Raw genomic sequence first — 57,671 nt, forward strand, 5'->3', positions numbered from 1 at the left:
CCCAGCTTGCCCGGCGCGGTGAACGCGGAGATGCCCTTGGTGTCCAGGCTCGCCGGATCCACGTTCATGCCCCGGCCCGGGCCGACCAGGTTCACCAGTACCAGCCCGATCACCAGCGCGATGGTGCTGACCAGCTCGAAATAGAGCAGGGCCAGGCCACCGGTCTTGCCGACCTTCTTCATGTCCTCCATGCCCGCGATGCCGGTGACGACGGTGCAGAAGATGATCGGCGCGATCATCATCTTGATCAGCTTGATGAAGCCGTCGCCCAGCGGCTTCATCTGCTCGCCGAGCGCGGGCTGGAAGTGGCCCAGCAGGATGCCGACCACGACCGCCGTGAGCACCTGCACGTAGAGCGAGCGGTAGAGGGGCTTGCGCGCGGGCGCGGCGGCTGTGGCTGTGGCCATGGCACTCCCTGGGGGCGGTCGGCTGCACCTTACACCTCGGTGCGGGTGACATGTGTTTCAGCCGCCACGCCACCAGCGCGACAGCGCCGGTGCGCGTTGACCGCGCCGGCCGGCCGCTGGCACACTGCCGCTTCCTTCCACCACCACCACAGGAGAGCCAGCCATGGAACGACACGACCTTGCCCCCCTCCTGTCGGCCGCCTGACCCGCGCGTCACCGCCCCACCGGGTGCCCTGATTCCCCGCCGCGTCGGCGGCCGGCCTTCCGATCCGAGCCACGTGCCCTGCACGCGGCCGGCGTGCGCCCGCGCGCACCTGCGGACCACCATGAATCGAGCACCATGCACATCGACATCGAATCCCTGCGGGGCATCGGCCTGGCCCAGGCCGTGCTGTCCCTCCTCGGCGCGCTGACCCTGGAGGGCCGCGCGCGCCTGGCCCGCGTCGTGGAGACACAGCGCGACTGCCACACCCTCGACGACGGCCACGAGGACCATCTCGCGCGGCCGCTGCCCCGCCTGCTGGCCGTGCTGCAGGCGCGGGACGCGCCGCTCACGGTCGGCGACTGGGTCGTCGCCTGCCCGGACGACCAGGGCCGCTGGTGGACCAGCGAGCGGCTGGAGCCCGTCACGCAGATCGCGCGGCGGGCCAACGACGGACGGCGCCAGCCGCTCGCGAGCAACGTCGACACGGCGCTGCTCGTGATGGGGCTGGACGCCGACTACAACCCCCGGCGGATGGAGCGCTCCATCGCGCTCGCGCGCGCCAGCGGCGTCGCGGCGGTGGTGGTCCTGAGCAAGGCCGACCTCGTGCCGGATGCGGCGGCGCGCGCCGAGCAGCTGCGGCGCCGCCTGCCGGCCTCCGTTCCCGTGGTGGCGGTCGACGCGACGAGCGACGCCGCCCGGGTGGCGCTGTGGGGCTGGCTCGGCGCCGGCCAGACGCTGGTCCTGCTCGGCTCGTCCGGAGCCGGCAAGTCGACGCTGACCAACACCCTGGTGGGCGAGGGACTGCAGGCCACCGGCGCCGTGCGGCGCAGCGACGGCCGCGGACGCCACACGACGACGGCGAGGTCGCTGCACCGCTGCGCCGGCGGGGCCTGCATCATCGACACGCCCGGCCTGCGGACCTGGCGGCCCGACGCGGCCGCCGAAGCGCTGGCCGCGGCGTTCGAGGACGTGCAGGCGCTGGGGACGCGGTGCCGCTTTCGCGACTGCCGCCACGACGGCGAGCCGGGCTGCGCGGTGCGCGAGCTGGTCGAGGAAGACCGGCTGCTGAACTACCGCAAGCTGCTGCGCGATGCGCAGCGCGCCGAGCAGACGCCGCTGCAGCGCATCGCGCTGCGCAGGAAGTGGAAGGCGATCGGCAAGGCCGGCACCCAGCGCGTGCGCGACAAGCGCGGCTGAGGCCGGCCGGGCCTCAGGGCCGGTAGCCGACGGCGGCGAGCGCCTTGGCGGGATTGACCAGCGTGCGGCGGCCGTCGTCGCTGCGGTCGGCCGTGCGCCGCATGATCTCGATCACCTCCGCCGGCTTGAGCGCGGGCTTGACCGCGAGCATCTTGGCGGCGAGGTTGGTCACCTGGGGCGAGGCCATCGAGGTGCCGGACAGCGCGATGTGCTTGCCGCCCGGAACGACGCTGTCGACCTGGTAGCCGTTGGCGTGCAGCAGCACCGTCGGCCCGTAGCTGGTGAAGCCGGCCTCGTCGCCGGCCTTGTCGACCGCGCCTACCGAGACCATGTTCGGCAGCGCGATGCCCGACGGGTAGGCATCGTTGAAGGTGGGGTTGTCGCCCGAGTTGCCGGCCGAGGTGACGAACAGCACCTCGGGCAGCGACTCGAACATCGCCTTCAGGGACTTGTAGTGCAGGTCGAAGTAGCGGCGGGCGATCGCCTTGCGCTCGGCGGTGTCCTTGCCGATCCCGCACTGCTCCAGCTCCACCTCGTAGGAGCGCAGGTTGCCGCCCCAGCTCATGTTCACCACGCGGGCGCCGGTGCGGCGGATGAAGTCGCCGTACTTGGCGAAGTTGGCCGCCGCGCGTTCCTGCAGTTCCGGCGTCGGGCACGGGTCGGGCAGCATGGTGTGGCCGAACTCGATGCGCGCGTTCGCCAGGCGCGCGTACGGGTTGCCGGCCATCGCGATGCCGGCCACGTGGGTGCCGTGCTCGTAGACGCCGACCAGGCGCATCTCCTCGAGCGTGCTGCGGTACGCCTGCGGCGACAGCTCCGACAGCAGCTTCTTGACCGCCGAGGCCTCGGGGCTGTCGATGTTGGAGGTCAGGTCGGACATGCCCTTGCTGCGCGCCAGCAATTCGTCGCGGCGCTTGTGCAGCTGCGCGCCCAGCGGCTTGAGGGGCTCCTTGGACGGCTGGCTGCGCAGGTCGAACGCGATCGTGGCGGGCACGCCGCCCTGCAGGATCTGCCGGCCGCGGAACAGCGGCATGTCGACGCCGCTGTCCCAGACCACGACCGGCACGGTGGCGTAGTTGCGCCCGGCGGGCAGGGCGACGTCGCGCTGGGCCCAGATGTCCGGCTTGTCGACCTGGTTGGCGGCCAGGTAGCGGGTGTAGGTGTCGAGCATCGCCGCCTTCAGCGGCAGCACGAATTCCAGCGCGTAGCGCGCGCCGATCAGGGCCGGCGCGAGGTCGGAGCTGATGGCGCCGGTCTGCGCCGCCACCGGCTGCAGCACGTTGCGCACCCGCCCGAGGACCAGCGTCTCGCCGACCGTCTCCATGCCCGCCTTGGCCCGCTGCACGTCGTTGCGCACCACCAGGTACGGCAGGCCCTGCAGCTCACCGGCCATCGCCTGCGCGACCTCGGGCGCGAACTGCGGCGACTGCCGCCCGCCCGTCTTCTTCACCGCGGAGACGATCGCGCGCGTGCTCAGGCCCGACAGCAGCTTGTCGGCCGGCTTCTCCTGCAGCCCGCGGATCTCGTTGGAGCGGCGCAGCGCGTCGTCCCAGCGGCCGTCGAGCAGGTCCAGCTGCAGCAGCACGCCCAGCAGCTGGCGGCGCCTGGACAGGTCGGCGATGTCGAAGCGCGCGAGCGTCTGCTCGGTGTCGCGCCGCACGTCGGCGGCGAAGGCGGCGAAGCGCTGCGGGTCGCGCACGATGGCCTCGAGCTCGCCCTGCACGGGATAGCTGAAGCGGGGAAGGTCGTCGGCGCGCTCGGCACGCTGGGGCGCCTGGGCGTTGGCCGCACCGGCGGCAAGGAGGGCAGCGAGCGCAGTCGCGAGGAGGGTTCTGTTCATGGCACCTGGTCGATGTGGCGGACCGGCCCGCCCGCGGGTGGCGGGAGGTCCTGCACGGGTGCGCCGGGTGGCGGCGAGCACGGGTGCAGCGGCCCGATGGATGAGCGTGGGCGAGGATACTGCATGAGGTCGCCGCGCCGACTGCGGGATTTCGCCCGGTTCGCGCGGCGGCCCGGCCTGCAGGGGCGCTCAGGGGCGAAGGGCGGCCGCTATTCGCACAGCGCGCGGATCGCCGCGGGGATCGGCTGCGCAAAGATGCTGCCGTCCTCGCGCCGGCCGGCGAAGATGCGCACCTCCTCGCACTCCATCAGCAGGTCGTCGCCGCGGGTGACGCGGTAGCGCTGCACGAAGCTCTTGGCGCGCCATTCGCCGATGCTGGTGTGGATCTGCAGCTGGTCGCCGTAGGTGGCGGTCTTGACGAAGCGGGCGTGGGTGTCCACCAGCGGCGTGCCGATCACGCCCAGCGTCTTCTCGGTCTCGGCCCACGGCGGCACGCCGCACTCGATGAAGAAGTGCCGCGAGGCGGCGTCGATCCAGCGGAAGAAGTTGGGGAACCAGACGATGCGTGCCGGGTCGCAGTCGCCAAACTCCACCCGCACGGGATAGGCGACTTCCTTCATCCCATCTTCCCCGGCAGCCACAGGGCGATGATCGGGAAGGTGATCAGGATGACCAGCCGCAGGATGTCGGTGGCCACGAAGGGCAGCACGCCCTTGAAGATGGTGGTGAAGGTCACGTCCTGCACCACGCTCTTGATCACGAACACGTTCATGCCCACCGGCGGGTGGATCAGGCCCAGTTCCACGGTCATGACGATGATGACGCCGAACCAGATCGGGTCGAACCCCAGCTGCGTGACCACCGGGAAGATGATCGGCACCGTCAGGATGATCATGGCCATGGCGTCCATCAGGCAGCCGAGCACCAGGTACATCACCATGATCAGCGCCAGCACGCCGTAGGGACCGACGCCCAGGCCGGTGAGGAAACCGGTGAGCTTCTGCGGGGTCTGCGTGATGGTCAGGAAGTAGCCGAACATCAGCGCGCCGATCAGCACCGTGAACACCGCGGCCGCGGTGCGCGTGGCCGACAGCAGCGCCTCCTTGATCTTGGCGCGATCGAGCTTGCCGCGCACCAGCCCGAGCAGGAAGGCGCCGCTGGCGCCCACGCCGCCGGCCTCGGTCGGCGTGAACAGGCCGCCGTACAGGCCGCCGATCACGAAGATGAAGAGGACCAGCGGCGCCCACACGTTCTTCAGGTCGGCGACGCGCTCGGCCCACGGCTTGGGGTCGCCGCCGGGCAGCCAGCCGGGGCGCACCTTCACGATGACCAGGATGGTGAGCACGTACAGCAGCATTGCGAACAGGCCGGGGATGACGCCGGCCATGAACAGCTTGCCGATGTCCTGCTGCGTGAGGATGGCGTACACCGCCAGCACCGTGGAGGGCGGCAGCATCGCGCCGAGCGTGCCGCCCGCGGCGATGACGCCGGTGGAGAACGACTGCGGGTAGCCGAAGCGGCGCATCTCCGGATAGGCCACGCTGGAGAACGTGGCCGCCGTGGCGACCGACGATCCGCAGATGGCCGCGAAGCCGCCGCAGGCCAGCACCGTGGCGACCCCCAGGCCGCCGCGCAGGTGGCCGATCATCGAGTTGGCGGCCTTGAACAGCTCGCGGCTGACGCCGGAGACCGAGACGAAGGCGCCCATCAGCATGAACATGGGGATCACGCCGAAGGTGTAGTCGGTGACGGTGCGCATCGACGTCTGGCCCACCAGCTTGAGCGCCGGGCCGGCGCCGGCGATCCAGGCGTAGCCGGAGATGCCCACCAGCCCCATGGCCATGCCCACGGGCACGCGCAGCAGCATCAGGGCGAAGAGCGAGACGAAGCCCACCAGGGCGATCAGGTCGGTGTCCATCGGGTGGTCAGGCTCCGCCGGGCCGCGTCAGGAAGCCCGCGGCCGCCCCGGGGGGCAGCGCAGCGCACGAAGTGACAAGCGTGGGGGCCATGCGTTATTCCGTCTTTCTGTCTTCGAAATGCTCGTCGTGCAGGGCCTCGGGCTTGACCACCAGGCGCCAGGTGCGGATGGCGATCAGGATCACCGCGCAGACGTCGCCGGCCCACGCGACCGCATAGAACGGCCAGGTGGGGATGTTCAGGTCGTAGGTGAGCACGTGGTCGACGTAGGTGAGCCGCACCTTGTCGAACAGCATGGCGGTCTGCACGACCACCACGAACAGCAGCACCAGCGTGGCGAACACGTCGATCGCGCGGCGCGCCTTCTTGCCCACGGCGGTCCAGACCAGGTCCACGGTGATGTGGCCGCCGCGGTAGCTGGTGGCCGCGATGCCCCAGAAGATCAGGATGCCCAGCAGCATCCGCCCGAAGTCGTACGAATCCGGGATCGACGTGCTGAAGAACTTGCGCAGCAGCACGTTGATGAAGATGTTGAGGGCGACGATCCCGACGAAGATCGCCGCCAGCCACTCGATGCCGCTGATGAAGCGGTCGGCGAAGTTGCGCTTGTCCTGCAAAGCCCCTCCTCGGTGGGCGCGGCGCCCACGCTGGGGCGCCGCCCGGTCAGCCGCTTACAGCGCGGCCTTGTACTTGGTCAGGCTGGCCTTGAGCGAATCCATCACGGCCTTGGGATCCTGGCCGGCCTTCTTCACGCCGTCGGCCCATTGCGCCTCGCCGGGCGCGGTGGCCTGGCGCCAGGCCGTGAGCTGCTCGGCGGTGAGCTTGTAGACCTCGTGGCCGGGCAGCGCCGCCATCTTGGCGCGGCCGGCGAACTCGAAGTCGGCCCAGGGCGAGGCCACCTTCTCGGCCCACTCGGTCGTGCAGTGGTCGTCGATCACCTTCTTCTGGCCGGCCGACATCGCGTCGTACTTGGCCTTGTTCATCGCCCAGACGAACGGCGTGACGTACAGCGGCGCGTCCATGTGGTACTTGACCACCTTGTCGATGCCGAACAGGCCGATCGAGCCCCACGGGAAAGTGATGGCGTCGGCGACGCCGCGCTCGAGCATGTCGCGCGACTCGGGGGCCGAGGCCTGCACGTTGGTGCCGCCCAGCGCGGTGACCATCTGGCCGATGGTGCTGGTGGCGGGACGGATCTTCATGCCCTTGATGTCGCCCGGCACGGTGATCTTCTTGCGCGCATGGAAGGTGCCCGGATCGTGCACGAAGGCGAAGCACACCTTCACGTCCTTCATCTCCTGCGCGGCGTACTGCTTGTACCAGGCGTCGATGGCCGCGGTGCCGCCCTTGGCGTTGGCGAACAGGAAGGGCAGCGACGCGCCGGCCATGATCGGGAAGCGGCCCGGCTGGTAGCCGGGGTTCACGTAGGCGAAGTCGGCGATGCCGTCGCGCGCCATGTCGTAGTGGTCGAACGCCTTGCCCAGCTGCTCGGAGGGGAACAGGGTCGCCGTGATGGTGCCGTTGGACGCCTTCTTGATGTCGTCGGCCCAGGCCTGCAGCGCCGGGTTGAGCGGGTGCTGCGCCGGCACCCAGCTGGAGAGCTTGAGCATCACGGGCTTGTCCTGCGCCAGGGCGGCGCCGGTGCAGAACGCCAGGGCGGCCAGGGCCGCGGCGGCGGGAACGAAGGTCTTGCGCATGCTTGTCTCCTGTTTGTGGTGGGGCACTTCGATTACTTTATATAACGGTCTCGGGCTTCCGCTCATCCATGCTTTCCCGGGGCGGGCCGGGTTTGCGCATGAACCGGATGGGCTGCTCCTTCACCGGCCGGGCCGGCGCGCCCAGGCGCACCAGCGTCGCGTCGAGCGCCTGGCCGGCGTCGTCGGCCAGCGCCGCCGCCCGGGCCGCCGCGATCGCCTGCGCCGCCGCGGCGGGATCGGGCAGGCCGGCCAGGTGGTCCAGCACGTGCAGCAGGTTGTCCTTGCCGCGCTCGTTGGTGGCGCCGTAGCCCTTGATCAGGCGGCCGCACAGGGCGATTTCGTGGCCCAGGTCCCAGCCCCGGCGCGCGCCCTGCGCGATGCCGTCCAGCCAGCGGGTCATCATCCGCTGCTCGAACGCGAACCGGCTGCCGCGCACGCGCAGCCACTTCAGGCTGGCCAGGGTGCGCAGCGCCAGCATGCCGCCCACGGTGTGCGTGCCCACCTTCAGCGGCAGCGCCCAGGCGTCCTTGCCGGCGGCGATCCGGCGGCGGTCCCAGGCACGCAGCCGGCCGGCCAGTCCTTCGGGCAGCAGCGCCGCGAATTCCGGCACGCCGGGCTTGAAGTGGTCGTACACCTTCAGCAGGTCGGCGTCGGCCGGCTTGACCTCGCGCTGCACGCGCTGCCAGCGCGAGGCGCGGCTCTTGAGGTCGGCGACGCGCACGATGTCGTCGAACGCCATCCACAGCGCGAGCCAGCGGGCCGTCTCGCGCGTGATCGCGAAGCCGTGCGCGCCGGCCGGGTCGGCTGCGCGCTCGGCGGCCAGCACGGCCTGCAGGCGCTGCGTGTACTGCTCGGCGTAGGCGCGGCCCTGGTATTCGACCAGGCGCTGGTGGCCCAGCGTGAACATCTCGGCCACCTGGGCCGGGAACGTGGCCGCGACCGCCGGCGCGGCTGCGGCCCGGCCGTTCGCGGGGTCGCGCAGCAGCTGCTCGACGAACTGCGCCTGCGCGCGGCGCGAGGCGACGATCGCGAACGCCTTGTCGAAGCCGCGCAGGCTGGCCTGCGCCGACGCGTGCGACTTCTCGTGCGGCACGCCCCCGCGCACCGCCTCCTCGTAGAACCGGCGCTCGAAGGGGAACAGGCCGCTGCCGGCGATGGCGCCAAGCAGCACCGAGCTGACGACGGTGCCGCACTCCCTGGCGGCCGCGTTCATGTCGAACACCTGGTGCTCGCGGCTGAAGGCCTGCACGAGCTGCAGCAGCTCGGCCGCATCCTGGCGGCCGTCGGCCAGCTGCATGCGCTCCTGCGTGGTCAGCAGCCGCGCGCTGGAGCTGATGACCAGCGTGCGGTCCGCGGCGGCCATGCCGTTGGTGATCTGCCGCGCCGTCTCGAGCAGCTCGGACGAGACCAGCGCGTCCAGCGCGCCGGGCACCGGGCTGAGCCCGAACACCGGTTGGCGGCCGCCCAGCTGGCTGGCCGGGACCGGGAACACCTCGATGTAGTAGGTGGTGGCGCCGGTGCGCTGGGCGACGCCGGGGATCGAGGTCGCCTGCACCGGGTAGCCGGCGCGGCGCGCCGCGTCCACCAGCCATTCGGTCAGGACGCCGCCGCCTTCGCCGCCGAGGGCGCACACGAGCAGGGTGATGGGTCGTTGGTCCATGGTCAGGCGGGCTGCAGCGCGCGCACGACCGCCGTGCGCAGGGTGTGGAACAGGCGCTCGTGCCAGCGGGGGTTCTGCACGATCTCGGCGCGGTAGAAGCTCGGGCACAGCGTCGCCGCATGCGCGTTCTCGCCGCACAGGCCGCAGCCCACGCAGCCGTCCACGACCGTGGCGACGGGGTCGACCTTGAGCGGATCCGGGTTGTCCTTGAGCGTGAGGGTGGGGCAGCCGGACAGGCGGATGCAGGCGTGGTCGCCGTTGCACACGTCCTCGTCCACGCCGTACTTGACCCGCACCACGCGCTGGCCCGTCTTGAGCAGGTTGGCGATCCAGGGCTTGATGCGGCGCTGGCGCTCCAGCTGGCACTCGCCTTCGGCCACGATGACCTTCAGGCCGTCGAAGTCGCTGGTGAAGGCCTCGACCAGGGTCCTGCGCATCTCGTCCACGTGGTAGGTGTGCACGGTGCGCATCCACTTCACGCCCAGGCCCTGCAGCGTCGATTCGATGGTGCGGTTGGTGTGCGCCAGCGACTGCGCCTTGTCGCCGGGGACCGGCTCGCCGAAGTGACCGGGCGTGGAGATGATCTCCTGCGTGCCGGTGGCCGACGTGTAGCCGTTCTTGAAGATCAGCAGCACGGCGTCGTCGCCGTTGAACAGGGCGCTCTGCACGCCGGTGAGCAGGCCGTTGTGCCAGAAGCCGCCGTCGCCCATGATGGCCAGCGTGCGCCGCTGCATCATCGGCGAGACGCCCGCGCGGCTGGCCAGGCTCATGCCGTAGCCGAGGATCGAGTGGCCCATCGAGAACGGCTCGAAGGTGCCGAACGCATGGCAGCCGATGTCGGCGGCCACGTGCACCGGGCCCATCTGCTGCTGCGCGAGCTTGAGGGCGGAGAACACCGGCCGCTCGGGACAGCCGATGCAGAAGCTCGGCGGGCGGTTGGGCAGCGGCTTGGCCAGCAGCGCGGCCGCCGCTTCGCGCCGCTCGCGATTGCCCGCCAGCCAGCGCCGGGCCTGCTCGGTGGCCGGGCCGGGCAGGTAGCTGGCGGCGAACTGCACCAGGCCCTGGGCCAGCACCTCGACGGAGTACTCGCCGCCCATGGGCAGCAGGTCCTTGCCGTGCAGCCGCGTCTGCAGGTCGCGCCGGCGCAGGTGCGTGGCGAGCTCCTGCTCGATGTACTCGGGCTGGCCTTCCTCGACCACCAGCACGCCGCGCTTGCCGGCGCAGAACTGCGCCACCTGCTCGGGCACGAGCGGGTAGGTGACGTTCAGCACCAGCAGCGGGATGTCCGGCTCGCCGAAGGCGTCGGCCAGGCCCAGCTGCTGCAGCGCGCGCACCAGCGCGTTGTGCAGCCCGCCCTGCACGATGATGCCCAGGTCGGCGTGCTTGCCGGGCATCAGCTCGTTCAGGCCGTTCTCGACGATGTAGCGGCGCGCCGCGGGGATGCGCTCCTCGGTCTTGAGCTTCTCGTGGCGGAAGGTCACCGGCGGATGCGCGAGCCGCATGTAGTCGAACGCCGCCGGGTTCTCCATCAGCTGGCGCGTGGACACCGGCGGCGGCACGTTGTCGCCGGCCTCGAAGCTGCCGCGCACGTGGCACGCGCGGATGCGCAGCTCCAGGATGGCGGGCATGTTCGACGCCTCGGACAGGCGAAAGCCGTGCTCGACCATCCGCACCATCTGCGGCAGGTTGGGCCGCGGGTCGAGCAGGCACATGGTGGACTTGAGCGCGTACGCGTGCGTGCGCTCCTGGATGACCGAGGCGCCTTCGCCGTAGTCCTCGCCCACCACGATCAGCGCGCCGCCCTTGACGCCCGGCGACGACAGGTTGGACAGCGCGTCCGAGGCGACGTTGGTGCCGACGATGGACTTCCAGGTCACCGCGCCGCGCAGCGGGTAGTGGATCGAGGCGCCCAGCATGGCCGCGGCCGACGCCTCGTTGGCGCAGGCCTCCACGTGCACGCCCAGCTCGTCCATGTAGGGCTTGGCCTGCACCATGACGTCGAGCAGGTGGGACACCGGCGCGCCCTGGTAGCCGCCCACGTAGGCGACCCCCGACTGCAGCAGCCCCTTGGTGATGGCGAGGATGCCCTCGCCGTGGAAGGTCTGGCCGCGCCCGAGGCGCAGCGACTCGATTTCCTTGCTGAACGAAACTTCCAAAGCCGTGTCTCCCGGGGGCGCCGCAGTGTCGCCCGGGCCGGCTCATCCATCAATCCACTGAGCGAACTAACTGGTATGCGCTGGCTGCATGTCGGCCGGGGCCGCCGTGGCGCCCCAGTCGCGGGTCGCCAGCGCCAGCAGCACGATGCCCGCGGCCACCGGCACGGTGAACACCAGGGCCTGCGCGGCGGCGTGCACGGCCGGCATGCCCAGCAGCTTGTCCAGGAAGTTGCGGCCGTACATGGCCAGCAGCAGCGGCGCGATCCACAGCGCCGCCCGCCGCCACGGGCCCGCGGCGTCGGCCAGCACCTCGCGGCCGGCCAGCAGGAACAGGGCGGATGCGATGAACACGAGCGTGAAGAACACGCCCAGGATCGGCTGCGCGCGGCCCAGTGCCTCGTGCGAGGCCCAGTAGGGCACCCAGGCCAGGCAGGCGATGCCCAGGCCGACCGCGCAGTTGCGCGAGCGCCTGGCAGCCAGGGCGTCGCTGAACACGACGACCCGCTTCATCGAAGGCAGCAGCAGCACGCACAGCGGACCGGTGATGGCATCGACCAGCAGCGTGACGGGGTAGCCCCAGGCCTCCACCGCGATGCCCTGCCACTGGGCGGCGATGGCGATGGCCAGGTTCATCATCGCCATGTAGGCCGTGAACTGGGTGGCCGCCACGCGCGGGTTGGTGATGTCCATCATGATCGCCGAGCGGGTGCCGTACATCAGGCCCTGGAACACGGCGTACGCCAGCGAGGCGATCCACAGCGAGCGCACCAGCTCCGGCAGCGGCGCGCCGCCCGGGGCGCGCGGCATGACGTAGCCGTGCTGCTGCAGCACCCACATCAGGTACAGCACCGGCAGGCTCATGGTGGCCAGGTAGACGGCCAGCGTCGGTCGCCGTCCCAGCTTGTCGGACACCCAGCCGCCCAGCACCATCGCGGCGGCCGAGATGATGCTGGTCCACAGGTTCAGCGCGCCGACCTCGTCGTCGGCCATGCCCACTTCCACCGCCAGGTTCGACTGCAGCGCCAGGCCCAGCGACATCGCGCCGGCCGGCAGCAGGGCGAAGAACACGCCGTTGAGGGCGCCCTTGGTGCCGACGAAGGAGCGGAACGAGTCCACCGCGAACTGCTTCATCTCGGCGCCGGCGGTGCGCCAGGCGCCGCGCATCGACTGCGCGGCCGCCGCGGCGCCCTCGGCGATCGGCTCCTTGAGCGGCAGCACGACGAACAGCGTGACGGCGCTGATCGCGGCGGCCACGAAGAAGAAGCTGGAGTTGAACCCCATGGAGTGGATCAGGAACAGCACGCCGCTGCCGCCCACGGCCTGGCCGACCGAGGCGCCGGCGAACATCAGCCCGTTGGCCAGGCCGCGCTCGTCCTCCGACAGCGTGTTGACCGCCAGCGAGTCGATCGCCACGTCCTGGATGGCGCCGAAGGTGTTGTGCACCAGCAGGATGGCGGTGAACAGGCCCAGCCCCTGCGGCAGCGGCACCATGACCAGCGACACCAGGGTCAGCACCATCACGACCTGGGTGAGCAGGATCCAGCCGCGCCGGTGCCCGAACCGCTGCGAGCGGAACACGTCCACGAACGGGCCGAACGCCCACTTGAACGCCCAGGGCAGGTAGAAGGAGGCGACGAAGGCGCCGATCTCGGCCGGCCCGACGCCCTGGCGGCGCAGCTGGGTGGCGACGGCGGTGGCCGCGAAGCCGAGCGGGATGCCCTCGGTGACATAGAGCAGGAAGAACGCGGCGAGGCGGCCGCGGCGGGTGGCGAGCAGGTTGGGCAGGCGCATGCCCGATCGTAAAGCCTGCGGATGGGCTCCCCCGGCTACGATGCGACCGGTGCACCTGAAGGACATCGACCTCAACCTGCTGCGCCTGTTCGACGCCGTCTACCGCACGCGCAACGTGAGCCGGGCGGCCCAGCTGCTGGACCTGACCCAGCCGGCGGCCAGCCAGGGCCTGACGCGGCTGCGCGCGGTGCTGCACGACCCGCTGTTCATGCGGGCGGCAGGCGGGGTGCAGCCCACCCCCAAGGCGCACCGCCTGGCCGAGCCGGTGCGCCAGGCGCTGTCCACCCTGGAGCAGGCGCTGGGCGAGTCGGCCGGGTTCGATCCGCGCCAGTCGACGCGGGCCTTCCGCATCCACATGAGCGACATCGGGGAGGGGCGGTTCCTGCCCGAGCTGATGGTCGCCCTGCGCGAGCACGCGCCCGGTGTGCGCGTCGAGACCCTGCCGCTGCCGCGCGACGAGATCACCGGCGCGCTGGACACCGGCCGCATCGATTTCGCGTTCGGCTTCCTGCCGATGGTGCGCGAGACACAGAAGCTGGAACTGCTGCGCGACCGCTACATCGTGCTGCTGCGCTCGGGCCATCCGTTCACGCGCCGCAAGCGCACGGAGGCGCAGCTGCGCCAGGCGCTGCGCGAGCTGGAGTTCGTCAACGTGCGCACGCACGCCGACACGCTGCGGATCCTGCAGCGGTTGCACGTCGAGGACCGCCTGCGCCTCACGACCGAGCACTTCATGGCGCTGCCGTCGATCGTGCGCGCCACCGACCTGGCCGTGGTCATGCCGCGCAACATCGCCGAGGGCTTCATGGCCGAAGGCGGCTATGCGATCGTCGAGCCGCCCCTGGCCGGCCGCGAGTTCGCCGTCTCGCTGCACTGGAGCCGCCGCTTCGAGGCCGACCCGGGCAACGCCTGGATGCGGGCGCTGATCGCCCGCCTGCACGGCCGGACCGGGTAGGACCGCCTAGCCCATCCGGGTTAAGACTGCCGGGCGATCCTCGACGGTCGGGTTGCCCCTACGCTCCGCCCCACCTTGTTGGAGGAGTGTTCATGAGAAGTCGTCTCACCTGGTTGAACGTGCTCGTCGCGAGCACGATGGTCCTGGCCACCGCCGGCTGCGGCGGCGGCGACAGCGGCGACACCGTCGCCTCCGCGCCGGCACCTGCGCCGGCTCCCGCCCCCGCGCCGGCACCGGCGCCGGCCCCCGCGGCCGCCACGCTGGTCGGCGTCGCCGCCAGCGGCGCGGCCGTGCCCAATGCGCGCGTCACCATCACCGACAGCAGCGGCGCCTCGCCCTGCGTCGAAACCGCCATCACCACCACGCCCCTGGGCAGCTACACCTGCACGCTGCAGGCCGGCAAGGTGGCGCCCTTCTTCGTGGTCGTCACCGACCCGACCGGCAACACGCCCGCATTGGTGAGCGTGGCCACGACCACCCCCGCGGCCGGCGCCGCGCTCACGGTCAACGCCACGCCGCTGACGACGGCCATCGTGGCGCAGCTGGGCGGCGGCGACGCGCTCGCCGTCGTCAACAGCCGCACCGTCGACGCCGCGCAACTGACGGCCGTCACCACCAACGTCGTGGCGCAGCTGGCGCCCGTGCTGGCGGCTATCAACGCACCGGCCGGCTACGACCCGTTCTCCACCTCCATCACGGCCGCCACGGCGGCCGGCACCGGAAACACGGCGGACATGGTGCTGGACGTCGTGAAGGTCGTCATCGACCCCGCCAGCGGCAAGCTGGCCCTGGCCACCATCGACAACCCGACGCCGGTCGTGCTGGCCACCCCGACCACGACGGGCGCCACCGTCGCCGCGCCGGATGCGGCGGTCTCCTCGCTGTCGCAGGCGGCGCAGATCGCGGCGGCGAAGTTCACGCAGTGCTTCGCGCTGCCCACCGCGCAGCGCGTGCTGCACGTCACCGACCATCCCGCCAGCGAGGGCGGGCCCGAGGTCGACCAGGTGGGCGCCGCCTGCGAGGACTTCGTGTCCGACTCGGCCAACGCGGCGGGCATCGACTATCTGCACAACGGCTACTACGCCGGCCAGCAGTTCCACGGCATCCTGACCAGCGACCAGATGACCGGCGCCACGTTCAGCGTGCCGGAGATCATGGCCTTCTATCCGAAGTCGTCGACGGCCGTCGCACCGGCCTGGGAGGCCTACGACCGCGCCGTCCTGAACATCCGCTACGTCGACTCGGCGGGCAACCCGGGCAACGCGATCACGGTGGCCGCGAAGCTCCCCGGCACGTCGTCGGCGGCGCGTCCGACCGAGTGGTGGCTGGTGGGCAACCAGCAGCCGGTGGACACCAGCACGACGCTCATCATCCGCCGCGTCGAGCAGATGAACCCCGCGAACACGGCGGCGTTCAGCACCTTCCAGATGGGATTCCTGGTCAATGTCAACGCCAAGGGGCCGGGCAGCGTCGACGCCGCCACGGGCGACACCCTGACCCTGGCCCGTGTCTCGGGCCCCGGCCTGCCGGGCAACGGCGGCGTGGGCACGGGCCTGGTGTTCAAGGTGTCGTCGTCGGCCCAGCAGCCGTCGATGGACCTGTTCAACAAGACCGGCAGCCTGACCACGGGCAGCCAGTGCGGCAACAACGTGACGTTCAACTGCCCGCTGGTGTGGGTGCAGCGCACCAAGGGCCTGACCGGAGCCGATGCCACCACGCTCGCGGCCAATCCGAACAGCATGTTGTGGGCACAGCCGGCCGACGGCTTCGACGTCAGCAAGTTCGTCAAGGGCGCGCGCTACAAGATCGAACTGTTCTACGGCGCCAACACCACGCCGCTGCGCACGGTCACCAAGACGCTGCTGAGCGATTTGGTCCCGGCCACGACCTTGGTCAACCTGCCCTGGAGCGCGCCGGGCCCCAAGACGCTCGCGGCCCTGGACCCCAACGGTGCCCTGGCCGGCGTGCAGACGGCACTGCCCCTGGACTGGGTGCAGAACCCGGCCGCGCAGCAGATGCAGAACGTGGGCGCGGTGGTCGACGGTGCCGGCAGCTATGGCCCGAACAAGTCCATCGCCCCGGGCGCCACTTCCGTGACCCTGGACAACTCGACAGTCCCGGCCTTCACGCTGACCACGCCGCCCAGCCGGAGGTTGAAGTTCAACTACCGCATGACCGACGGCAGCGTGAAGTCGGTCGTGTACCAGTACAACTGACCCACGCAGCCCGGCGCCCTTGGTCGCCGGGCCCCTTGCTGCAGGCGCTGCCGCCTTCCCAGGCGCAGCGCCTTTCTTGTGGGTGCCCCGCGGCGTGCCTGCGGCGCCTCGCCGACAATGCCGCCCATGTCCAGCCCCTCGCTCCAGCTTGCCGTCATCGACGTGCGGCCCGGCGCGGCCCTCGAGAGCCAGTCGGGCCTGCAGATGCTGCGCCCGCGCATCTATGGCGCCTGGGCGCAGCCGGCCGGCCCGAAGAAGGTCGCTGCCATCGTCATGCATCCGACCAGCAACTTCATGGGGCACTACCTGATCGGCCCGCTGGCCGAGCGCGGCGTCGCCTGCATGGGGCTGAACTCGCGCTATGCCGGCAACGACACGCTGCTGGTGATGGAACGCGTGATCCAGGACCTGGGCGCCGGGGTGCAGTTCCTGCGCGGGCAGGGCTACGACAAGGTGGTGCTGGTGGGCAACTCGGGCGGCGCCTCGCTCGCGGCCTTCTACCAGGCACAGGCCGAGCGGCTCACCATCGAGACGCTGCCGGATGGCGATCCGGCGGGCCTGTCACCGGCCGACCTGCCGCCGGTGCAGGGCCTGGCCCTGTGCGCGGCGCACGAGGGGCGCTCGCACCTGATGCGGCACTGGATCGACCCGTCCGTGTTCGACGAGGACGACCCGCTGTCGGCCAACTTCGACCTCGACATGTACGACCCGCGCAACGGGCCGCCCTACGCATCGGAGTTCCTGGCGCGCTTCCGGGCCGCCCAGCAGGCGCGCCTGGAACGCATCGACCGCTGGGTGGTCGATCGCCTGGCGCTGCTGCGGCGGCGGGCCGAGCCGGGCGGGCCGCGCGACCAGGTGTTCGTCATCCACCGCACGCATGCCGATCCGCGCTTTCTCGACCTTGCGCTCGATGCGAACGACCGCGAGGTGGGCAGCGTCTGGGGCGCCGGCGCGGTCGGCGCGCGATCGGTCAACTACGCCGCCAGCCAGATGGGGCGCATCACGTCGCTGACTGCCTTCCTGTCCCAGTGGTCGCCGCGCAGCCTCGCCGATGGCCCGGCCAACCTGGCCAGGACGTCGGTCCCGGTGCTGCTGCACACCTACACCGCCGACCAGTCCACGTTCCCGAGCACGCGCGATGCCTGGCTGGCCGCCGGCGGCAGCCGGATCCGCAACATCGACGTGAAGGGCGCCAACCACTACCTGGCGGGGCAGCCGCAACTGGTGCGGCAGGTCGCCGACGAGATGGCCGCCTGGATGCTGGCGCTCTAGCGCCAGAGCGCCGCCAGGGCGAAGCCCACCGGCGGGCAGAAGATCAGCAGCACGAGCACGATCCAGGCGAGGCGGTTCATCACGGTGGCGCGCCGCTCGGCCTGCGGCGGCCGGCGCGCACTGAGGCCGTCCCAGTCGAAATCACTGTCGTCGAACACGCCCTGGTCACCCGCTCGCATGCCGCGATTACTGTCCAGCCGGCGGCGCCCGCAGCCTGGGGTTTTCCCGCAGTCGGCTCAGCGGCGCATCTGGCGGCTGGGCCAGCCCTGGTCGCGCACCCCCTCGCCTGGAGGAGGGAACAAGTCGCGACATCGGCCACATTCGGACACGCCTGCCGTTCCGTCGGCGGTGTCTCCCCCGCGCATCGGATGTGCGGCGCTTGCACGGTGGGCGCGCTTTGCACGGCCGGGCCGCGGGCCTCAGCCGCGGAGGCGGGGGCGGGCCCTCAAGATGAGTTCATGTTCCAGACGATGACCCAGTGGTTCGCGCGCGCACCGCACCGCATGGTGCAAGGCGGCCTGTGGATGTTCTTTGCCGGCGCCGCCGGCCTGCTGCTCGCTGCCGTGGCCTGCACCGGCGCGCCCACGCCCGCGGCGCTGGCCGAGCGCTTCCCCGATTGGCCGACCTGGTTCGTGCCGGAAAGCCCGGTCGGCTACACGTTGGCGGCGTCCCTGGTGTGCTGGGGCGTCTGGGCGATGGGTTCGGGCCTGCGCCTGGCCCGCGGCGACCGTGCCCGCGACTGAAGCGCGGCGAACGCCAACGGCTGAGCCACAGGCGGCGAATTCCGCCGCCAGGTCCGGTAGCGCTCCTACACGCGCCGGCCCGTGGCGTCCGCACGATGGTGGCCACGACGCACCCATCGGGAGCCCCACGATGCCGCAACGAGACCTGTACGCCAGCGCTGCCATGCACTCGCCCCTGTCCGGCACCGGCTGGGGCCCTTGGGCGCACGACAGCTTCGATGCCCAGCCCGACGGGCCGGGCCTGCTGGTCAGCCGCGCATTCTGGATCGGCGGGGCGCTCTCGCTGGGCCTGTGGGGCGCGGCCACCTGGCTGGTGCTGGCGTTCCTCTGACGGCGCCCGGCGGCGCTCCCGCGCTCAGCCGCCGCGCAGCAAGCGCTCGGCTTCCGGTTCGCTGATGGGCAACAGATAGCCGCGCGCGATGGTGCGCGCGAAGTGGCGCAGGCCGTTGGGCTGGTGCTGCAGCGACACCCGGTACGCCTCGACCTCCGACCACAGCCGGAAGGCCGGGCAGGTGAAGTACCACCACCAGAACCGCAACATGCCGACCTCGCGCATCTGGCGGCAATGCACCGCCTCGTGCGCCAGCAGGCCGGCGTCGCCGCGCACGCGCGGATGAACCACGACCAGCCGGGGCGTGACGGTCATCCCGTCGGCCCAGAACAGCAGCGAAGTGGCGAGCACGCGCATGCCGGACATTCTGCCGTCCGGCGGCGCGGCTTGCAGCTCAACGGTGGAGTGACCCCAGGACATTCTCCGCCGTCGCCGGGGCGACGAGCGGGCTGCGGCCGTCGCCGCGGGCGCTGGCCACCGCCTCGCGCAGAGCTTCCCAGGCGCTGATGGCCAGCATGAACGGCGGCTCGCCGACCGCCTTGCTGCCGCCGACGTTGTCCTCCCGGTTGCCCTCGTGCCAGAGCCGGACCGTGAAATGGCCGGGCACGTCGCCGGTGGCCGGGATCTTGTACGTGCTGGGCGCATGCGTGGCCAGCGCGCCGCGCTCGTTCCAGATCAACTGCTCAGTGGTGAGCCAGCCCACGCCCTGGATGAAGCCGCCCTCGATCTGGCCGATGTCGATGGCCGGGTTCAGCGAGGTGCCGACGTCGTGCAGGATGTCCACCGCCAGCAGGCGGTTCTCGCCGGTCAGCGTGTCGATCGCCACCTCGGTGCAGGCCGCGCCGTAGCTGAAGTAGTAGAACGGCCGGCCCGTGAGGGTGACCTTGTCGTAGTGGATCTTGGGCGTGCGGTAGAAGCCGTCGCTCCACAGCTGGATGCGGTTGGCGTACGCGGCCTTGACCACCTCGTCGAAGCTGCGCGTGGTCTTGGGCGAGATCACCCGGCCGGCGCGAAAGTCCACCGCGCCGGCGCCGCAGCCGTCCAGGCCGGCGACGAACGCGGCCAGGTTGTCGCGCACGTTGCGGGCGGCGAACTGTGCCGCGCGCCCGTTCAGGTCGGTGCCGCTCGAGGCGGCCGTGGCCGAGGCGTTGGGCACCTTGCCGGTGTCGGTGGCCGTGCAGCGCACGCGCTCGAACGGCACCCCGAGCTCGTCGGCCACCACCTGCATCACCTTGGTGTGCAGGCCCTGGCCCATCTCGGTGCCGCCGTGGTTGACCTGCACGCTGCCGTCGGTGAACACGTGGACCAGCGCGCCGGCCTGGTTGAAGAACGTCGCGGTGAAGCTGATGCCGAACTTCACCGGCGTGATCGCGATGCCGCGCTTGATGACCGGGCTGGCCGCGTTCCACTCCGCGATGGCCGCGCGCCGCTCGCGGTAGCGCGAGGACTGCTCCAACTGCGCGATCAGCGGCTGCAGGATGTTGTCCTCCACCTTCATGCGGTAGTGGGTGACGTTGCGCTCCTGCACGCCGTACAGGTTCGCCTGCCGCACGTCCAGCGGGTCCAGCCCGAGGTGGCGGGCGATGTCGCCGAGGATGGCCTCGATCAGGATCACGCCCTGCGGCCCGCCGAAGCCGCGGAAGGCCGTGTGGCTCTGGGTGTTGGTCTTGCAGCGGTACGAGGCGATCTCGACATCGCCCAGGTAGTACGCGTTGTCGGTGTGGAAGATGGCCCGGTCGGCCACCGGGCCGGACAGGTCGGCCGAGAAGCCGCAGTTGGCCAGCATCGCGACCTTCAGGCCCGACAGCCGCCCGGCGTCGTCGAAGCCCGCTTCCCAGTCGTAGGCGAACGGGTGCCGCTTGCCGGTCACCAGGAAGTCGTCGTCGCGGTCCAGCCGCAGCTTCACCGGGCGCCTGAACTTGCGCGCGGCGAGCGCGGCCCACACGGCCAGGTGGCCGGCCTGCGTCTCCTTGCCGCCGAAGCCGCCGCCCATGCGCCGGCATTCCACCGTGACGGCGTTGTTCTCCAGGCCGAGCGCATGCGCCACCCAGTGCTGCACCTCGCCGGGGTGCTGGGTGCTGGAGTGGATCCACCACTGGTCCTGCTCGAGCGGCAGCGCATAGGCGACCTGGCCCTCCAGGTAGAAGTGTTCCTGGCCGCCGACCTCCAGCTGGCCGGCGAGCCGGTGCGGGGCCTGGGCGAGCGCGGCCTCCGGCTCGCCACGGCGCACGGTCACGGGCGGCAGCACGTAGCTGCGGGCGGCATGGGCCTGGCGCACGTCCAGCACCGCCGGCAGGGGCTCGATGTCCACCCGCACCTGGCGCGCCGCGCGCCGGGCCAGCATCACCGACTCGGCGACCACCAGGCCGATCACCTGGCCGACGTGGTCGACCCGGTCGCGGGCGAAGATCGGCTCGTCGTGCACGAAGGTGGCGAGCACCGGGTCGCCGGGGATGTCCTGCGCCAGCACGACGCCGCGAACGCCAGGCATCGCGAGCGCGGCCGACGCATCGATGCCGCGCAGGTGGCCGTGGGCCACCGTCGACAGGATGGGCGCGGCGTGCAGGGTGCCGCGCACCTCCGGGATGTCGTCCACGTAGGTCGCCTCGCCGGCGACCTGGGCCCGGGCGCTCTCGTGCGGCCGGTCGCGGCCCATGGCGGGGCCGGCGCTTGCCGGCGCGTGCGGCGACACGGTCGCCGGCGCCAGGTTGCGCTCGCCGGCGTCGGCCGCGCCCGACGGGCCGCCGCCGGTGGCGGCGGTGAATTCTTCGTCGCGCGCGGTCATGCGGACCTCCCGTTGGCCGATTGCTGGCGGGCCCGGTCGGCCGGCGCGCCCGCCGGCTGGAGGCCGGCTGCCGGCTCGGGGGGCGAGCCCGGCAGGACGTCGACGGCTTCCAGGTTGATCCCGGTCGTGCCCTGGCTCTCCAGCCAGAACCGCTGCAGCAGGTTGCCCAGCACCTCGCTGCGGTAGCCCGAGGAGGCGCGCATGTCCGAGATCGGCTGGAACTCGCCTCGCAGGATGCCCATCGCCGCGCGCACGGTTTCGCCCGTCCAGGGCTTGCCCGCGAGGAACGCCTCGGTGCGCACGGCGCGCGCGGGTGTCGCGGCGACGCCGCCGGCGCCGATGCCGATGCGCGCGACGCGCCCGTCCTGGCGCTCCAGCCGGATGACCAGGCACACCGCCGAGATGTCGTCGTCGAACCGCTTGGACACCTTGTACGCCCGCAGGAATTCGTCCTGCCGCGGCCTGGGCACCAGGATCCACGCGACGAGTTCGTCGGGCGCCAGCACGTTGCGGCGGTAGCCGGTGTAGAAGGCGTCCAGCGCCACGTGCCGGTGGCCGCCGTGCTTCATCAGCACCAGCTGCGCGCCCAGCGCGATCAGCAGCGGCATCGAGTCGCCGATCGGCGAGCCGTTGGCGACGTTGCCGCCCAGGGTGCCGGCGTTGCGCACCGGCAGCCCGGCGAAGCGGTTGGCGAACGTCCGGAGCGAGGGCCGCTGCGCGACCAGGGCCGCGAAGGCATCGGTGAGCGACACCGCCGCGCCGATGGCGAGGTGGTGCTCGTAGTGCTCGATCCGGCGCAGCTCGCGCGCGCGGGTGACGTCCAGCACGGCGGGGAACTGGCGGTGCTGCTTGGTCACCCACAGGCCGACGTCGGTGCAGCCGGCGACCACCTGCGCCTGCGGGTGGGCCGCGCGGGCGGCCAGCAGGCCGGCCAGCGTGGCGGGCGCCAGGTAGCCGGCCGCGTCCGCGGTCGGCGGCTCCCGGTCCTCGCGCAGCCGCTCCAGGTCGTCCAGCTGCCGCAGCACCGCGGCTTCGTCGAGCGGCGCGGGCGGCAACGCCGCCATCTGCTGCGCGGCGTCCAGGATCGGCCGGTAGCCGGTGCAGCGGCACAGGTTGCCCGACAGCTCCTCCTGCGCCAGCTCGCGGGTGATGGTCTCGCCGCGGCAGACGTGGTTCTGGTACATGCCGAACAGGCTCATGACGAAGCCGGGCGTGCAGAAGCCGCACTGGGAGCCGTGGCAGCGGACCATGGCTTCCTGGGCGGGGTGCAGCGCGCCGTCGGCGCCGGCGAGGTCTTCGACCGTCCACAGCGCCAGGCCGTCGACCGAATGGGCCAGCCGGATGCAGCTGTTGACGGCGCGCAGGCGCAGGCGGCCGTCGACGGCTTCGCCCAGCACCACGGTGCAGGCGCCGCAGTCGCCTTCGCCGCAGCCTTCCTTGGTGCCGGTGGCGCCCAGGTCTTCCCGCAGCACCTCGAGCAGGGTGCGTTCGGGTGGTACATTGCCCAGCGAGACCAGCTCGCCGCGGCGGATGAATCGGATCGTCTTGGTGTGCATGGAAAGAGGGAACAGCTAGCGGAGCGTAGGGGCGCGGGGCGCCACCGGCATAAGCCCTGCCATATGAAAAGAATGCGCCTGCGGGTATGAGAGATCAAGGGCTCTTCGACAAGATCGACCTCCACCTCATCCGGGTCCTGCACACGGTGTTGACTGAACGCAGCGTTTCACGTGCCGCCGTGCGGCTGGGCATGCACCAGCCGCAGGTCTCCGCCGCCCTCAAGCGCCTGCGCGAGCTGGCCGGCGACCCGCTGCTGGTGCGCTCGGGCGCCACGATGGTGCCCACGGATGCCGCCTTGCGCATGGTCGACCCCAGCGCAAGCATCCTGCGTGCCGCCGAGAGCCTGTTCAGCGACGCGCGCGGCTTCGAGCCGGCCACCTCCAGCCAGACTTTCCGGGTCGCGGCCAGCGACTACCTCGACCCGCGCTTCCTGCCCGGCCTGGTCGGCGACCTCAAGCGCCAGGCGCCGCACACCCGCATCGAGATCCAGCCGCTGTCCGCCGACGGCCACTACCACGAGCGGCTGGCGCAGGGCGAGACCGACGTGGTGATCGGCAACTGGCTGGAGCCCCCGGGCGACCTGCACCGCGCCGAGCTGTTCACCGACGAGGTGGTGTGCCTGGTCGCGCAGGACCATCCGGCGGTGCGCCGCGGCTGGTCGGCCGACGAGTGGCTGGCCGCCGAGCACGTGGCCCCCACGCCCACCCACCCCGGCGCCCGGGGCGTCATCGACGAGCACCTGGAAAGCCTGGGCCTGGCGCGCAACATCACCGCGCGCTGTGCCCATTTCGGGCTGATCCCGGCCATGGTGGCATCGACCTTGCTCGTCATGACCACCGGCCGCCTGTTCTGCGAGCGCTACCTCGACCGGCTGCCCGTCGCCATCCTGGCGCCGCCGATCGAGTTTCCGCCGCTCACCTACTACCAGCTCTGGCACGAGCGCAGCCACGCCTCGGCCTCGGCGCGCTGGCTGCGCGCGCGCATCAAGGCCATCGCCGGCCAGCTTCGACAGACGACATGACCGCACCCGCCCGCCTGCAGCTGCAAGGCATCACCAAGCGCTACCCGTCCGTGGTCGCCAACGACGGCATCTCGCTGTCCGTGCTGCCCGGGCAGACCCACGCCGTGCTGGGCGAGAACGGCGCCGGCAAGTCCACGCTGATGAAGATCATCTACGGGTCCGTGCGGCCCGACTCCGGCCAGGTGCTGTGGAACGGCCAGCCCGCGCACGTGCGCAACCCGCAGGAGGCGCGGGCGCTGGGCATCAGCATGGTGTTCCAGCACTTCAGCCTGTTCGACACGCTCACGGTGGCCGAGAACGTGTGGCTGGGGCTGGACAAGCGGCTGCAGCTGGCCGAGGTGGCGCGGCGCATCGAGGCCAAGGGCGCCGAGTACGGCCTGCCGATCGATCCCTCGCGCCCGGTGCACACCCTCTCGGTGGGCGAGATGCAGCGCGTCGAGATCATCCGCGCGCTGCTGACCGACCCGCAGCTGCTGATCCTGGACGAGCCGACCTCCGTGCTCACGCCCCAGGCGGTGGAAAAGCTGTTCGTGGTGCTGCGCAAGCTCGCCGCCCAGGGCTGCAGCATCCTGTACATCAGCCACAAGCTGCACGAGATCCGCGCTCTGTGCGACGCCTGCACCGTGCTGCGCGGCGGGCGCGTGACGGGCGAGTGCGATCCGCGCCAGGAAAGCAATGCATCGCTCAGCCGGATGATGATCGGCGCCGAGCCGCCGCAGCTCGAGCACCACGACCGCCAGGCCGGCGAGGTCGTGCTGCAGGTGCGGGGGCTGACGCTGGAGCGCGACTCGCCGTTCGGCGTCGACCTGCACGACGTGGGCTTCGACGTGCGCGCCGGCGAAGTGGTCGGCATCGCCGGCGTCTCGGGCAACGGCCAGCGCGAGCTGATGGCCGCCCTGTCCGGCGAGGACACCCGCGCCGCGCCCCAGGCGGTGCAGGTCGCCGGCCAGGCGGCCGGCCGGTTCGGGCCGGCGCACCGCCGCCACCTGGGGCTGCACTTCGTGCCGGAGGAGCGGCTGGGCCGCGGCGCCGTGCCCTCTCTGCCGCTGGCGCACAACCTGCTGCTCACGCGCACCGACGCCGTCGGCCGCGGCGGCTGGCTCGACGTGAAGGCGCTGCGCGGGCAGGCCGAGGACATCATCCGCCGCTTCAACGTCAAGGCCGGCGGGCCGGGCGCCACCGCGCGCTCGCTGTCCGGCGGCAACCTGCAGAAGTTCATCGTCGGCCGCGAGATCGACGCCCGGCCGAAGCTGCTGGTGATCTCGCAGCCGACCTGGGGCGTGGACGTGGGGGCCGCGGCACAGATCCGCGGCGAGATCCTGGCGCTGCGCGACGCGGGCTGCGCCGTGCTGGTCGTCAGCGAGGAACTGGAGGAACTGTTCGAAGTGAGCGACCGGCTGCATGTCATCGCCAAGGGGCGCCTGTCGCCCTCCCTGCCCCGGCGCACCGCCACGGTCGAGAAGATCGGCGAGTGGATGAGCGGCCTGTGGGAGCCCGCGCCGGCCGCGCGCGCCTCGACGGAAGGGGCCGCCGCATGCTGAAGCTCGAAGCGCGTCCCGAAGCGTCGCGCGTGTGGAGCGTGGCCTCGCCCGTGCTGGCGCTGGTGCTGACCGTGCTGATCGGCATCGTGCTGTTCAGCGCGCTGGGCAAGGACCCGGTGCGCGGGCTGCAGGTGTTCTTCTGGGAGCCGATCAAGTCCGCCTATGCGCTGGGCGAGCTGACCGTCAAGGCGACGCCGCTGCTGCTGATCGCGCTCGGTCTGGCCGTGTGCTTCCGCTCCAACGTCTGGAACATCGGCGCCGAGGGCCAGTTCGTGTTCGGCGCCATCCTGGCCGGCGGGGTGGCGCTGCTGGCCGACAAGACCACCGGCGCCTGGATCGTGCCGGTGATCCTGCTCGCGGGCATCGCGGGCGGCATGCTGTGGGCGTCGCTCACCGCGGTGCTGCGCGACCGCTTCAACGCCAACGAGATCCTGGTCAGCCTGATGCTCGTCTACGTGGCCGAGCAGCTGCTGTTCTACCTGGTGTTCGGCCCCTGGAAGGATCCGGCGGGCTACAACTTCCCCCAGACCAAGACCTTCGAGGCGGTGACGCAGATCCCGCGCCTGATGCAGGGCTCGCGCGTGAGCATCGGCCTGCTGATCGCGCTGGCCGGCGCGGGCGCCCTGTGGGTGTTCCTGTTCCGCACCCGGGCCGGGTTCGCGCAGCAGGTGGGGGGCCTCGCCCCCGCGGCGGCGCGCTACGCCGGCTTTTCCTCGCGCAAGGCGCTGTGGCTGGCGCTGCTGGTGTCGGGCGGCGCGGCCGGGCTGGCCGGCGCGCTCGAGGTCGCCGGCCCGGTCGGCCAACTCACGCCCTACGTGCCCGCCGGCTACGGCTTCGCAGCCATCATCGTCGCCTTCGTCGGCCGGCTGCACCCGGTCGGCATGGTGTTCTCGGCCATCCTCATGAGCATGTTCTACATCGGCGGTGAACTGGCGCAGTCGCGCCTGGGGCTGCCCAAGTCGCTGACCGGCGTGTTCCAGGGCCTGCTGCTGTTCACGCTGCTGGCCTGCGACACCCTGATCGCCTACCGGGTGCGCTGGCAGCCGACCGCCAAGGGAGCCGCGTGATGGAGTCGTACGCACTGCTCATTGCAGCCACGCTCAATGCCGGCACCGTGCTGGCGCTGGCGGCGCTCGGGCTGCTGGTCAACGAGAAGTCGGGCGTCGTCAACCTGGGCGCCGAGGGCATGATGCTGTGCGCGGCGCTCGCCGCCTTCGTCACCGTGGTGCACACGGGCAGCGACGTGCTCGGCTTCGCCGCCGGCATCGGGGCCGGGGCGCTGATGGCGGCGGTGTTCGGCGTCCTGGTGATCTGGCTGAACACCAACCAGTACGCCGCCGGCCTGGCCCTGAGCCTGTTCGGGGCGGGCTTCTCCGCTTTCGCCGGCATCAAGTACGTGCAGGAGAAGCTGCCCGAGCGGCCGCACTTCGCCATCCCGGTGCTGGGCGACCTGCCGGTGGTCGGCCCGGCGCTGTTCCGCCAGCACCCGATGGTCTACCTGGCCATCGCCCTGGTGCTGTTCCTCGTCTGGTTCCTCTACCGCTCGCGCGCCGGCCTCGTGCTGCGCTCGGTGGGCGAGTCGCCCGAGTCGGCGCATGCGCTGGGCTATCCGGTGCGGCGCATCCGCCTGGCCGCCGTCGTCGCCGGCGGCGCGCTGTGCGGCCTGGCCGGCGCGTACCTCGTGGTGATCTACACGCCCCTGTGGGTCGAGGGGATGGTGGCGGGCCGCGGCTGGATCGCGCTGGCGCTGACCACCTTCGCGACCTGGCGGCCGGCACGGGTCCTGCTTGGTGCGTACCTGTTCGGCGGCGTGACGATGCTGCAGTTCCACCTGCAGGGAACGGGCGTCGAGGTGCCGACCCAGTTCCTCACCATGCTGCCGTACATCGCGACGATCGCCGTGCTGGCGCTGATCTCCCGCAACCCCGCGTGGATCCGCGCCAACATGCCGGCGTCGCTTGGAAAACCGTTCTACCCCGGCTCATAATCCGGGCTTTTCCGCGACCCCCACCGACTCAGAGGACCCCATGACAGACCTGAAGAAACGATCGCTGCTCCAAGTGGCGGCCCTGTCCGCCCTTGCCGCCACTGCGCTGGTGGGCTGCGGCAAGAAGGAAGAGGCGGCCGCTCCCGCCGCCGCGCCGGCACCTGCCGCCGCGACCGCCTCGGCACCGAAGGCCGAGCCGCTGAAGATCGCCTTCGCCTACGTCGGCCCGGTGGGCGACGGCGGCTGGACCTTCGCCCACGACAACGGCCGCAAGGCGGTGGAGAAGGAATTCGGCGACAAGGTGCAGACCACGTTCGTGGAGAAGGTGCCCGAGTCGGCCGACGCCGAGCGCGTGATCCGCGACATGGTGGCCCAGGGCAACAAGGTGATCTTCGGCACCACCTTCGGCTACATGGAGCCGATGCTCAAGGTCGCCAACGACAACAAGGCCGTGAAGTTCGAGCACGCCACCGGCTACAAGACCGCCGAGAACATGCGCACGTACGACAGCCGCACCTACGAGGGCGCGTACATGGCGGGCGTGATCGCCGGCAAGATGACCAAGACCAACACGCTGGGCGTGGTGGGCTCGATCCCGATTCCCGAGGTGGTGCGCAACATCAACAGCTTCACGCTGGGCGCGCAGTCGGTCAACCCGAAGGTCAAGACCCGCGTGGTCTGGGTCGGCGAGTGGTTCAGCCCGCCCAAGGAGACCGAGGCCGCCACCTCGCTGATCAACGGCGGCGCCGACGTGCTGATGCAGAACACCGACTCGTCGGCCGTGCTGCAGACCGCCGAGAAGATGGGCAAGCGCGCCTTCGGCTGGGACAGCGACATGACCGCCTACGGTCCCAAGGCCCACCTGGGCTCGGCCGTCATCAACTGGGGCCCGTACTACGTCAAGGCCGTGCGCGACGCGCTGGACAACAAGTGGGCCACCGGCCAGAGCTGGTGGGGCGTCAAGGAAGGCGCCATCGACTTCGTGTCCGTGGCCGCCGACGTGCCGGAAGACGCCAGGAAGAAGCTCGACGAGGTCAAGGCCGGCCTGAAGGACGGCAGCTTCGTGATCTGGAAGGGCCCGATCGCTGACAACACCGGCAAGGAAGTGCTGGCCAAGGACGCCGTCGCCGACGACAAGTTCCTGGGCGGCATCAACTTCTACGTCAAGGGCGTGGAAGGCAAGGTGCCGGGCGGCGACAAGAAGTGACCTGATCCGCCGCTCCGCGAAAAAAAAGCCGCCTTCGGGCGGCTTTTTTCTTCACAGACGGTTTCCATGTGGATGGGTTCGGACCTAGGGATTTCCAGCAGTACATGGCCGAGTCGCGGCCCTACGCTGGCCCGGCGGACTGGTGTCCGAAATGGAGGATCAGCATGGGATCGAGATGTCTTGCCGTCGCCCGCAGCACCGCTGCGGCCGCGGCCCTGGCCCTGACCGGCGCGCTGCTGGCGCCGGCCTCGCACGCGCAGGCGCCCGCCGCCTCGGCGCCCCTCAAGAGCTACGACTCGACCAAGAAGGAATTCTGGGAGAAGCCGCCGGCCGACTGGTTCCTGGGCGACGAGACCGCGGAGCAGAAGGGGCTGGCACCGCCGTCGCCGCCCGCGCTGCCGGCGTCGCAGGCGGACCTGGAGAAGAACCTCAAGGCCGTGAAGCTGCCGCAGGGCTTTTCCATCAGCGTCTATGCCCAGGGCGTCAACAGCGCGCGCCAGATGGCCTGGGGCGACAAGGGCACGCTGTTCGTCGGCGCCTTCGCCGTGGGCAACGTGTACGCCATCGTCGACAACGCCGGCAAGAAGGAGGTCAAGACCATCCTCAGCGGCCTGAAGATGCCCACCGGCATCGCCTTCCGCGACGGCGCGCTGTACGTGGTGGACATCGACAAGATCCTGAAGTACGAGAACGCCGAGGCCTCGCTCGACAAGATGCCCGAGGGCAAGGTGGTCTATGCCGACATGCCCAACTACGCGGCCCACGGCTGGAAGTACCTCACCTTCGACAAGAACGGCTGGCTGTACGTGCCGTTCGGGCCGCCGTGCAACGTGTGCCTGCCGCCCCCCACGCTGTCGCAGATCCGGCGCGTGAACCCGCAGACCGGCGAGGCCGAGATCGTGGCGATCGGCGTGCGCAACAGCGTGGGCGGCGACATCGATCCGCGCACCGGCCAGTACTGGTTCACCGAGAATGCGCGCGACTGGGTCAGCGACGACAAGCCCAGCGACAAGCTCAATCGCATCGGCAGGACCGGCGCCCACTACGGCTATCCGTACTGCCACCAGGGCGACATGCTCGATCCGAAGTACGGCGCCGGCCACAGCTGCAAGGAGTTCGAGCCGCCCGTGCTCAACCTGGGCGCGCACGTGGCGCCGCTGGGGATGAAGTTCTACACCGGCAAGCAGTTCCCGGCCCAGTACGCCAACAACATCTTCATCGCCGAGCACGGCTCCTGGAACCGCCACAAGTACCAGGGCGCGCGCATCATGCGGGTGCAGGTGGGCCCGGACGGCAAGAACGCCAAGCAGGAGGTGTTCGCCAGCGGCTGGATCAACGGCGACCGCAGCTACACCGGCCGGCCGGCCGACGTGTTGGTCGCCCCCGACGGCGCGCTGCTGGTGGCGGACGACTGGGCCGGTGCCATCTACCGCATCAGCTACGGCAAGTGATGCAGGCGCACCGGCAACGGTGCCTGCGGCCCGCCGGGGTGGTCTGAACCGGCGGGCGTTTCTTTTTCTCTCCCAGGATGTCGAGATGTCTGTTGTGCGTTCCCTGACGGCCGTGGCGATCGCCGCCGGCCTGCTGGCACCGCTGGCCGCCCTGGCCGCGGGCAGCGAGGCCGGAGCGGCCAAGGCCGCGGCCTGCGTGGCCTGCCACGGCCCCGGCGGCGTGTCCCAGATGGCCGAGACGCCGTCGCTGGCCGGCCAGCCCGAGGGATTCCTGCAGTGGCAGCTGGTGTACTTTCGCACCGGCACCCGCAAGAGCCCGGTGATGCAGCCCATCGCGGCCGCGCTCAAGGACGACGACATCCGCGAGCTGTCCGCGCACTTCGCGGCGCAGAAGCCGCCGGCCGCGCCCGCGGCGCCTGCCGACAACGCCGCGATGCTCGAGGTCGGGCGCAAGCTCGCCGTCGCCAACCGCTGCAGCGCCTGCCACCGCGACGACTACGCCGGCGACCAGGCGGCGGCCCGCCTGGCCGGCCAGCGCGAGGACTACCTGCTCAAGGCGCTGCGCGACTTCAAGGGCGGCAAGCGCATCGGCGGCGGCGTGGCCGCGATGGCCGACGTGGTCTACCCGCTCAACGACGACCAGCTGCGCGCGCTGTCGGCGTACCTGGCATCCCTGCGCTGAGCCGCGGCGCGCCGATCGGGCAGGCCGTCCGCCAACGGTCACGCGGCGCGCGCGGGCCAACCCGCGCACGCCGGGCATTCGCCCGGTCGCGCGCCAGAGTCTTGCGCCCATCCGCTAGCGGCGGGCGGCGGCCAGGTCGCCGGCGGACCCGCCGGTCGGGACCAGCGTGCCGGTGCCCGCGCCGGTCTGCGCGTCCAGCGTGAGCGTCGCGACGCCGTCCGCGGATGTGACGGTGGCCACGCCGGTGCCGGCGTCGAAGGTGAGCGAGCAGCTGATCGCCGTCGTGGGCACGCCCGCGACGTTGCTCAGGCAGCTGTAGCCGCTCGCGGTGCCTCCCGACACGGCAAACCGGTTCGTCAGCCGCAGGGTCGTGGAACTGCCGGTCGCGTAGCTGCTGCCGGCGCGCCAGAACACCCAGTCCCCCTGGAACGACCCGGGCGTGCGCTGCAGCGGCGCGGCGGGGTCCACGGCGGCGATGCCCAGCTGCGCGAGCAGCGCATTCATGGCCACCAGGTTCAGGCGCGCGGTGTCCGTGGGCGTCGGCAGGTTCTGCGAGCCCGCGTACACCTTGCCGGCGCGCTCGACGAGCACGCGCCGGAACTCGATCTGCGCCCGCACCGGCGCGCCATCCAGCGCCAGGGTGCGCGCATCGCCCAGGGGCTGGATGCTGTAGGTGCCCGTCCCGATGGCAGTGCAGTTGCGCGGGGAGCCGTCGGCCGCACGCTCCTGGCAGCTGTAGTAGATGACCGAGTTGCCGGCCCCGAACGCGGCGCGGATCAACTCGTTGGACGTGTAGTACGAGGGGGTGGCGCCGGACTGTGCCGTCACGGTGCCGATCCCGATCGTGCTCTGGCCCCACCACTCGTTGCGGTCTCCGCTGGACACGGTGGCCGTGCCGCCCGTCGGCGACGGGACAACGGCGGTGTCCGGCGCGTAGACGCACGGCTGGCCGGCGTTGCGGGCGAGCACCGTCTCCAGGGAGGTGGCCTCCGAGCGGTAGGACGCCGCCGGGGTGCTGGGCGTGATGAGCGCGCAGGCGGCGGAGTCGCCACCGGCCACGGCCGCGTCGGCCACCGTCAGGATGTTCGCGATGCCCGGGGAGTAGCTGGGCGCGCTGGCGTACGCCACCACGCTCGAATACACCACCTTGGCGCCGGCCGGGAAGGTCGCGGCACCCAGGACCGTGTCCGCCGCGTTGACGTACAGGCTGCCGTAACCGCCGTTCAGCATCTGGGCGTAGACGTCGCCCATCTTCTGGCCGGCGACGTCCACCTCGGCGCGCGTGCGGCCGCCCAGCTCGAAGCCGTCGCAGTAGTTGTAGGTGCTGCGGCCCTGCGCGTCCGGCACGGACTCGGCGTTCTCGTGGCCGAGCACGCACTGCGTCCACTTGCTGCCGGACCAGTGCACATCGCCCTGGCGCGTGGGGTCGGCGCCCTTGGCCCAGAGCGCGGGCGCGTTGTTCAGCAGGCGCTGGCGGCGCTCGACGTAGCGGACCTGGCCCTGCGCGTCCGGGGTGTTTTGCGCCGCCGTGCTGGCGTACGCGCGGGTGACCCAGGTCTGGGCGTTGGTGTAGCTCAGGGCGACCAGGGATCCCGCAGGTTCGCCGGTCGTGGCCTGGGCCTTGCCGTTGGCGGCGGCGACGGCCGCCCCCGCGCCGGCGACGGTCAGTCCGGAATTGGCGGTCACCCTGGCCACGAGCGGCTGCAGCGCGGCATCGATCCGGACGGCATCCCTGCTGGCCAATGCGCTTTGCACGCTGGATGCACCGACCTGTTCGGCGATGGCGGGCAGTTCCTGCAGGAGCTTGCGGCGCACCACCTTGTCCAGATCGGCCGGCGTGATGGTCGAGCCGTCCAGGGCCTGGGTGCCGACGGCCGCGGAAAGGGCCTGGGTCTGCGATTGCGTGGCCAGCACCAGCAGCCGGGCCACGCCCTGCAGCTGCGCCGCGGAAGCGGAGCTGTCCGAGGTGAAGTCCGTCAGCAGCGGGGACGTCGTCCCCAGCCGCGCCTGCACGGCGGCTTCGGCCTTGGCCGTGGCCAGGCCGGAGACCTCCACGGTCGTCTGGACCAGCGTCGAGAGCGGGCTCACCACGCCCGGCCTGTCGGCCGGCGCCTTCAGCACGAACGCGCTGGTCACGGCGCCGTTGTCCCTGTCCTTCGCATCGGTGCCCACGAGGGCGATCACCGGGGACTGGCCCACGGCGGCCGGAGCGACGTCCAGCGTCGCCTTGCCGGTGGCATCGGTGCGCGCGCTCGGCTCGCCGCTGTCGCAGCGCTCGTTCTGGTTCATGTCCAGGCACACGAGCGCGTTCTCGATCGGTCCGTCCACGACGGTCACGCCCATGGCCGTCGTCGACGGCTGGGTGGGGGTCGGCACCGACGCGTCCGGCGCGCTGCCGCCACCGTCGCCACCGCCGCAGGCGGCCAGCATCAGCGACGCCGCCAGCGCCGTCATCGTCATCTTCGTCTTCAAGCTCAACTCCTCGGATGGGGGTTCTGGCATCCGGTCCCTCGCGGGCCTTCCTGCCGGTCTGGCTGCCGTGGGCCGGCCTTGCCTCAGTGCGCCTGCGCCGACGGGACGTCCGGCGCAGGATCGATCGGATTGCCGTAGGCGTTCTGGCCGCCCTGGCCCGGCTGCGCGGCGAAATACAGGACCACCAGGCCGCCCAGGAGCGGAACCAGGGCGATCAGCATCAGCCAGCCGCTGCGCCCCGTGTCGTGCAGGCGGCGCGCGCCGACGGCCAGGGCAGGCAAGGCCAGCGCGAGCATCGCCAGCAGGCAGGCGAAGTCGCTCACCACGCCGGTGACCACATAGACGGCGAACTGGAAGGCGAAGAACCACCAGAACTCGGGCCGCGACGCGCGCCCCTGGAAGTCGGCGTACTTGGCCATGCAGGCCTTCACGGCTGCCTGAACGTCGTGGATGACGTTGTCCATCTTCTCTCCTCGAACGGGGCCGGGTCGGCCCCTGGTTGGAACGCACGGGGCGTTCAGCGTCCCGGGGGCGCAACGTTGGCTCCGGGGTGGTGTCCGGTGGCGCGCCGGCAGGCCATGGGCGCGGGCCGTCAGGGCGTGGGGAGGCCGGCTGCAGGGGTGACCACCTGCCGCGGCCTCGGGCCTCGGCGGCGCATGGAATCGGCCGACGATCGACCGCCCGAACACAGGACGCCGGCATCGTAGGAGCGCACGGCTTACAGATCGTGCACGGATGGGAAAGATGCAGCCGGGGCGGGAGCGATGGCCCCCGAGCCGGAGACCGCACCCGGCCCAGGCGGGCGTTCAGCGTGCGACTGGCGGACGGGGCCGCCCGCTGCGAACGGCGCGGAGGCGCACGGGCGCCCGCCGATCAGGCGACGTGCCGGTCCTTCAGGCCCAGCGTGACCGCCAGGGCCTCGGTTTCGGGCGAGGGGGCGCGTGCCAGCACGATGGACAGGACCTCCCGGCACCGCCGGTAGGCGCCGAATGCGGCCGCCGGATCGTGCCGGGCATGCGCGCAGCGCATCAGGCCGCGATGGCTGGTCTCGGCCAGGGGCTCGGCCTCCAGGGCGCGCGTGTACAGCTGCTGCGCCGTCGTCCAGTCCTGGGCCTGCTCCAGCCTGTCACCCAGGCGCGCGACGGCCGCCAGGAAACGGCGGCGCCAGGTCTCGCGGGTCGGCAGCAGCCAGGCTTCCTCGTCGTCGCCACAGAACGGGCCGCGATACAGGTCCAGCAGCGCTTGCGCCAGGCGCTGGAGCAGGCCCGTGCCGGCATCCGGGGGCAGCGCATCGACCTGCGCGCAAAGGTCGCCGAGCACCTGCACGTCCGCCCACACGCGTTCGCCATTCAGGACGACCTTGCCGGACGTCACCACGACCGAGTCCGCATCGCCGAGCAGCTTGCGCAGCCGGTGAATCGTCACGTTCAGCGAAGCCTTGGGATCCTCCGCGTCGGGCCAGAGCTGGCCGGCCAGGGCGTTCTGGGCCTTGCCCCCGTCGCCGGCCGCCAGCAGGGCCTTGAGCAGCAGGAGCGGGCGCTTCTGCGCCTTCCCCGGGGACTTGGCGGCTTGCCCGCGCAGGAACAGCTCGGTCTTGCCGAAGGCCCTGACCGCCAGCGGGCGGGGCCAGTTCGCCGTGAACCGGTCAGGGGCGGAAAAGCAGTTCGTGACGATCTTGCGGCGAACGTGCTCGACCTCGATGTTTTCGCGCAGCGCCAGCGCCAGCACCGTCTCGGCGATCTGCGGCACCAGCCGCAGCAGCATCGGGAAGGGCGAGCCGCGTTCGCGCTGGCTGCGCAGCAGCATCTCGACCACGTCCAGCACGTGGCGGGCGCCGCGGTCGGCGACATCGATGGACACGGCCAGGAACTGCGCCTCTTCGCCGGCGCATTCCCGCTCCGGCCCGTAGGCCGCCTCGATGGCACGCAGCGACCATGCCCGGGCCTGGTCGAACCCGCCGGTCAGCGCATGGCAGTAGGCCAGCAGCATCGTGATCTGCCAGCGCGTGGTGGCGGGCAGCTTGGCCTGCGCACCGACCTGAACCGCGTCTTCGGCCGCTTGCCGGGCATGCTCGAGCGCACCCGTTTGCGCGAAGTAGCTGGTCTCGAGGATGCGGACGTACACCCATTCGAGCTTGCGCGCGGGCGACAGCATGCGGCGCATGTGCTCGATCAGCGCCAGGGCCTTGCCCAGCTCGCGCGTGCACAGCAGGTTCAGGCCGCTTCGGAAATGCAGCTGGAACTGCATGTGTTCCAGGCCGAAATCGGTGACGAGGCGCTCGGCCTTCCCGATCATCCGCTGCGCCGCCGCGATGTTCTCGTCGAACTGGTACCGGTACGCGACCGACCGGCAGCAGGAGATCCGGTGGAACGGCGCGATCGCGGGATCGTCCACGAGCGGCTCCAGCGCCACCGCCAGCTGGCGCGCCGCCGCGACGTCGCCCCAGTTGAGGTAGATCATCAGGAAGGCGCCGGCGGCCAGTCGCTCGGCGGCGCTCTGCACGAAGGGCAGGGCGCGGAGCGCACGGCCGCCGATCGCGTCCAGCCCCGCGAAGTCCGGCTCGGCGATCGACAGCGCGAGCGTGAGGCGGGAGTGGATCTGGACATCGGCTTGCGGGTCGAGCGTCGCCAGGTCCAGTTCGCGCAGCGCGTCCTTCATCCGCTCGATCCATGCGGGCAGGCCGAGGAAATCCGACCATTCGTAGAAGAAGCTCTCGATGATGGCCGCGATGGTGAGCACGCGATGCAGGGCGTCCCCATTGGCGATGAATGCCTGCTCGGCGCGCGCAAGCACCTCGCGCGCGCGCGTGGCGTCCGCCTGGTTCAGCGAGGTGCCCTCCCAGTAGCGCAGGCGCGGCTCGGCGTCGACGATGGCGGCCGGGATCCAGCCCAGCCATTCGCGCCAGGTCTGGCCGCGGCCGGTGGCGAGGAACCGGCTGGCGCAAGCCAGCAGCAGGCGGGCCAGCTGGGGGTAGGCCCCGGCGTCGCGGTAGAGGCGTGCCGCCTCGTCGACCCGCCCCTGGGCGTCCAGGATGGCCGCCGCGCGTTCCAGGACGGCGGCCCGCTCGCCGGCGTCCAGGCGCCGTTCGGATTCGTACTGCAGGAACTCGCGGAACAGGGCGTGGAAGTGGTATGTCCAGGGGGCCGGCCCGCGCCGATCCACGAACAGGCGGTCGTGGAACAGCTTGCCGAGCAGTCGCGCCGCCGTGGCGTCGCCGGTGAGTTGCTGCGCGTCCGCCGACGAGACGCCCGGCAGCCAGGACAGGAGCATCAGCAGCCGTTGCCAGGCCGGCGGCATGCGCTCGAGGATCTCGCCGGCGAAGTAGCGGAACACCGCCTCCTGCCCGTCCGGCAGGGCGAGTTCGCGCAGCGCCGATCCCGGCGCGCTCTCGGTGACGTGCGCGCGCAGCATCACGATCCCGGCCGCCCAGCCATCGATGCTGTCCAGCCAGGCCAGGCTCGTCGGATCGGTGCCGTCGTCCAGGCGTGCCAACGCCCGGGCCTCGTCGGTGTCCAGCCGCATGTCCTCCCAGCGCAGGGTGCCGATGCGGCCGCTCAGTTCGAGGCGGGAGAGGCGCGCGGGCGGCGCGTCCCTGCTGATCGCCACCACGGTGATGCCCTCGGGCACCTCGTTGAACGCGATCTCGAGCAGGGTGCCGGAGCCATCCCAGTCGAATTCCTGGATGTTGTCGAAGACGACGATGCCGCGCTCGGGCAGGCGGGCGTAGTACTCGCGGAAGAACAGGCGCGCGAAACGCGGAATGTCGTCGGTGAGCTCCGGCGCCAGCCAAGGGAGGGCGGGGCCGGAGCGGGGGACCGTCTGGCCCAGGAAGAAGAAGAAGCTGGCGGGGTCGGCGTCGCCCGCGTCCACCTGGTACCAGACCGAGGGCGCCCGAGTCGCGGACAGGTAGCTCGCCAGCAGCGTGGTCTTGCCGGCGCCGGGAGGCGACGCGATCCAGAGCACGGAGTGGCTGCGGCGCAGTTCGTCGAGGCGGGCGAACAGCCGCGGCCGCGGGCAGGCATTGAACAGGCGCGGATGCGCCAGCTTCGCGTACTTGATCCTGGCGGCACTGGGCCCGCGCCTGTCGCGTGCGGGGGTCGCCCCGCCTTCTTGCGCGCCGGAGCCAGCGTCTCCCTCTCGAGTCATGTGTTCTTGCGCATCCGTGCGCGATCGGTCGATCGCGCGTCCATCCGATGGGCCGCCATTGTCCGGCCTTCCCCGGCCGCGCGACAGGCACCGAAAGGGGGAGGGCGATCCTGCTTGCCGAACCGGATGGCGCCGCTCCCCGCCGGCAGGTCGCCGGCCAGCGGGCCGTCAGGCCGCGGCGGACAGCGGTGCCGTGCCGCCCTGGGCCGGCGCCGTGGTGGCGGCGTGGCGCCACACGATCACCGCGAAGCACGCGATGGCCAGCCCCACCACGACGGACGCCACGCCCACCACCGGCTCGATGGCGGTCATGCCGCTGAACAGCATGGCCAGCGTCACCATCTGCACGAAGTGCGCCGGCACGTAGGTCCAGAAGTGGATGCGCGCGAGCCGGGTCTCGGCGGCCGCCGGCCACAGGCGGTAGAAGATGCCGAACAGCGCCAGCGTCACCCAGCCGAGCAGGTTCAGGTGGGCGTGGACCGGCGCCATCCCGTGGTTGTGGCTCGCGGCCATGACGATGCCCAGGGTCACGCCGGCCAGGAGGTACAGAACGGCCAGGCGGAAGAACCAGCTGCTGATGTTGGTCATCTCTCGTCTCCTTTCGAGGAACAAGCGGCTGGCTTGCACATGCTCCCTTTCGCCGCCACCAGGGGAGCCGACTGCGAAGACGCGGGCAGTCTAGCCCCCGCGTGCTCGAAGCGCCAGTGGAAGATGCGGCCGGGTTGGTGAGCACGGCCACGCTCCCCTGGAGCGATCCAGCGGAAAATCGGTGCCCATGACGAAGGCCTGCCCCCCGACCATCCCGCCCATTGCCGCCGAACGCGTGCCCGAGCTGCTGCGGGCCATGCCCAAGGCCGAACTGCACATCCACATCGAAGGCTCGCTGGAGCCCGAGCTGATCTTCGAGATGGCGCGCCGCAACGGCGTCGCGATCCCCTACGCCAGCGTCGAGGACCTGCGCCGCGCGTACGACTTCACCAACCTGCAGAGCTTCCTGGACATCTACTACGCCGGCGCCAGCGTGCTCATCACCGAGCAGGACTTCCACGACATGGCGTGGGCCTACCTGCGCAAGGCGCAGGCCGACAACGTGGTGCGCGCCGAGATCTTCTTCGACCCGCAGACGCACACGGCGCGCGGGGTGGCGATGGAGACGGTCATCCACGGGCTGCATCGCGCGTGCACGCAGGCCAGGACGCAGCTGGGCGTGGACGCCGAGCTGATCCTGTGCTTCCTGCGCCACCTGAGCGAGGAGGAGGCGTTCGAGGCGCTCGAGCAGGCGCTGCCCTGGCGCGACAAGTTCATCGGCGTCGGCCTCGACTCGAGCGAGGTGGGGCACCCGCCCGAGAAGTTCGCGCGCGTGTTCGCGCGCTGCCGCGAGCTGGGCCTGCACCTGGTCGCGCATGCGGGCGAGGAAGGCCCGCCGGCGTACGTGTGGACCGCGCTGGACCTGCTGAAGGTCGAGCGCGTGGACCACGGCGTGCAGTCCAGCAAGGACCCGCAACTGATGCGGCGGCTGGCGCAGGACCGCATCCCGCTGACGGTGTGCCCGCTGTCGAACCTGAAGCTGTGCGTGTTCCCGAGCCTGGCGCAGCACAACCTGCGCGAGCTGCTCGACGCCGGGCTCGTGGCCACCGTCAACTCGGACGACCCGGCCTATTTCGGCGGCTACGTCAACGACAACTTCGTCCAGACCTTCGCCGCGACGGGCCTGTCGCCCGCGCAGGCCTGGACGCTGGCGAACAACAGCTTCGAGGCGAGCTTCGTCGGCGCCGCCGACAAGCGCGCCATGCGCGACCGGCTCGACGCCGTGTTCGCGCGCTTCGCCTAACGCGCGGCGTCGGACGGCGGCGCGCGTTCCGCGCAGTCGGCGGCCTCGCGGCCGGCGAGCTCGCCCGCCGCCGCGCCGATGCGCGCGCCCACCGCCATGCCGGCCGGGCCCGCGGCCGTGCCGAGGGCCGCGCCGACGATGGCTCCGCCGGCGGCGGCGGTGCCGGCGGCGATGTCGTGATCCTGCGCCGGCCGGGCCTCGTCGTCGTCCAGCACGCGCGCGGTGCCGCGCCCGAGCTTGTCGCCGACCGTGGAACCCAGGGCGGCCCCGGTGACCATGCCCACCGGCCCGGCCATGGCGCCCACCGCGGCGCCCGCGACGGCGCCGCCCGAGGCGCCCGCGGCGCCGGCCACCTTCTGTTCCGTGTCCTCCCTCGGGCGGCGCTCGGCGAGGCGGCAGCCGACTTCACGCCCGATCAAGCCGCCCAGCACGGCGCCGGCCACCGCCCCGCCGAAGGTGGCGAGGCCGCCGCCCAGCAGCCCGCCGGCGACCGACCCGGCGATCGCGCCGGCGCTGGCGCCCACCTTGCTGCACCAGCTGCTGTCGAGCAGCGAGCGGAGCGGTCCGAGCCGGGAGGAGAGGTTCACGCCGGCCATCGTGCGCCCGGGTGCAGCGGGGGCGCGTAGGCCGGCGGTGCGGCCGGGAGTGCGCCGCGCCTGACGACGTCCACCCGCCACCTGCACGCCACCTGCACGTCACCCATGGGGGGAGTGCCAACTCAACCGTGGCTGCCTAGAATGCCGCCAACAACAAGGAGGAGCGCATGGCAGGCAGCAGGGAGCAGGGCGTGGCGGCACGCCGCGGCGGCGTGACGCGGCGGCAATTCAGCCAGGCACTGGCGGTCGCGGGCGCCGGCGTGATGGTGGCCGACGCCAGCGCGCAGGGCGGGCTGACGCCGATCGAGACCTTCTTCCAGAACCCCGCCTTCGGCCAGCCGCGCTTCTCGCCCGATGGCAAGTCGATCGCCGTCGGCGTGGCGGCGAAGAACGGGCGCGTGCAGCTGGTGGTCATCGACACCGGAAAGCTGGCGGCCCAGGTCGTGGCGGGCTACAGCGACGGCGACGTGTTCCACTACGAATGGGTCAACGACAACCGCCTGGTCTACAACGTCGTGGACCGCCAGATCGCACCGGGCGAGATGCGCTATGGCGGCGGCCTGTTCGCCGTGGACAAGGATGGCAGCGACTTTCGCCAGCTCGTGGATCGAGCGGCGTCGTTCGTGAGCCTCGAGACCACCCGCATCAACCGGCACAACCTGCCCTTCTACACCTGGCTGGCCGGCACCACGCGCCTGAAGAACTCGGACGACGTCTTCGTCGAGCAGGGCGAGCCCACCGCCACGGGCGAACTGCACCACACGCGCCTGCTGCGCCTGAACACGCGCACGGGCCGGTTCTTGGAGCTGCGCGGGCCGGACTTCGCCTGGGACTGGCTGCTGGATCAGAACGATGAGCCGCGCATCGCCGTGGCCATTCGCGACGGACGGCGCACGGTGATGTACCGCGATCCAGCGACCAACAGCTGGCGCGCCCTGGACAGCCGCGGCATGTTCGACTACGACGGCTTCGACCCGTACGCATTCACGCCCGACGGCGTCTTCCTGGTGCGCTCGCGTGGCGCCGGCGACACGAGCGGCCTGTACCGCTACGACCTCGCCGCCGGCCGCCTGGGCGAGCCGCTCGTGCAGATCAAGGGGTACGACTACGAGGGCGAACTGGTGTTCGACGACCAGCGGCTGCTGGGCGTGCACTACACCTCCGATGCTCCCGCCACCGTCTGGCTCGACGAGCGGTTCAAGGCCGTCCAGGACAAGGTCGACAAGCTGCTGCCCAACACGATCAACACGCTGGCCGTGCCGCAGCGTGGGGAACAACCGTTGCTGGCGGTGCGTGCGTTCTCCGACCGCGACCCCGGCAGCATCTACCTGTTCGACACGGTGGCCGGCACGCTCACCCTGCTGGGACGAGTCATGCGCGAGGTCGACCCCCGGCGCATGGGCCGGGTCGATCTCGTCCGCTACAGGGCCCGTGACGGCCTCGAAATCCCGGCCTGGCTGACGATGCCGGCCGGCGGCGGCAAGAACCTGCCGATGGTCGTGCTGGTCCACGGCGGTCCCTATGTGCGCGGCGGGCGCTGGGGGTGGAACCCCGCCGCCCAGTTCCTGGCTTCGCGCGGCTACGCAGTCCTCGAGCCCGAATACCGCGGCAGCACGGGCTACGGCCTGCGGCATTTCCGCGCCGGCTGGAAGCAGTGGGGCCTGAAGATGCAGGACGACATCGCCGACGGCACGCGCTGGGCGGTCGCGCAGGGCATCGCCGATGCGAAGCGCGTGTGCATCGCCGGCGCCAGCTACGGCGGCTACGCCACGCTCATGGGCCTGGTGAACGACCCGGACCTGTACCGCTGCGGCATCAACTGGGTGGGCGTGACCGACATCGAGATGATGTACACGGTCAGCTGGAGCGACTTCGGCGATACCTGGCAGCGCTATGGCATGCCCAACCTCGTGGGCGACCGCACCAAGGACGCCGAGCAGCTGCGCCGCACCTCGCCGCTGCACCAGGCGTCGCGCATCAAGCAGCCGCTGCTGCTGGCCTATGGCGGGCGCGACCGGCGGGTGCCGATCGTGCATGGCACCGAGTTCCGCGACGCGGTGCAGAAGACCAATCCCGACGTCGAATGGGTCGAATACCGGCTGGAAGGCCACGGGTGGTGGCACGTTCCCAACCGCATCGACTGGTGGACGCGGGTCGAGAAGTTCCTCGCCAAGCACCTCGCGCCGCCCGCGGCCTGATCGGCAGGCGGCTGCCGATCAGGCCCGACCCGAAGGGCCCGCCCCGCAGCCGTTCAGCGCCGGCCGGCCGCGCGCGCCGGCAGGGGCTGCTCCCGCGCCGCGGACGGGCCGCGGGCCAGCCACCGCTCCAGCAGCCCGAACGCCCACTCCACCAGCAGCGCCAGGATCGCCGCGGGCACCGCGCCGGCGAGCATCGTGGCGGTGTCGTTGACGGCCAGCCCCGCGACGATGCGCTCGCCCAGGCCGCCCGCGCCGATGAACGTGGCGACCGTGGCCGTGCCCACGTTCAGCACGGCCGCCGTCTTGATGCCCGCGAACAGCGTCGGCGCGGCCAGCGGCAGCTCGATCGAGCGCAGCACCTGGCCGTCGCGCAGCCCGAGCGCCAGTCCCGCCTCGCGCATGCCCGGCGGCAGCGAGGCCAGGCCGGCATGGGTGTTGCGCACGATGGGCAGCAGCGCATAGACCGACAGCGCGATCAGCGCCGGCAGGAAGCCGATGGTGCCCACCACGGCGATCAGGAACGCCAGCAGCGCCAGCGACGGGACCGGCTGCATCACGCCCACCACGCCCATGATGGCGGCGCGCAGGCGCGGCTGCCGGTGCGCCAGGATGCCCAGCGGCACGCCGATGGCGATCGCCGCCGCCAGGGAGGCGAACACGAGCGTCAGGTGCTCGCGCAGCAGGCGCGGCAGGTCGGGCGCGAAGAGCCGCTCGAGGAACGACTGCCGCTGCGCCGGCGCGGGCTTGGGCGGACTGGCCTGCGGTGCCCCTGCCTGCGCCGCCGGACGGGCCGGGCCCGCGAGGAACGCGCGGGCCACCGCCTCGAACGACTGGCCGTCGATCTCCACCTGCGCGTTCATGGCCTGCATCGCCGCCTCGTCGATGCGGTGCGACAGGGCCGCGGCCAGCGGCCGCTCGTCCACAGACGCGCGCATCAGCAGCACCGCGTCGTAGCGCGGGAAGAACGACTTGTCGTCCTGCAGCACGCGCAGCCGCTGCCGCGCGATCTGGGCGTCGGTGGTGTACGCGTCCACCACGTCGATCTGGCCCTGCGCCAGCGCCTGGTAGGCCAGCCCGTGGTCCAGGCCCTTGCCGGGCGGCTGCGGCAGTCCGTACGCGCGCTGCAGCGCGCTCCAGCCGTCGGCGCGCTGCAGGAATTCGTGCGAGAGGCCCAGCCGCAAGGGCGCGCGCGTGCGGGCCAGGTCGGACAGGGTGGTGATCCCCAGCTGCCGCGCCTGGTCCTCGCGCATGGCCAGCGCGTAGCTGTTGTTGAAGCCCAGCGGAACGGCCGCCTTCAGCCCCTTGGGCCGCAACCAGGCATTGAGCTGCTCCAGCGAAGGAGCCGCCTCGTCGCGGTGCAGGAGCTCGCGCACGATGGTGCCGGTGTATTCCGGATAGACGTCGATGCTGCCGCTGGCGAGCGCCTGCTCCAGCACGGTGGTGTTGCCCAGGCCCTGCCGGTGCACCGCGGCGACGCCGGCCCGCTCCAGGGCCTGGCGCGTGATCTCGCCCAGCACGTAGCTCTCGGTGAAGCGCTTGGAGCCCACGGCCACCGGGGCCGCGTGGACGGCGCCGGCGAGGAACAGGACGGCGGCCGCCAGCCACGCCGCGGCCAGCCGGCCGGCCGGGCCCGCGCCGCGTGTCCGCCTGGAGCCCGCCTGTCGCATGCGAGGGAGTGTGCCTGACGCCTGGAGGCAACGCACCTGGCCGGCGCGGGCCGGCCATTGTTAGCATCGGCCCCCATGCGTATCGTCATCATGGGCCAGAACGAGTTCGGCCGCGCCGCACTCGAGGCCTTCCTGGCCCGGGGCCACGTCGTCTCCGCCGTCTTCTGCAGTCCCGCCAAGTCCAAGGGCAAGCCCGATCCGCTCCACGAGGCGGCCGAGGTCCACGGCGTGCGGGTGCACCAGTTCCCCAGCCTGCGCAGCCCCGAGGCGCACGACGCCATGCGGGCCGCCCGGCCCGAACTGGTGGTCATGGCTTACGTGCTGCAGTTCGCCCCCGCGTCGCTGCTGGAGATCGCGCCGCTCGGCGCCATCCAGTACCACCCTTCGCTGCTTCCGCGCCACCGGGGGCCGTCGGCCATCAGCTGGGCGATCGCCAGCGGCGCGCAGCGCACGGGCCTGACCATCTTCCGGCCCACCGACGGCCTGGACGAGGGGCCGGTGGTGCTGCAACAGGTGTGCGACATCGGCCCCGACGAGACGCTCGGCGAGCTGTACTTCAACAAGCTGTTCCCGATGGGGATCGAGGCGCTGCTCAAGGCCGCGGACATCGTGGCGGCGGGGCAGGCGGCCGATCTCGCGCAGGAGCACGCCGGCGCCTCCTACGAGGGCTGGCTGCAGGACGACAGCGCGCAGGTCCACTGGGGCCTGCACGTGGACGTGATCTACAACCTGATCCGCGCCTGCAATCCCTCGCCCGGCGCCTGGACGATGCTGGGCGGCACCAAGGTGCGGCTGTACGACTGCCGCAAGCTGCCCACCGCCACCCACGGCGAAGTCGGCGGCCCGCCCGGGACGGTGGCCGCCATCACGCGCCAGGCGATCGTGCTGAATGCGCACGGCGGGCGCATCGAGGTGCAGCGCGTGCGGCCCGAAGGCGGCGCGAAGATGGCGGCGGCCGAGTTCGCGGCCAGCGCCGGCCTGCAGGTCACCCCGCGCGCTGCTTCCTGAGGCCGGCGCGCGGGCTGCCCGCCAGCGCGCGTTCCACCGAGGCGGCGCCCTCGGTGAGCAGGAACGACTTGAAGGCCTGCGCCACCGGCGGCAGGTGCTTGCCGCGCCGGTGCACCACGTACCAGTTGAGCATCAGCGGCAGGCCGCGCACGTCCAGGATGGCCAGCTCGCGCGCGTGCAGCTCGCGGCTGAGGGTGTGCGCGGACAGGAAGCTCAGGCCCATGCCCGCGACCACGGCCTGCTTGATGGTCTCGGTGCTCTTGATCTGCATCACCACGTTCAGGTTGGCGACGTCGTCGCCGAACGCGTCCTCCATCGAGTTCCAGGTGTCCGAGCCGCGCTCGCGCACGATGAACGGCTCGCCGAACAGGCGCCGCAGCGGGATGCGGCGCTGCGCCGCCAGCGGATGGCTGGGGGCGGCGATGACGACATAGGGGTGGGGCGCGAACGGCTCGGCCACCATGTCGGCGTCTGCCGGCGGGCGCACCATCACCGCCAGGTCGGTGGCGTTGGCCGCCAGTTGCTCCAGCAGCTCCTCGCGGTTGCAGACCACGAAGTTGAGCGTGATGCCGGCGTGGCGGGCGGCGAACTCGACCAGCAGCTTGGGGAAGAAGTAGTCGCCGGCGCTGATGACGCTGACGTTCAGGCGGCCGCCCTGCACGCCCTTGAACGCGGCGAGCGCGTCCTCGGCTTCCTGCACGCGCTCCAGGATCGCGCGGCTGCTGGCCAGCATCTGCCGGCCCGCCGCCGTGAGGTAGACCTTCTTGCCCAGCTGCTCGAACAGCGCGATGCCGGCATGGCCCTCGAGCGTGCGCACCTGCGCCGAGACGGCCGGCTGCGTGAGGTGCAGCTCCTCCGCCGCGCGCGAAAAGCTCAGGTGGCGGGCGACGGACTCGAACACCTTGAGCTGGCGGAGCGTGGCATTGCGCATGGGCGAACCATAACCGATCCCTTCTCGAATCGATCAAATACTTTCATTGTTCTTTATGCAGCTCGCGGCGTAGATTGCCTCCAACCCACAGCAACGGCAAAGGAGTTCGCAAATGATGGAAGCTGTCGAGTCGGTGAGCGGCACGCGCCATGAACCGGAGATCCTGAGGCAGGCCTACAACAGCGCCTTCGAGGAGCTGGGGCTCGCCTGGCACTGGGACCGCGCGACCTTCGCGGGCCTGCCGCAGGGCAAGGCCGGCGTGCGCACCTACGTGGAGCGCGAGCATCCGCACCTGCTGCGCGCCTACGACGCCGACTTCCTGGTCGACGCGATCGAGACCGCCAAGTCGCGCTGCGAAGGCGTGATGAAGGGCCGCGCCGGCTGCTGAGCCGCCTCGTTGCGCCCACAAAAAAGCCGGCTCGCGCCGGCTTTCTTGCATGGGGGCGACACGAAGCCGCCGCGCCATCACTTTCGCAGGGCTTGGATCAACAGGCCGAGCGGGGTGGCAAAGAACAGTTCCTTGACGAGCGCGGACAGCCGGTCCGTCCCCGAGGCGGGCCAGCTGGCGGTTGTGGTGTGGGACATGTGTGAACTCCGAGTCAAAAAAATCTGCGACTGCCGCGATTTTAGGGTTTGTCCTCTTCCCTCATTCATCGCGCGTTTGTCGCTTCTGATCGCACCCAGGCCAGCGCAATGCAGAGTTTCGTCCCCCCGGCGTTGCTAGTGCAAACCCGAATTCGTGACCGCGGTCAAGAAATGCGCCCGAGGGCGACGCCCAGAATCAATGGCCGCATCCGGTAAGGCAGGTCGAGCCGGAGAAGTTCACAGCGCCAAGGAGACACAACGCATGAGCAATTCCGTCGAGGCCCCGGGTGTATTCGGGGCCGGCGGTGAGCCGGTCGCAGCGGCGGCCGGGCATCGCAGCAGCTACCGTTGGGGCCAGCTGTTCATCGGCATCGTCTGCATGGCGATGATCGCCAACCTGCAGTACGGCTGGACGCTGTTCGTCAACCCGATCGCGGAGGCGCACGGCTGGACCAAGGCCGCGATCCAGGTGGCGTTTTCCATCTTCGTCCTCACCGAGACCTGGCTGGTGCCCATCGAGGGCTACATGGTCGATCGCTTCGGACCGCGCGTGGTCGTGCTGGTCGGCGGCCTGCTGTGCGGGATCGGCTGGGTGATCAATGCCTATGCGAACACGCTCACCTTGCTGTACATCGGCGCAGCCGTGGGCGGCATCGGCGCGGGCGCCGTCTATGGCACCTGCGTGGGCAACGCGCTCAAGTGGTTCCCCGACCGACGCGGCCTGGCGGCGGGCCTCACCGCCGCGGGCTTCGGCGCCGGCTCGGCGCTGACCATCGTGCCGATCTCGGCCTTCATCAAGTCGCACGGCTACGAGGCCGCGTTCCTCTACTTCGGCATCGGGCAGGGACTGATCGTGTTCGCGCTCGCATGGCTGCTCACCCGGGCGCCGGAGGCGCGCAAGATCGTCGGCGCCACCGAGGCCAAGCTGCAGCAGTCGCGCAAGGACTATGGCCCGGGCGAGATCGTGCGCACGCCGGTGTTCTGGGTCATGTACGCGATGTTCGTCATGGTGGGCGCCGGCGGACTGATGGCCGTTGCGCAGCTGGCGCCGATCGCCAAGGACTTCAGGATCGCCGACGTACCGGTGTCCCTGGTGGGCATGACGCTGCCGGCGCTGACCTTCGCGCTGGCCATCGACCGCGTGCTCAACGGGGTGACGCGGCCGTTCTTCGGCTGGGTGTCCGACCAGATCGGCCGCGAGCTCACGATGCTGATCGCCTTCGGGCTCGAGGCGGTGGGCATCCTGGCGCTGTTCAAGTTCGGCCAGGATCCGATCATGTTCGTGGTGCTCACCGGCCTGGTGTTCTTCGCCTGGGGCGAGATCTACAGCCTGTTCCCCTCGACCTGCGCGGACACCTTCGGCTCCAGGTACGCGGCCGCCAATGCGGGGCTGCTGTACACGGCCAAGGGGACGGCCTCGCTGCTGGTGCCGCTGTCCAGCGTGCTGGCGGCAGCCACCGGCGGCTGGCACTCGGTGTTCCTGGCCGCGTCGGCGCTCAATGCGATCGCGGCGCTGATGGCGTGGTTCGTGCTACGGCCGATGCGCAAGGCCCAGATGGATCGCGCGGCGCGCGAGGCCGGCGCCGCCTGAGCGGGCGGCCGCTCAGATCTTGCCGCGCTGCTTCAGGCGGCTGAGCGTCTCGGCCGACAGGTTCAGGTAGGTCGCCAGTTCCTTCTTCGGCAACCGTTCGGCCAGGTCCGCGTGCTTGCGCATGAAGCGCTGCACGCGGCCCGGCGCATCCAGCAGGTGCAGCGTGATGGTGTGCGCCATGATGTCGCTCATGTGGTGCATCACCGAGTACTCGAAGGCCTGCTTCAGGGCCGGATTGCGCTCGATGTACGCCACCCAGTCGCGCAGCGGCAGCTTGGCCACCCGCGCCCGGGTCACGCAGACGATGCTGTACGGCGCCGGCGTGCCCAGCCGCCACGCGGCATAGCTGGTCTCCATCTCGCCCTCGGCGGCAAAGCGCAGGATCATCTGCTTGCCCGCCGGGTTGGCGACCACCCGCTTGAGCACGCCGTCGAGGATGAAGTACTGCTCCATCTCGTGCACGCCCTGGTGCAGCAGCCAGTAGCCCTTGCTGCAGTCCATGATGGACAGCTGCGGCTCCAGCTCCATCATCTGCCCGGCCGTCATGCCCTTGAGCAACACGTTGTGGGCCAGCTGCACGCGGATGACGTTGCGCTCGGGATGCTCTTCGATCGAGACGGGAGTGGGGTTGTTCATGCAGGGGTGATCGCGAGCCGGCGCACGCGCTTGACCGCGGTCAAGAATGCGCAACCGCGAGGGGGCCGCGCGCGCCTGGAGTGGGGCAAAAGTTGACCGCGATCAAGAGCTTCTTTCGAGACGGATTCCTATCATAGACCGCGACAGTTCACCGATTTCGAGGAGACTCCATGAGCACCGACGCGCAGTCCCAGGACACCATTGATTCCTTCCACCTCCTGATCGAGGCCCTGAAGCTCAACGACATCGACACGATCTACACGTTGCCGGGCATCCCGATCACGGACCTCACGCGAATGGCGCAGGCCGAGGGCCTGCGCGTGATCTCGTTCCGCCACGAGCAGAACGCGGGCAATGCGGCCGCCGCCGCCGGCTTCCTCACGCAAAAGCCCGGCATCTGCCTGACGGTGTCCGCGCCCGGCTTCCTCAACGGCCTGACCGCGCTGGCCAACGCCACCACCAACTGCTTCCCGATGATCCTGATCAGCGGCTCCAGCGAGCGCGAGATCGTCGACCTGCAGCAGGGCGACTACGAGGAGATGGACCAGCTCGCGATCGCCAAGCCGCTGTGCAAGGCGGCCTACCGCGTGCTGCACGCCGAGGACATCGGCGTGGGCATCGCGCGCGCCATCCGCACCGCCGTCTCCGGCCGGCCCGGCGGCGTGTACCTGGACCTGCCCGCCAAGCTGTTCACGCAGTCGCTGCCCGCGCAGGCCGGCCGCCAGTCGCTGATCAAGGTGGTCGATCCGGCGCCGCGCCAGATCCCCGCGCCCGAGTCGGTCGCGCGCGCCATCGACGTGCTCAAGGCCGCCAAGCGCCCGCTGGTGCTGCTGGGCAAGGGCGCGGCGTACGCCCGCGCCGACAACGAGATCCGCGAGTTCATCGAAAAGACCGGCATCCCGTACCTGCCGATGTCGATGGCCAAAGGCCTGCTGCCCGACACGCACCCGCAGTCCGCGTCGGCCGCCCGCTCCTACGTGCTGGCCGAGGCCGACGTCGTGATGCTGGTGGGCGCGCGCCTGAACTGGCTGCTGTCGCACGGCAAGGGCAAGACCTGGGGCGGCGCCTCGTCCAAGGACGCCGGCAAGCAGAAGTTCATCCAGGTCGACATCTCGCCGGTCGAGGCCGACAGCAACGTGGCGATCGCCGCGCCGGTGGTGGGCGACATCGGCTCGTGCATGTCCGCGATGCTCGGCGCCGTGCGCGCCGGCTGGGCCAAGCCGGCGGCGGAGTGGACCGGCGCCATCGCCGACCGCAAGGACAAGAACCTGACCAAGATGGCCGAGACGCTGGCGAAGGATCCTTCGCCGATGAACTTCCACAGCGCGCTCAACGTCATCCGCGAGGCGGTCAAGGCGCGTCCCGACGCGATGGTCGTCAACGAGGGCGCCAACACGCTGGACTTCGCGCGCAGCATCGTCGACATGTACGAGCCGCGTCGGCGCCTGGATGCCGGCACGTGGGGCATCATGGGCATCGGCATGGGCTACTCCATCGCCGCCGCGGTCACCACCGGCAAGCCGGTCATCGCGATCGAGGGCGACAGCGCCTTCGGCTTCAGCGGCATGGAGGTCGAGACGATCTGCCGCTACAACCTGCCGGTGTGCGTGGTCGTGTTCAACAACAACGGCGTCTACAAGGGCACCGACGTCAACCCGCGCGGCGGCGACGTCGCGCCCACGGTGTTCGTCAAGGACGCGCGCTACGAGATGATGATGCAGGCGTTCGGCGGCGTCGGCGTGCGCGCCACCACGCCGGCGGAGCTGGGCCGTGCCCTGGACGAGGCCATCACCTCGGGCCGCCCGACGCTGATCAACGCCATCATCGACGAGACCGCCGGCACCGAGAGCGGCCGCATCACCAGCCTCAACCCGAGCGCGGCCAAGAAGAAGGCCGCCTGATCCGCACCGGCGGGCCAAGAGTTCAACGAAAGAGCAAGCAATGAGCAAAGCACTGGAAGGCGTCAAGATCCTCGACTTCACCCACGTCCAATCGGGCCCCACCTGCACGCAGCTGCTGGCCTGGTTCGGCGCCGACGTGATCAAGGTCGAGAAGGCGGGCGAAGGCGACGCCACGCGCGGGCAGCTGCGCGACATCGAGGGCGTGGACAGCCTGTACTTCACGATGCTGAACCACAACAAGCGCTCCATCACCCTGGACACCAAGAGTGCCAAGGGCAAGGAGGTGCTGGTGGAGCTGATCAAGCAGTGCGACGTGCTGGTGGAGAACTTCGCTCCCGGCGCGCTGGACCGCATGGGCTTTTCCTGGGAGCGCATCCAGCAGATCAACCCGCGCATGATCGTCGCCTCGGTCAAGGGCTTCGGCCCCGGCCCGTACGAGGACTGCAAGGTGTACGAGAACGTGGCGCAGTGCGCCGGCGGGGCGGCCTCCACCACCGGCTTCGACGACGGCCCGCCGCTGGTGACCGGCGCGCAGATCGGCGACTCGGGCACCGGGCTGCACCTGGCGCTGGGCATCGTGACGGCGCTGTACCAGCGCAACACCACCGGCCGCGGCCAGCGCGTGCTGGCGGCGATGCAGGACGCGGTGCTGAACCTGTGCCGCGTGAAGCTGCGCGACCAGCAGCGGCTGGACCGCACCGGCGTGCTGCAGGAGTACCCGCAGTACCCGGACACCGAGTTCGGCGACGCGGTGCCGCGGGCGGGCAATGCCTCGGGCGGCGGCCAGCCGGGCTGGATCCTGAAGTGCAAGGGCTGGCAGCACGACCCCAACGCGTACATCTACTTCATCACGCAGGCGCCGGTGTGGGGGGCCATCTGCAAGGTGATCGGCGAGGAAGGCTGGATCACCGACCCGAACTACGCCACGCCCAAGGCGCGGCTGCCGCACCTGAAGACCATCTTCTCGCGCATCGAGGAGTGGACCATGACCAAGACCAAGTTCGAGGCCATGGACATCCTGAACAAGTACGACATCCCGTGCGGGCCGATCCTGTCGATGAAGGAGATCGCCGCCGAGCAGTCGCTGCGCGAGACGGGCACGATCGTGGAGGTGGACCATCCCAAGCGCGGCAAGTACCTGAGCGTGGGCAACCCGATCAAGCTGTCCGACAGCGTCACCGAAGTCACCCGCTCGCCGCTGCTGGGCGAGCACACCGACGAGATCCTGGCCCAGCTGGGCTACACCCGCGACCAGATCGCCGAGCTGCGCGAGACCAAGGTCGTCTGAGGGTCATGGCGCGGGGCCGCGCCCCGCTTGTGGAGCATACTTTTTCCAAGGAGACAGACATGGGCAACTTCCAGGGCGACAAGGCCAAGGTCCGCCAGATCCTCGACGCGGTCAAGAAGGAAGGGCGCGACGCGCTCACCGCGCCGGAGGGCAAGCTCGTGTGCGATGCCTACGGCATCAACGTGCCCAAGGAGGGCGTGGCCTCCAGCGCCGCCGACGCGTCGAAGATGGCCGCCTCGATGGGCTTCCCGGTCGTGATGAAGATCGTCTCGCCGGACATCCTGCACAAGACCGAGGCCGGGGGCGTGATCGTGGGCGTCAGGAACGCCGACGAGGCCACCAGCGCCTACGAGCAGATCATCGCCAATGCGAAGAAGTACAAGGCCGACGCCAAGATCGTGGGCGTGCAGGTGCAGCAGATGATCAAGGGCGGCCAGGAGGTGATCGTCGGCGCGATGACCGACGACAGCTTCGGCAAGCTGGTCGCCTTCGGCATGGGCGGCGTGCTGGTGGAGGTGCTCAAGGACGTCACCTTCCGCCTGGCCCCGGCCACGCGCGAGGACGCCGCCTCGATGCTCGACTCGATCCAGGCCGCCGAGATGCTCCGGGGCGTGCGCGGCGGCAAACCGGTGCACCGCGAGGCGCTGCAGGACACCATCGTTCGCGTGTCCCAGCTGGTCTCCGACTTCCCCGAGATCGCCGAGATGGACCTGAACCCGGTGTTCGCCAGCGAGGAAGGCGCCATCGCCGCCGACGTGCGCATCGTGGTGAACTTCGCGCAGAAGGCGCCGCGCTACCGCCCCGACGAGAAGGACGTCGTCACCTCGATGAACCGCATCATGCGGCCCAAGGCGGTGGCGGTGATCGGCGCGTCCAACGAGGCCGGCAAGATCGGCAACTCGGTGATGAAGAACCTGATCAACGGCGGCTACAAGGGCACGATCTACCCGATCCACCCGAAGGAGGCCGAGATCATGGGCCTCAAGGCCTTCAAGAGCGTCAAGGACATCCCGGGCGAGATCGACACGGCCGTGTTCGCCATTCCCGCCAAGCTGGTGGCCGGCGCCCTGAAGGAGTGCGGCGAGAAGAAGATCGCCGGCGCCATCCTGATCCCTTCGGGCTTCGGCGAGACCGGCAACGTCGAAGGCCAGGAGGAGCTGCAGCGCATCGGGCGCGAGTACAACATCCGCCTGATGGGGCCGAACATCTACGGCTTCTACTACACGCCCTCGAACCTGTGCGCGACGTTCTGCACGGCCTACGACTACAAGGGCTCCACGGCCCTGTCGTCGCAGTCCGGCGGCATCGGCATGGCCATCATCGGCTACTCGCGCTCGGCCAAGATGGGCGTGTCGGCCATCGTCGGCCTGGGCAACAAGTCGGACATCGACGAGGACGACCTGCTGCTGTTCTTCGAGCAGGACGACAACACCAAGGTGATCGCCCAGCACGCCGAGGACCTCAAGGACGGCCGCGCGTTCGCCGAAGTGGCCAAGCGCGTCTCCAAGAAGAAGCCGGTCATCATGCTCAAGGCCGGGCGCACCGAGATGGGCGCGGCGGCCGCCAGCTCGCACACGGGCGCCGTGGCCGGCACCGACAAGATCTATGACGACGTGCTGCGCCAGTCGGGCGTGATCCGCGCCAGGAGCCTGCGCCAGATGCTGGACTTCGCGCGCGGCGTGCCGATCCTGCCCACCCCGAAGGGGGAGAACGTGGTGATCATCACCGGCGCGGGCGGCTCGGGCGTGCTGCTGTCGGATGCCTGCGTCGACAACGGCCTGAAGCTGCTCAAGCCCATGCCGGCCGACCTGGACGCGGCGTTCCGCAAGTTCATCCCGCCGTTCGGCGCGGCCGGCAACCCGGTGGACATCACCGGCGGCGAGCCGCCCATCACCTACATGAACACGGTGCGCCTGGGCCTGGAGGACGACCGCATCCATGCGCTGATCCTGGGCTACTGGCACACCATCGTCACCCCGCCGATGGTGTTCGCCAGGAACATGGTCGAGGTGGTCGAGGAGATGAAGGCCAAGGGCAAGGTCAAGCCGGTGGTCGCCTCGCTCGCCGGCGACGTCGAGGTCGAGGAGGCCGCGCAGTACCTGTACGAGCACGGCATCCCCGCTTATGCATACTCCACCGAGATCCCGGTGGAAATCCTGGGCGCGAAGTACCAGTGGGCCCGCGCCGCCGGTCTCCTGTGAGCCACGTTTGAACGCACGATTCATCCCCATCGTCCCCGAGGGCGAGCCGCTGCGCCAGCGCAAGCGGCGCGGCCCGCGGGGCCGCAAGCCCGGCGAGCAGGCGCTCGCCGAGGTGCGCGAGCTCCTCGGCCCGGGCCCGCATCGCCGTGACCTGCTGATCGAGAACCTGCACCTGCTGCAGGACCGCTTCGGCCACCTGTCGACCGACCACCTGTCCGCGCTGGCGCAGGAGATGCGCCTGGCGCAGACCGAGGTGTTCGAGGTCGCGACCTTCTATCACCACTTCGACGTGGTGCGCGAGGGCCAGGAGCCGCCGCAGGCGCTCACGGTGCGCGTGTGCGACGGGCTCGCCTGCGAGCTGGCCGGCGCGCGCGAGCTGCTGGACAAGCTGCCGGCGCTGCTGGGCACCGACGTGCGCGTGATCGCGGCGCCGTGCATCGGCCGCTGCGAGCAGGCGCCCGCGGCGGTGGTGGGGCAGAAGGCGGTTCCCAGGGCCACGGCCGACAAGGTGCAGCAGCTGGTGGGGCAGGGCGAGGTGCGCGGCACGCCGTCCGGCTTCATCGGCCTGGACGAGTACCGCGCCGCCGGCGGCTACCGGCTGCTGGAGCAGTGCCTGCGCGGCGAGCGTCCCGTCGAGGACGTGATCGCCACGATGGAATCGTCGGGCCTGCGCGGCCTGGGCGGCGCGGGGTTCCCGGCCGGCCGCAAGTGGCGCATCGTGCGCAGCGAGCCGGCGCCGCGGCTGATGGCGGTGAACATCGACGAGGGCGAGCCCGGCACGTTCAAGGACCGCTTCTACCTCGAGCGCGACCCGCACCGGTTCCTCGAGGGCATGCTCATCGCCGCCTGGGCGGTGGGCATCGACGCCATCTACGTCTACCTGCGCGACGAGTACCACGACTGCCGCCAGCTGCTGCAGCAGGAGCTCGACCGCCTGCAGGCCGCCCCGCCGTCGTCGGGGCTGCCGCGCATCGAGCTGCGACGCGGCGCGGGCGCCTACATCTGCGGCGAAGAGTCGGCGATGATCGAATCCATCGAGGGCAAGCGCGGCATGCCGCGCCTGCGGCCGCCGTACGTGGCGCAGGTGGGCCTGTTCGGCCGGCCGACGCTGGAGCACAACTTCGAGACCCTGTTCTGGGTGCGCGAGCTGCTCGAGAAGGGCGCCCAGTGGTTCAGCAGCCAGGGCGCCAACGGGCGCAAGGGCCTGCGCTCGTATTCCGTCTCGGGCCGGGTCAAGAGTCCCGGCGTCAAGCTGGCGCCCGCGGGCGTGACCATCCAGCAGCTGATCGACGAGCACTGCGGCGGCATGCAGGACGGCCACCGCTTCTATGCCTATCTGCCCGGCGGCGCCTCCGGCGGCATCCTGCCGGCGTCGATGAACGACATCCCGCTCGACTTCGACACGCTGCAGCCGCACGGCTGCTTCATCGGCTCGGCGGCGGTGATCGTGCTGTCCGACCAGGACCGCGCGGTGGACGCCGCCCGCAACCTGATGCGCTTCTTCAAGGACGAGTCGTGCGGCCAGTGCACACCCTGCCGTGCCGGCACGGCCAAGGCGCTCGGCCTGATCGAGCAGCCGCGCTGGGACGTGGCGCTGCTGGGCGAACTCTCGGCGGTGATGCGCGACGCATCGATCTGCGGCCTGGGCCAGGCGGCCCCGAATCCGGTGGACTGCGTCATCCGCTACTTCCCCCACGAGCTGGGCCTGCCGGCCCGCCCTGACACTCCGGGAACGACCCCATGAATGCCGTCACGCGCGCCGAACTGGCGCAGGTCGAGACTGCGCCGGTGCGATTCACCTTCAACGGCCAGCCGGTCGAGGGCCGGGCCGGCGAGACGCTGATCCAGGTCGCCGACCGCCTGGGCCTGGGCCAGGAGATCCCGCGCCTTTGCTACAAGCCGGGCATGGACCCGGCCGGCAACTGCCGCGCCTGCATGGTCGAGATCAAGGGCGAGCGCGTGCTCGCCCCCAGCTGCTGCCGCGCGCCCGCCGAGGGCATGCAGGTCGACAGCGCCACGCCGCGCGCGGTCGCGGCGCAGAAGATGGTGCTGGAGCTGCTGCAGTCCGACATGCCGGAGGCCGACTACACGCGGCACAACGAGCTGGACGAGTGGTCGGTGCGCCTGGACCTGGGCAAGCCCCGCTTCGCCGCCCGCCGGCAGGTCGGCCCGGATCTCTCGCATCCGGCCATCGCGGTCAACCTGGACGCGTGCATCCAGTGCACCCGGTGCCTGCGCGCCTGCCGCGACGAGCAGGTCAACGACGTCATCGGCCTGGCCTGGCGCGGCGAGAATGAGAAGATCGTGTTCGACATGGACGACGCCATGGGCGTGTCCACCTGCGTCGCCTGCGGCGAGTGCGTGCAGGCCTGCCCCACCGGGGCGCTGATGCCCGCGCGCGACGCCGCGCTGCCGGTTCCGGACAAGCAGGTGGCCTCCGTGTGCCCGTTCTGCGGCGTCGGCTGCCAGCTCACCTACAACGTCAAGGACGGCAAGATCCTGTTCGTCGAGGGGCGCGACGGCCCGGCCAACCACGGCCGGCTGTGTGTCAAGGGACGCTACGGCTTCGACTACGCGCACCACCCGCACCGGCTCACCAAGCCGCTGATCCGGCGCGCCGACGCGCCCAAGCTGCCGAACGGCACGCTCGAGCCGCACCAGGTGCTCGACGTCTTCCGCGAGGCGACCTGGGAAGAGGCCCTGGCCGTCGCGGGCGGCGCGTTGCGCCGCATCCGGGACGAATCCGGCCCCAACGCGCTGGTGGGCTTCGGCTCCGCCAAGGGCAGCAACGAGGAGGCCTATCTGTTCCAGAAGCTGGTGCGCACGGGCTTTCGCACCAACAACGTGGACCACTGCACGCGTCTGTGCCACGCCTCGTCGGTGGCGGCGCTGCTGGAAGGCATCGGCTCCGGCGCGGTGTCCAACCCCGTGATGGACGTCACCAAGGCCGAGCTGATCATCATCATCGGCTCCAATCCCACGGTGAACCACCCGGTGGCCGCCACCTGGATGAAGAACGCCGTGCAGCACGGCACCCGGCTGGTGGTGATGGATCCGCGCCAGTCGGACCTCACGCGGCTGGCCTGGCGGCACCTGCAGTTCAAGGCCGACACCGACGTGGCCATGCTCAACGCGATGATGCACGTCATCGTCGAGGAGGGCCTGGTCGACCAGTCGTTCATCGATGCGCGCACCATCGGCTTCGACGAGCTGCGGCGCAACGTCGCTGAGTACAGCCCTGAGCGCATGGCGCCAATCTGCGGCATCGACGCACAGACGCTGCGCGAGGTCGCGCGCGCCTACGCCACCTCCAAGGGGTCGATGATCCTGTGGGGCATGGGCGTGTCGCAGCACGTGCACGGCACCGACAACGCGCGCTGCCTGATCGCGCTGTCGCTGATGACCGGCCAGATCGGCCGCCCCGGCACCGGGCTGCACCCCCTGCGCGGCCAGAACAACGTGCAGGGCGCCTCCGACGCCGGCCTGATCCCGATGATGTTCCCGGACTACCAGAAAGTGGCGGACCCGGACGTGCGGGCCCGCTTCGAGAAGTCCTGGAAGCTGCAGCCCGGCAGCCTGGACGCCCAGCCCGGGCTCACGGTGGTGGAGGTGATGCACGCCGCCTCCGAGGGGCGGGTCAAGGGCATGTACATCATGGGCGAGAACCCCGCGATGTCGGACCCCGATGCCAACCATGCGCGCGAGGCGCTCGCCGGGCTCGAGCACCTGGTCGTGCAGGACATCTTCCTCACCGAAACCGCGGCCCTGGCCGACGTGGTGCTGCCCGCCAGCGCGTTCCCGGAGAGGACCGGCACGTTCACCAACACCGACCGCCTGGTGCAGCTGGGCCGGCAGGCCATCGATCCGCCCGGCGACGCGCGCCAGGACCTGTGGATCATCCAGGAGATGGCGCGCCAGATGGGCCTGGACTGGAACTATCCCGGCGTGGCCGAGGTGTTCGACGAGATGCGGCACACCATGCCCAGCATCGCCGGCATCACC

44 protein-coding genes (2 of these 44 cut by a window edge) are annotated in these 57,671 nt (G+C 70.9%); 23 read left to right on the plus strand and 21 right to left on the minus strand.

Features of this window, described 5'->3' with window-relative positions:
* Window positions 1-407, minus strand: the beginning of a protein-coding gene (locus AC3ANR_RS04145) for a dicarboxylate/amino acid:cation symporter (protein WP_488290611.1). It extends 952 nt beyond the left edge of the window; 407 of the gene's 1,359 nt are visible here — the first part of the coding sequence; the start codon lies at window positions 405-407; its stop codon lies beyond the left edge, outside the window.
* Window positions 408-747: 340 nt separating this feature from the next.
* On the opposite strand from AC3ANR_RS04145, the gene rsgA reads away from it, so the two are divergent.
* Window positions 748-1,809 carry a ribosome small subunit-dependent GTPase A gene (rsgA, locus tag AC3ANR_RS04150; RefSeq protein WP_488290612.1) on the plus strand — a complete coding sequence of 354 codons (1,062 nt, stop codon included), beginning with the start codon at window positions 748-750 and terminating at the stop codon, window positions 1,807-1,809.
* A 13-nt stretch (window positions 1,810-1,822) separates the two neighbouring features.
* Here the strand turns inward: rsgA and AC3ANR_RS04155 are convergent, their stop codons facing one another.
* The 8 genes from AC3ANR_RS04155 to AC3ANR_RS04190 form a co-directional block, all read right to left on the minus strand.
* Complete coding sequence (locus AC3ANR_RS04155) at window positions 1,823-3,649, minus strand: S8 family serine peptidase (protein ID WP_488290613.1); 1,827 nt, start codon at window positions 3,647-3,649, stop codon at window positions 1,823-1,825.
* Between the two features lie 209 nt (window positions 3,650-3,858).
* Entirely contained in the window at window positions 3,859-4,269 is a 411-nt protein-coding gene (locus AC3ANR_RS04160) for an acyl-CoA thioesterase (RefSeq protein WP_488290614.1), read from the minus strand.
* Window positions 4,266-5,567 carry a TRAP transporter large permease gene (locus AC3ANR_RS04165; RefSeq protein WP_488290615.1) on the minus strand — a complete coding sequence of 434 codons (1,302 nt, stop codon included), beginning with the start codon at window positions 5,565-5,567 and terminating at the stop codon, window positions 4,266-4,268. Before AC3ANR_RS04165 ends, AC3ANR_RS04160 begins: the two co-directional genes overlap by 4 nt.
* Before the next feature lie 94 nt (window positions 5,568-5,661).
* The gene (locus AC3ANR_RS04170) at window positions 5,662-6,183 is read right to left on the minus strand and encodes a TRAP transporter small permease (protein ID WP_488290616.1); all 522 of its coding nucleotides are present in this window, start codon (window positions 6,181-6,183) and stop codon (window positions 5,662-5,664) included.
* A 54-nt stretch (window positions 6,184-6,237) separates the two neighbouring features.
* A complete protein-coding gene (locus AC3ANR_RS04175) occupies window positions 6,238-7,263 on the minus strand; it encodes a TRAP transporter substrate-binding protein (RefSeq protein ID WP_488290617.1) in 1,026 nt (341 codons plus the stop codon).
* A gap of 37 nt (window positions 7,264-7,300) precedes the next feature.
* Complete coding sequence (locus tag AC3ANR_RS04180; protein WP_488290618.1) at window positions 7,301-8,923, minus strand: indolepyruvate oxidoreductase subunit beta family protein; 1,623 nt, start codon at window positions 8,921-8,923, stop codon at window positions 7,301-7,303.
* A gap of 2 nt (window positions 8,924-8,925) precedes the next feature.
* Window positions 8,926-11,079 carry a thiamine pyrophosphate-dependent enzyme gene (locus tag AC3ANR_RS04185; RefSeq protein ID WP_488290619.1) on the minus strand — a complete coding sequence of 718 codons (2,154 nt, stop codon included), beginning with the start codon at window positions 11,077-11,079 and terminating at the stop codon, window positions 8,926-8,928.
* A 66-nt stretch (window positions 11,080-11,145) separates the two neighbouring features.
* Complete coding sequence (locus AC3ANR_RS04190; protein ID WP_488290620.1) at window positions 11,146-12,870, minus strand: MFS transporter; 1,725 nt, start codon at window positions 12,868-12,870, stop codon at window positions 11,146-11,148.
* A 40-nt stretch (window positions 12,871-12,910) separates the two neighbouring features.
* Here AC3ANR_RS04190 and AC3ANR_RS04195 point away from each other — a divergent pair, with 40 nt between their 5' ends.
* From AC3ANR_RS04195 to AC3ANR_RS04205, 3 genes are all read left to right on the plus strand, one after another.
* Window positions 12,911-13,825, plus strand: coding sequence for a LysR family transcriptional regulator (locus AC3ANR_RS04195; protein WP_488290621.1), 915 nt, complete (start codon window positions 12,911-12,913; stop codon window positions 13,823-13,825).
* Window positions 13,826-13,917: 92 nt separating this feature from the next.
* The gene (locus AC3ANR_RS04200; RefSeq protein ID WP_488290622.1) at window positions 13,918-16,041 is read left to right on the plus strand and encodes a hypothetical protein; all 2,124 of its coding nucleotides are present in this window, start codon (window positions 13,918-13,920) and stop codon (window positions 16,039-16,041) included.
* 126 nt (window positions 16,042-16,167) lie between these two features.
* Window positions 16,168-17,313 carry an alpha/beta hydrolase family protein gene (locus tag AC3ANR_RS04205; RefSeq protein ID WP_488290623.1) on the plus strand — a complete coding sequence of 382 codons (1,146 nt, stop codon included), beginning with the start codon at window positions 16,168-16,170 and terminating at the stop codon, window positions 17,311-17,313.
* Here AC3ANR_RS04205 and AC3ANR_RS04210 read toward each other — a convergent pair.
* The gene (locus tag AC3ANR_RS04210) at window positions 17,310-17,492 is read right to left on the minus strand and encodes a hypothetical protein (RefSeq protein WP_488290624.1); all 183 of its coding nucleotides are present in this window, start codon (window positions 17,490-17,492) and stop codon (window positions 17,310-17,312) included. The two genes, AC3ANR_RS04205 and AC3ANR_RS04210, sit on opposite strands and share 4 nt — an antisense overlap.
* 279 nt (window positions 17,493-17,771) lie before the next feature.
* Here AC3ANR_RS04210 and AC3ANR_RS04215 point away from each other — a divergent pair, with 279 nt between their 5' ends.
* Window positions 17,772-18,056: a hypothetical protein gene (locus AC3ANR_RS04215; RefSeq protein ID WP_488290625.1), complete on the plus strand. Its 285-nt coding sequence runs from the start codon at window positions 17,772-17,774 to the stop codon at window positions 18,054-18,056.
* A gap of 130 nt (window positions 18,057-18,186) precedes the next feature.
* Window positions 18,187-18,387 carry a hypothetical protein gene (locus AC3ANR_RS04220; protein WP_488290626.1) on the plus strand — a complete coding sequence of 67 codons (201 nt, stop codon included), beginning with the start codon at window positions 18,187-18,189 and terminating at the stop codon, window positions 18,385-18,387.
* Between the two features lie 24 nt (window positions 18,388-18,411).
* Here AC3ANR_RS04220 and AC3ANR_RS04225 read toward each other — a convergent pair whose 3' ends face one another.
* The 3 genes from AC3ANR_RS04225 to xdhA are packed head-to-tail and all read right to left on the minus strand — an operon-like array spanning window position 18,412 to window position 22,728.
* Entirely contained in the window at window positions 18,412-18,744 is a 333-nt protein-coding gene (locus tag AC3ANR_RS04225) for a hypothetical protein (protein ID WP_488290627.1), read from the minus strand.
* 37 nt (window positions 18,745-18,781) lie between these two features.
* Complete coding sequence (gene xdhB / locus AC3ANR_RS04230; protein ID WP_488290628.1) at window positions 18,782-21,172, minus strand: xanthine dehydrogenase molybdopterin binding subunit; 2,391 nt, start codon at window positions 21,170-21,172, stop codon at window positions 18,782-18,784.
* Entirely contained in the window at window positions 21,169-22,728 is a 1,560-nt protein-coding gene (gene xdhA / locus AC3ANR_RS04235) for a xanthine dehydrogenase small subunit (RefSeq protein WP_488290629.1), read from the minus strand. The genes xdhB and xdhA overlap by 4 nt, the downstream gene beginning before the upstream one ends.
* Window positions 22,729-22,814: 86 nt before the next feature.
* Between xdhA and AC3ANR_RS04240 the strand changes: the two genes are divergently transcribed.
* The 7 genes from AC3ANR_RS04240 to AC3ANR_RS04270 all read left to right on the plus strand — a co-directional run bounded on the left by AC3ANR_RS04240 (window position 22,815) and on the right by AC3ANR_RS04270 (window position 30,618).
* Complete coding sequence (locus AC3ANR_RS04240) at window positions 22,815-23,750, plus strand: LysR family transcriptional regulator (RefSeq protein ID WP_488290630.1); 936 nt, start codon at window positions 22,815-22,817, stop codon at window positions 23,748-23,750.
* Window positions 23,747-25,291, plus strand: a complete 1,545-nt coding sequence (locus AC3ANR_RS04245) for an ABC transporter ATP-binding protein (RefSeq protein WP_488290631.1) — start codon at window positions 23,747-23,749, stop codon at window positions 25,289-25,291. Before AC3ANR_RS04240 ends, AC3ANR_RS04245 begins: the two co-directional genes overlap by 4 nt.
* On the plus strand, window positions 25,285-26,358 hold the full coding sequence (locus AC3ANR_RS04250; RefSeq protein WP_488290632.1) for an ABC transporter permease: 1,074 nt from the start codon (window positions 25,285-25,287) through the stop codon (window positions 26,356-26,358). Before AC3ANR_RS04245 ends, AC3ANR_RS04250 begins: the two co-directional genes overlap by 7 nt.
* Window positions 26,358-27,278, plus strand: a complete 921-nt coding sequence (locus AC3ANR_RS04255; protein ID WP_488290633.1) for an ABC transporter permease — start codon at window positions 26,358-26,360, stop codon at window positions 27,276-27,278. Before AC3ANR_RS04250 ends, AC3ANR_RS04255 begins: the two co-directional genes overlap by 1 nt.
* A 40-nt stretch (window positions 27,279-27,318) precedes the next feature.
* Window positions 27,319-28,485 carry a BMP family ABC transporter substrate-binding protein gene (locus AC3ANR_RS04260; protein ID WP_488290634.1) on the plus strand — a complete coding sequence of 389 codons (1,167 nt, stop codon included), beginning with the start codon at window positions 27,319-27,321 and terminating at the stop codon, window positions 28,483-28,485.
* 164 nt (window positions 28,486-28,649) lie between these two features.
* The gene (locus tag AC3ANR_RS04265) at window positions 28,650-29,936 is read left to right on the plus strand and encodes a PQQ-dependent sugar dehydrogenase (protein WP_488290635.1); all 1,287 of its coding nucleotides are present in this window, start codon (window positions 28,650-28,652) and stop codon (window positions 29,934-29,936) included.
* Window positions 29,937-30,021: 85 nt separating this feature from the next.
* A complete protein-coding gene (locus tag AC3ANR_RS04270) occupies window positions 30,022-30,618 on the plus strand; it encodes a c-type cytochrome (RefSeq protein WP_488290636.1) in 597 nt (198 codons plus the stop codon).
* A 114-nt stretch (window positions 30,619-30,732) separates the two neighbouring features.
* Here the strand turns inward: AC3ANR_RS04270 and AC3ANR_RS04275 are convergent, their stop codons facing one another.
* From AC3ANR_RS04275 to AC3ANR_RS04290, 4 genes are all read right to left on the minus strand, one after another.
* Window positions 30,733-33,090, minus strand: coding sequence for a hypothetical protein (locus AC3ANR_RS04275; RefSeq protein WP_488290637.1), 2,358 nt, complete (start codon window positions 33,088-33,090; stop codon window positions 30,733-30,735).
* A gap of 83 nt (window positions 33,091-33,173) precedes the next feature.
* Window positions 33,174-33,554 carry a DUF805 domain-containing protein gene (locus AC3ANR_RS04280; protein WP_488290638.1) on the minus strand — a complete coding sequence of 127 codons (381 nt, stop codon included), beginning with the start codon at window positions 33,552-33,554 and terminating at the stop codon, window positions 33,174-33,176.
* Between the two features lie 409 nt (window positions 33,555-33,963).
* A complete protein-coding gene (locus AC3ANR_RS04285; RefSeq protein ID WP_488290639.1) occupies window positions 33,964-37,236 on the minus strand; it encodes an AfsR/SARP family transcriptional regulator in 3,273 nt (1,090 codons plus the stop codon).
* A 168-nt stretch (window positions 37,237-37,404) separates the two neighbouring features.
* The gene (locus AC3ANR_RS04290) at window positions 37,405-37,824 is read right to left on the minus strand and encodes a hypothetical protein (RefSeq protein WP_488290640.1); all 420 of its coding nucleotides are present in this window, start codon (window positions 37,822-37,824) and stop codon (window positions 37,405-37,407) included.
* Window positions 37,825-38,011: 187 nt separating this feature from the next.
* On the opposite strand from AC3ANR_RS04290, the gene AC3ANR_RS04295 reads away from it, so the two are divergent.
* Window positions 38,012-39,067, plus strand: a complete 1,056-nt coding sequence (locus tag AC3ANR_RS04295) for an adenosine deaminase (RefSeq protein ID WP_488290641.1) — start codon at window positions 38,012-38,014, stop codon at window positions 39,065-39,067.
* On the opposite strand, the gene AC3ANR_RS04300 is transcribed toward AC3ANR_RS04295, so the two are convergent.
* On the minus strand, window positions 39,064-39,654 hold the full coding sequence (locus AC3ANR_RS04300) for a hypothetical protein (RefSeq protein WP_488290642.1): 591 nt from the start codon (window positions 39,652-39,654) through the stop codon (window positions 39,064-39,066). The genes AC3ANR_RS04295 and AC3ANR_RS04300 overlap by 4 nt on opposite strands.
* A gap of 176 nt (window positions 39,655-39,830) precedes the next feature.
* Here AC3ANR_RS04300 and AC3ANR_RS04305 point away from each other — a divergent pair, with 176 nt between their 5' ends.
* Entirely contained in the window at window positions 39,831-41,861 is a 2,031-nt protein-coding gene (locus tag AC3ANR_RS04305) for an alpha/beta hydrolase family protein (RefSeq protein WP_488290643.1), read from the plus strand.
* A gap of 53 nt (window positions 41,862-41,914) precedes the next feature.
* Here the strand turns inward: AC3ANR_RS04305 and AC3ANR_RS04310 are convergent, their stop codons facing one another.
* Window positions 41,915-43,528 (minus strand): ABC transporter permease/substrate-binding protein, encoded by a 1,614-nt coding sequence (locus AC3ANR_RS04310; RefSeq protein ID WP_488290644.1) that lies wholly within the window; start codon window positions 43,526-43,528, stop codon window positions 41,915-41,917.
* A 75-nt stretch (window positions 43,529-43,603) separates the two neighbouring features.
* On the opposite strand from AC3ANR_RS04310, the gene AC3ANR_RS04315 reads away from it, so the two are divergent.
* Complete coding sequence (locus AC3ANR_RS04315; RefSeq protein WP_488290645.1) at window positions 43,604-44,536, plus strand: methionyl-tRNA formyltransferase; 933 nt, start codon at window positions 43,604-43,606, stop codon at window positions 44,534-44,536.
* On the opposite strand, the gene AC3ANR_RS04320 is transcribed toward AC3ANR_RS04315, so the two are convergent.
* A complete protein-coding gene (locus AC3ANR_RS04320; protein WP_488290646.1) occupies window positions 44,514-45,467 on the minus strand; it encodes a LysR family transcriptional regulator in 954 nt (317 codons plus the stop codon). The genes AC3ANR_RS04315 and AC3ANR_RS04320 overlap by 23 nt on opposite strands.
* A 112-nt stretch (window positions 45,468-45,579) precedes the next feature.
* Here AC3ANR_RS04320 and AC3ANR_RS04325 point away from each other — a divergent pair, with 112 nt between their 5' ends.
* Window positions 45,580-45,855, plus strand: a complete 276-nt coding sequence (locus AC3ANR_RS04325; RefSeq protein ID WP_488290647.1) for an HAD family hydrolase — start codon at window positions 45,580-45,582, stop codon at window positions 45,853-45,855.
* A gap of 459 nt (window positions 45,856-46,314) precedes the next feature.
* Entirely contained in the window at window positions 46,315-47,643 is a 1,329-nt protein-coding gene (gene oxlT, locus AC3ANR_RS04330) for an oxalate/formate MFS antiporter (protein ID WP_488290648.1), read from the plus strand.
* Between the two features lie 12 nt (window positions 47,644-47,655).
* Here oxlT and AC3ANR_RS04335 read toward each other — a convergent pair whose 3' ends face one another.
* Window positions 47,656-48,279, minus strand: a complete 624-nt coding sequence (locus tag AC3ANR_RS04335; protein WP_488290649.1) for a Crp/Fnr family transcriptional regulator — start codon at window positions 48,277-48,279, stop codon at window positions 47,656-47,658.
* A gap of 170 nt (window positions 48,280-48,449) precedes the next feature.
* On the opposite strand from AC3ANR_RS04335, the gene oxc reads away from it, so the two are divergent.
* The 5 genes in view from oxc to fdhF are tightly spaced (at most 59 nt apart) and all read left to right on the plus strand, a layout consistent with a single transcriptional unit that may run on beyond the window.
* The gene (gene oxc, locus AC3ANR_RS04340; protein ID WP_488290650.1) at window positions 48,450-50,180 is read left to right on the plus strand and encodes an oxalyl-CoA decarboxylase; all 1,731 of its coding nucleotides are present in this window, start codon (window positions 48,450-48,452) and stop codon (window positions 50,178-50,180) included.
* 40 nt (window positions 50,181-50,220) lie between these two features.
* Window positions 50,221-51,468, plus strand: coding sequence for a formyl-CoA transferase (gene frc / locus AC3ANR_RS04345; RefSeq protein ID WP_488290651.1), 1,248 nt, complete (start codon window positions 50,221-50,223; stop codon window positions 51,466-51,468).
* A gap of 59 nt (window positions 51,469-51,527) precedes the next feature.
* Window positions 51,528-53,669 (plus strand): acetate--CoA ligase family protein, encoded by a 2,142-nt coding sequence (locus tag AC3ANR_RS04350; RefSeq protein ID WP_488290652.1) that lies wholly within the window; start codon window positions 51,528-51,530, stop codon window positions 53,667-53,669.
* Window positions 53,670-53,676: 7 nt separating this feature from the next.
* Complete coding sequence (locus tag AC3ANR_RS04355; protein ID WP_488290653.1) at window positions 53,677-55,413, plus strand: NAD(P)H-dependent oxidoreductase subunit E; 1,737 nt, start codon at window positions 53,677-53,679, stop codon at window positions 55,411-55,413.
* On the plus strand, window positions 55,410-57,671 hold the 5' portion of the coding sequence (gene fdhF, locus AC3ANR_RS04360; RefSeq protein ID WP_488290654.1) for a formate dehydrogenase subunit alpha. Its footprint extends 579 nt past the window's final position; 2,262 of the gene's 2,841 nt are visible here — the first part of the coding sequence; its start codon is at window positions 55,410-55,412; its stop codon lies beyond the right edge, outside the window. The genes AC3ANR_RS04355 and fdhF overlap by 4 nt, the downstream gene beginning before the upstream one ends.

It is taken from the genome of Ramlibacter sp. JJN2-2R (genome assembly GCF_057747835.1).

Coding starts and splice junctions, on each gene's coding strand:
- AC3ANR_RS04250 (WP_488290632.1), top strand. CDS start 25,285: ATGCTGAAGCTCGAAGCGCGTCCCGAAGCGTCGCGCGTGTGGAGCGTG.
- AC3ANR_RS04350 (WP_488290652.1), top strand. CDS start 51,528: ATGGGCAACTTCCAGGGCGACAAGGCCAAGGTCCGCCAGATCCTCGAC.
- AC3ANR_RS04210 (WP_488290624.1), bottom strand. CDS start 17,492: ATGCGAGCGGGTGACCAGGGCGTGTTCGACGACAGTGATTTCGACTGG.
- AC3ANR_RS04295 (WP_488290641.1), top strand. CDS start 38,012: ATGACGAAGGCCTGCCCCCCGACCATCCCGCCCATTGCCGCCGAACGC.
- xdhA (WP_488290629.1), bottom strand. CDS start 22,728: ATGCACACCAAGACGATCCGATTCATCCGCCGCGGCGAGCTGGTCTCG.
- AC3ANR_RS04260 (WP_488290634.1), top strand. CDS start 27,319: ATGACAGACCTGAAGAAACGATCGCTGCTCCAAGTGGCGGCCCTGTCC.
- AC3ANR_RS04335 (WP_488290649.1), bottom strand. CDS start 48,279: ATGAACAACCCCACTCCCGTCTCGATCGAAGAGCATCCCGAGCGCAAC.
- AC3ANR_RS04240 (WP_488290630.1), top strand. CDS start 22,815: ATGAGAGATCAAGGGCTCTTCGACAAGATCGACCTCCACCTCATCCGG.
- AC3ANR_RS04280 (WP_488290638.1), bottom strand. CDS start 33,554: ATGGACAACGTCATCCACGACGTTCAGGCAGCCGTGAAGGCCTGCATG.
- AC3ANR_RS04270 (WP_488290636.1), top strand. CDS start 30,022: ATGTCTGTTGTGCGTTCCCTGACGGCCGTGGCGATCGCCGCCGGCCTG.
- AC3ANR_RS04265 (WP_488290635.1), top strand. CDS start 28,650: ATGGGATCGAGATGTCTTGCCGTCGCCCGCAGCACCGCTGCGGCCGCG.
- AC3ANR_RS04315 (WP_488290645.1), top strand. CDS start 43,604: ATGCGTATCGTCATCATGGGCCAGAACGAGTTCGGCCGCGCCGCACTC.
- AC3ANR_RS04165 (WP_488290615.1), bottom strand. CDS start 5,567: ATGGACACCGACCTGATCGCCCTGGTGGGCTTCGTCTCGCTCTTCGCC.
- xdhB (WP_488290628.1), bottom strand. CDS start 21,172: ATGACCGCGCGCGACGAAGAATTCACCGCCGCCACCGGCGGCGGCCCG.
- AC3ANR_RS04255 (WP_488290633.1), top strand. CDS start 26,358: ATGGAGTCGTACGCACTGCTCATTGCAGCCACGCTCAATGCCGGCACC.
- AC3ANR_RS04175 (WP_488290617.1), bottom strand. CDS start 7,263: ATGCGCAAGACCTTCGTTCCCGCCGCCGCGGCCCTGGCCGCCCTGGCG.
- AC3ANR_RS04225 (WP_488290627.1), bottom strand. CDS start 18,744: ATGCGCGTGCTCGCCACTTCGCTGCTGTTCTGGGCCGACGGGATGACC.
- AC3ANR_RS04305 (WP_488290643.1), top strand. CDS start 39,831: ATGGCAGGCAGCAGGGAGCAGGGCGTGGCGGCACGCCGCGGCGGCGTG.
- AC3ANR_RS04310 (WP_488290644.1), bottom strand. CDS start 43,528: ATGCGACAGGCGGGCTCCAGGCGGACACGCGGCGCGGGCCCGGCCGGC.
- AC3ANR_RS04155 (WP_488290613.1), bottom strand. CDS start 3,649: ATGAACAGAACCCTCCTCGCGACTGCGCTCGCTGCCCTCCTTGCCGCC.
- rsgA (WP_488290612.1), top strand. CDS start 748: ATGCACATCGACATCGAATCCCTGCGGGGCATCGGCCTGGCCCAGGCC.
- AC3ANR_RS04190 (WP_488290620.1), bottom strand. CDS start 12,870: ATGCGCCTGCCCAACCTGCTCGCCACCCGCCGCGGCCGCCTCGCCGCG.
- AC3ANR_RS04180 (WP_488290618.1), bottom strand. CDS start 8,923: ATGGACCAACGACCCATCACCCTGCTCGTGTGCGCCCTCGGCGGCGAA.
- frc (WP_488290651.1), top strand. CDS start 50,221: ATGAGCAAAGCACTGGAAGGCGTCAAGATCCTCGACTTCACCCACGTC.
- AC3ANR_RS04290 (WP_488290640.1), bottom strand. CDS start 37,824: ATGACCAACATCAGCAGCTGGTTCTTCCGCCTGGCCGTTCTGTACCTC.
- AC3ANR_RS04245 (WP_488290631.1), top strand. CDS start 23,747: ATGACCGCACCCGCCCGCCTGCAGCTGCAAGGCATCACCAAGCGCTAC.
- AC3ANR_RS04320 (WP_488290646.1), bottom strand. CDS start 45,467: ATGCGCAATGCCACGCTCCGCCAGCTCAAGGTGTTCGAGTCCGTCGCC.
- AC3ANR_RS04200 (WP_488290622.1), top strand. CDS start 13,918: ATGAGAAGTCGTCTCACCTGGTTGAACGTGCTCGTCGCGAGCACGATG.
- oxlT (WP_488290648.1), top strand. CDS start 46,315: ATGAGCAATTCCGTCGAGGCCCCGGGTGTATTCGGGGCCGGCGGTGAG.
- AC3ANR_RS04205 (WP_488290623.1), top strand. CDS start 16,168: ATGTCCAGCCCCTCGCTCCAGCTTGCCGTCATCGACGTGCGGCCCGGC.
- AC3ANR_RS04285 (WP_488290639.1), bottom strand. CDS start 37,236: ATGACTCGAGAGGGAGACGCTGGCTCCGGCGCGCAAGAAGGCGGGGCG.
- AC3ANR_RS04160 (WP_488290614.1), bottom strand. CDS start 4,269: ATGAAGGAAGTCGCCTATCCCGTGCGGGTGGAGTTTGGCGACTGCGAC.
- AC3ANR_RS04325 (WP_488290647.1), top strand. CDS start 45,580: ATGATGGAAGCTGTCGAGTCGGTGAGCGGCACGCGCCATGAACCGGAG.
- AC3ANR_RS04220 (WP_488290626.1), top strand. CDS start 18,187: ATGCCGCAACGAGACCTGTACGCCAGCGCTGCCATGCACTCGCCCCTG.
- oxc (WP_488290650.1), top strand. CDS start 48,450: ATGAGCACCGACGCGCAGTCCCAGGACACCATTGATTCCTTCCACCTC.
- AC3ANR_RS04195 (WP_488290621.1), top strand. CDS start 12,911: ATGCGACCGGTGCACCTGAAGGACATCGACCTCAACCTGCTGCGCCTG.
- AC3ANR_RS04215 (WP_488290625.1), top strand. CDS start 17,772: ATGTTCCAGACGATGACCCAGTGGTTCGCGCGCGCACCGCACCGCATG.